The organism is Streptomyces sp. AA1529 (assembly GCF_000280905.1).
Taxonomy (GTDB): Bacteria; Actinomycetota; Actinomycetes; order Streptomycetales; family Streptomycetaceae; genus Streptomyces.
Genome location: NZ_ALAP01000056.1, coordinates 1 through 45,387 on the forward strand (window position 1 = coordinate 1; position 45,387 = coordinate 45,387).

Annotated in this window: 41 protein-coding genes and 1 pseudogene; 26 read left to right on the plus strand and 16 right to left on the minus strand. The window is 73.8% G+C overall.

The window, feature by feature from the left end:
* The 4 genes and pseudogenes from A949_RS39145 to A949_RS0116970 form a co-directional block, all read left to right on the plus strand.
* Positions 1-325, plus strand: a pseudogene (locus A949_RS39145) (hypothetical protein); the annotation flags it as partial.
* A 3-nt stretch (positions 326-328) separates the two neighbouring features.
* Positions 329-733, plus strand: a complete 405-nt coding sequence (locus A949_RS0116960; RefSeq protein WP_078534820.1) for a roadblock/LC7 domain-containing protein — start codon at positions 329-331, stop codon at positions 731-733.
* The gene (locus tag A949_RS0116965) at positions 730-1,083 is read left to right on the plus strand and encodes a DUF742 domain-containing protein (protein ID WP_019357214.1); all 354 of its coding nucleotides are present in this window, start codon (positions 730-732) and stop codon (positions 1,081-1,083) included. The genes A949_RS0116960 and A949_RS0116965 overlap by 4 nt, the downstream gene beginning before the upstream one ends.
* Positions 1,064-1,702 carry a GTP-binding protein gene (locus tag A949_RS0116970; RefSeq protein ID WP_026004740.1) on the plus strand — a complete coding sequence of 213 codons (639 nt, stop codon included), beginning with the start codon at positions 1,064-1,066 and terminating at the stop codon, positions 1,700-1,702. Before A949_RS0116965 ends, A949_RS0116970 begins: the two co-directional genes overlap by 20 nt.
* Before the next feature lie 105 nt (positions 1,703-1,807).
* On the opposite strand, the gene A949_RS0116975 is transcribed toward A949_RS0116970, so the two are convergent.
* Complete coding sequence (locus tag A949_RS0116975; RefSeq protein WP_019357216.1) at positions 1,808-2,323, minus strand: MarR family transcriptional regulator; 516 nt, start codon at positions 2,321-2,323, stop codon at positions 1,808-1,810.
* Between the two features lie 476 nt (positions 2,324-2,799).
* Between A949_RS0116975 and A949_RS0116980 the strand changes: the two genes are divergently transcribed.
* From A949_RS0116980 to A949_RS0117010, 6 genes are all read left to right on the plus strand, one after another.
* A complete protein-coding gene (locus tag A949_RS0116980) occupies positions 2,800-5,004 on the plus strand; it encodes an ArnT family glycosyltransferase (protein WP_019357217.1) in 2,205 nt (734 codons plus the stop codon).
* 241 nt (positions 5,005-5,245) lie between these two features.
* Positions 5,246-6,427, plus strand: a complete 1,182-nt coding sequence (locus A949_RS0116990) for an ROK family transcriptional regulator (protein WP_019357219.1) — start codon at positions 5,246-5,248, stop codon at positions 6,425-6,427.
* A gap of 110 nt (positions 6,428-6,537) precedes the next feature.
* Entirely contained in the window at positions 6,538-7,803 is a 1,266-nt protein-coding gene (locus A949_RS0116995) for a 6-phospho-beta-glucosidase (RefSeq protein ID WP_019357220.1), read from the plus strand.
* On the plus strand, positions 7,794-8,939 hold the full coding sequence (locus A949_RS0117000; RefSeq protein ID WP_019357221.1) for a BadF/BadG/BcrA/BcrD ATPase family protein: 1,146 nt from the start codon (positions 7,794-7,796) through the stop codon (positions 8,937-8,939). The genes A949_RS0116995 and A949_RS0117000 overlap by 10 nt, the downstream gene beginning before the upstream one ends.
* A 101-nt stretch (positions 8,940-9,040) precedes the next feature.
* Positions 9,041-11,125: a SpoIIE family protein phosphatase gene (locus A949_RS0117005; RefSeq protein ID WP_019357222.1), complete on the plus strand. Its 2,085-nt coding sequence runs from the start codon at positions 9,041-9,043 to the stop codon at positions 11,123-11,125.
* A gap of 109 nt (positions 11,126-11,234) precedes the next feature.
* Positions 11,235-12,374, plus strand: coding sequence for a pyridoxal-phosphate-dependent aminotransferase family protein (locus A949_RS0117010; RefSeq protein ID WP_019357223.1), 1,140 nt, complete (start codon positions 11,235-11,237; stop codon positions 12,372-12,374).
* Positions 12,375-12,400: 26 nt separating this feature from the next.
* Here A949_RS0117010 and A949_RS0117015 read toward each other — a convergent pair whose 3' ends face one another.
* Both A949_RS0117015 and A949_RS0117020 read right to left on the minus strand, forming a co-directional pair.
* Entirely contained in the window at positions 12,401-13,045 is a 645-nt protein-coding gene (locus tag A949_RS0117015) for an HD domain-containing protein (RefSeq protein WP_019357224.1), read from the minus strand.
* Between the two features lie 54 nt (positions 13,046-13,099).
* Positions 13,100-13,546, minus strand: a complete 447-nt coding sequence (locus A949_RS0117020; protein WP_019357225.1) for a nitroreductase family deazaflavin-dependent oxidoreductase — start codon at positions 13,544-13,546, stop codon at positions 13,100-13,102.
* A 213-nt stretch (positions 13,547-13,759) separates the two neighbouring features.
* On the opposite strand from A949_RS0117020, the gene A949_RS0117025 reads away from it, so the two are divergent.
* Positions 13,760-13,975 carry an EF-hand domain-containing protein gene (locus A949_RS0117025; protein ID WP_019357226.1) on the plus strand — a complete coding sequence of 72 codons (216 nt, stop codon included), beginning with the start codon at positions 13,760-13,762 and terminating at the stop codon, positions 13,973-13,975.
* Positions 13,976-14,295: 320 nt separating this feature from the next.
* Positions 14,296-15,111 (plus strand): SAM-dependent methyltransferase, encoded by an 816-nt coding sequence (locus tag A949_RS0117030; RefSeq protein ID WP_019357227.1) that lies wholly within the window; start codon positions 14,296-14,298, stop codon positions 15,109-15,111.
* A gap of 34 nt (positions 15,112-15,145) precedes the next feature.
* Here the strand turns inward: A949_RS0117030 and A949_RS0117035 are convergent, their stop codons facing one another.
* Positions 15,146-15,520, minus strand: a complete 375-nt coding sequence (locus tag A949_RS0117035; protein WP_019357228.1) for a hypothetical protein — start codon at positions 15,518-15,520, stop codon at positions 15,146-15,148.
* Between the two features lie 123 nt (positions 15,521-15,643).
* On the opposite strand from A949_RS0117035, the gene A949_RS0117040 reads away from it, so the two are divergent.
* The 3 genes from A949_RS0117040 (at position 15,644) to A949_RS0117050 (ending at position 19,100) form a co-directional block, all read left to right on the plus strand.
* Complete coding sequence (locus A949_RS0117040) at positions 15,644-16,129, plus strand: helix-turn-helix transcriptional regulator (RefSeq protein ID WP_019357229.1); 486 nt, start codon at positions 15,644-15,646, stop codon at positions 16,127-16,129.
* Between the two features lie 10 nt (positions 16,130-16,139).
* Positions 16,140-16,550, plus strand: a complete 411-nt coding sequence (locus A949_RS0117045) for a VOC family protein (RefSeq protein WP_019357230.1) — start codon at positions 16,140-16,142, stop codon at positions 16,548-16,550.
* Positions 16,551-16,688: 138 nt separating this feature from the next.
* A complete protein-coding gene (locus A949_RS0117050; protein WP_019357231.1) occupies positions 16,689-19,100 on the plus strand; it encodes an ATP-binding cassette domain-containing protein in 2,412 nt (803 codons plus the stop codon).
* Positions 19,101-19,135: 35 nt separating this feature from the next.
* On the opposite strand, the gene A949_RS0117055 is transcribed toward A949_RS0117050, so the two are convergent.
* On the minus strand, positions 19,136-21,415 hold the full coding sequence (locus A949_RS0117055; protein WP_019357232.1) for an ATP-binding cassette domain-containing protein: 2,280 nt from the start codon (positions 21,413-21,415) through the stop codon (positions 19,136-19,138).
* A gap of 62 nt (positions 21,416-21,477) precedes the next feature.
* Between A949_RS0117055 and A949_RS0117060 the strand changes: the two genes are divergently transcribed.
* Positions 21,478-22,509: a helix-turn-helix transcriptional regulator gene (locus A949_RS0117060; RefSeq protein WP_106428836.1), complete on the plus strand. Its 1,032-nt coding sequence runs from the start codon at positions 21,478-21,480 to the stop codon at positions 22,507-22,509.
* 284 nt (positions 22,510-22,793) lie between these two features.
* Positions 22,794-23,663, plus strand: coding sequence for a hypothetical protein (locus A949_RS0117065; RefSeq protein WP_158687593.1), 870 nt, complete (start codon positions 22,794-22,796; stop codon positions 23,661-23,663).
* A gap of 608 nt (positions 23,664-24,271) precedes the next feature.
* Here A949_RS0117065 and A949_RS0117070 read toward each other — a convergent pair.
* Together A949_RS0117070 and A949_RS0117075 are read right to left on the minus strand one after the other, a co-directional pair.
* Positions 24,272-25,141: an alpha/beta fold hydrolase gene (locus tag A949_RS0117070; RefSeq protein WP_019357235.1), complete on the minus strand. Its 870-nt coding sequence runs from the start codon at positions 25,139-25,141 to the stop codon at positions 24,272-24,274.
* Between the two features lie 427 nt (positions 25,142-25,568).
* Positions 25,569-26,579: a mechanosensitive ion channel family protein gene (locus A949_RS0117075; RefSeq protein WP_019357236.1), complete on the minus strand. Its 1,011-nt coding sequence runs from the start codon at positions 26,577-26,579 to the stop codon at positions 25,569-25,571.
* 242 nt (positions 26,580-26,821) lie between these two features.
* On the opposite strand from A949_RS0117075, the gene A949_RS0117080 reads away from it, so the two are divergent.
* Positions 26,822-27,322, plus strand: coding sequence for a hypothetical protein (locus A949_RS0117080; protein ID WP_019357237.1), 501 nt, complete (start codon positions 26,822-26,824; stop codon positions 27,320-27,322).
* Between the two features lie 96 nt (positions 27,323-27,418).
* Here the strand turns inward: A949_RS0117080 and A949_RS0117085 are convergent, their stop codons facing one another.
* Positions 27,419-28,279 (minus strand): SDR family oxidoreductase, encoded by an 861-nt coding sequence (locus A949_RS0117085; RefSeq protein ID WP_019357238.1) that lies wholly within the window; start codon positions 28,277-28,279, stop codon positions 27,419-27,421.
* 90 nt (positions 28,280-28,369) lie between these two features.
* Here A949_RS0117085 and A949_RS0117090 point away from each other — a divergent pair, with 90 nt between their 5' ends.
* The 4 genes from A949_RS0117090 (at position 28,370) to A949_RS0117105 (ending at position 31,854) form a co-directional block, all read left to right on the plus strand.
* A complete protein-coding gene (locus A949_RS0117090; protein WP_019357239.1) occupies positions 28,370-29,095 on the plus strand; it encodes a TetR/AcrR family transcriptional regulator in 726 nt (241 codons plus the stop codon).
* A 454-nt stretch (positions 29,096-29,549) separates the two neighbouring features.
* Positions 29,550-30,542: a dihydroxyacetone kinase subunit DhaK gene (gene dhaK / locus A949_RS0117095; protein WP_019357240.1), complete on the plus strand. Its 993-nt coding sequence runs from the start codon at positions 29,550-29,552 to the stop codon at positions 30,540-30,542.
* A gap of 252 nt (positions 30,543-30,794) precedes the next feature.
* Positions 30,795-31,442: a dihydroxyacetone kinase subunit DhaL gene (gene dhaL / locus A949_RS33705; RefSeq protein ID WP_051019535.1), complete on the plus strand. Its 648-nt coding sequence runs from the start codon at positions 30,795-30,797 to the stop codon at positions 31,440-31,442.
* Positions 31,426-31,854, plus strand: coding sequence for a hypothetical protein (locus tag A949_RS0117105; RefSeq protein WP_019357242.1), 429 nt, complete (start codon positions 31,426-31,428; stop codon positions 31,852-31,854). Before dhaL ends, A949_RS0117105 begins: the two co-directional genes overlap by 17 nt.
* On the opposite strand, the gene A949_RS0117110 is transcribed toward A949_RS0117105, so the two are convergent.
* Complete coding sequence (locus A949_RS0117110; RefSeq protein ID WP_139141094.1) at positions 31,839-32,405, minus strand: helix-turn-helix domain-containing protein; 567 nt, start codon at positions 32,403-32,405, stop codon at positions 31,839-31,841. The two genes, A949_RS0117105 and A949_RS0117110, sit on opposite strands and share 16 nt — an antisense overlap.
* 675 nt (positions 32,406-33,080) lie before the next feature.
* On the opposite strand from A949_RS0117110, the gene A949_RS0117115 reads away from it, so the two are divergent.
* The gene (locus tag A949_RS0117115; protein WP_019357243.1) at positions 33,081-34,280 is read left to right on the plus strand and encodes a cytochrome P450; all 1,200 of its coding nucleotides are present in this window, start codon (positions 33,081-33,083) and stop codon (positions 34,278-34,280) included.
* A 67-nt stretch (positions 34,281-34,347) separates the two neighbouring features.
* Complete coding sequence (locus A949_RS0117120) at positions 34,348-35,844, plus strand: M28 family peptidase (protein ID WP_019357244.1); 1,497 nt, start codon at positions 34,348-34,350, stop codon at positions 35,842-35,844.
* Between the two features lie 100 nt (positions 35,845-35,944).
* On the opposite strand, the gene A949_RS0117125 is transcribed toward A949_RS0117120, so the two are convergent.
* The 3 genes from A949_RS0117125 to A949_RS0117135 all read right to left on the minus strand — a co-directional run bounded on the left by A949_RS0117125 (position 35,945) and on the right by A949_RS0117135 (position 38,135).
* Entirely contained in the window at positions 35,945-36,442 is a 498-nt protein-coding gene (locus A949_RS0117125; protein WP_019357245.1) for an NUDIX hydrolase, read from the minus strand.
* Between the two features lie 65 nt (positions 36,443-36,507).
* The gene (locus A949_RS0117130) at positions 36,508-37,125 is read right to left on the minus strand and encodes a hypothetical protein (RefSeq protein ID WP_019357246.1); all 618 of its coding nucleotides are present in this window, start codon (positions 37,123-37,125) and stop codon (positions 36,508-36,510) included.
* Positions 37,126-37,325: 200 nt separating this feature from the next.
* Positions 37,326-38,135 carry a glutamate racemase gene (locus A949_RS0117135; protein WP_019357247.1) on the minus strand — a complete coding sequence of 270 codons (810 nt, stop codon included), beginning with the start codon at positions 38,133-38,135 and terminating at the stop codon, positions 37,326-37,328.
* Positions 38,136-38,270: 135 nt separating this feature from the next.
* On the opposite strand from A949_RS0117135, the gene A949_RS0117140 reads away from it, so the two are divergent.
* On the plus strand, positions 38,271-39,419 hold the full coding sequence (locus A949_RS0117140) for a glycosyltransferase (protein WP_026004744.1): 1,149 nt from the start codon (positions 38,271-38,273) through the stop codon (positions 39,417-39,419).
* Between the two features lie 39 nt (positions 39,420-39,458).
* Here the strand turns inward: A949_RS0117140 and A949_RS0117145 are convergent, their stop codons facing one another.
* Entirely contained in the window at positions 39,459-40,841 is a 1,383-nt protein-coding gene (locus A949_RS0117145) for a TerD family protein (RefSeq protein ID WP_019357249.1), read from the minus strand.
* A gap of 401 nt (positions 40,842-41,242) precedes the next feature.
* Between A949_RS0117145 and A949_RS0117150 the strand changes: the two genes are divergently transcribed.
* The gene (locus tag A949_RS0117150; protein ID WP_019357250.1) at positions 41,243-41,905 is read left to right on the plus strand and encodes a DUF6643 family protein; all 663 of its coding nucleotides are present in this window, start codon (positions 41,243-41,245) and stop codon (positions 41,903-41,905) included.
* Between the two features lie 78 nt (positions 41,906-41,983).
* On the opposite strand, the gene A949_RS33715 is transcribed toward A949_RS0117150, so the two are convergent.
* The 3 genes from A949_RS33715 to A949_RS0117165 all read right to left on the minus strand — a co-directional run bounded on the left by A949_RS33715 (position 41,984) and on the right by A949_RS0117165 (position 45,374).
* Entirely contained in the window at positions 41,984-42,415 is a 432-nt protein-coding gene (locus A949_RS33715) for a DUF779 domain-containing protein (RefSeq protein WP_019357251.1), read from the minus strand.
* Entirely contained in the window at positions 42,415-43,938 is a 1,524-nt protein-coding gene (exaC, locus tag A949_RS0117160; protein ID WP_019357252.1) for an acetaldehyde dehydrogenase ExaC, read from the minus strand. The genes A949_RS33715 and exaC overlap by 1 nt, the downstream gene beginning before the upstream one ends.
* Positions 43,939-44,030: 92 nt before the next feature.
* Positions 44,031-45,374 carry a helix-turn-helix domain-containing protein gene (locus A949_RS0117165; protein WP_037706644.1) on the minus strand — a complete coding sequence of 448 codons (1,344 nt, stop codon included), beginning with the start codon at positions 45,372-45,374 and terminating at the stop codon, positions 44,031-44,033.
* Positions 45,375-45,387 lie beyond the last annotated feature (13 nt).

Consider the following 45,387-nt stretch of genomic DNA (forward strand, 5'->3'; position numbering starts at 1 on the left):
CCCCGCGGCGCGCCCGGCAGCACCGGAGCCGGACGGCACCGCCCCCGCGGCGCGCCCGGAGGCCGGGGCCGCGGCCGACGGGGAGCAGGACGAGGCGCCCGAGCGGACGCCGAACGGCCTGCCGCAGCGCAGGCGCCGCCGGCCGCGCGCAGACGGAGGACCCGCGGCACCCCCGCGCCCGGCGCGCCCGGGGCCCGCCGCCACCGCACACGAGGAACCCGCCCCCGGCGTATGGATGGCCGAACTCCACAGCGGGCTGCACGGCGACAGACCGACGCCGGACCCGGCTCGCGGCAACAGCGACACGTCAGACAAGGATGAGTAGCCGATGGATCACCGCGCGGACATGGACTGGATGCTTAAGGACCTTGCCGAGAGCGTCCCGCAGACCCGTCACATAGTGGTGCTGTCCTCGGACGGCCTGTGCATGGCCCGGTACGACACCGACGTCGACACCGCGGACCGGATCGCGGCGATCGGCTCGGGTCTGCAGAGCCTCTCCGGCGCGGTGGCCGCCGAGTTCCCGCAGAGCGACGGCCGGATGCGGATGGTGGTGATCGAGGTGAGCGGCGGCTTCATGTACCTGATGGCCGCCGGCGCCGGCGCGCATCTCGCCGTGCTCGCGGACGAAGGGGTGGACGCCGGGCTGGTCGGCCAGTGCATGCGCGATCTGGTGGCCCGGATCGGCGCCCATCTGACCAGCCCGCCACGGACCGACGGGCAGGTGCCGTGAGCGAGAACGGCACCGGCTGGGAGGAGAGCGGCCCGGAGCGGCTGTATGTGATCACCGGGGGCCGGGAGGCGGACGCCGCGGGGTCCCGGCTCGACCTGGTGACGCTGATCGTCTCGCGGGAGGACCCCGGGGTGGGGATACAGCCGGAACTGGCCGCCATCCTGCGGATCTGCCGCTCACCGCTCTCCGTCGCCGAGATCTCCGCGCATCTGGCCCTGCCCTCCAGTGCGACCGGTGTGCTGCTCGACGACTTGCTGGCCGACGGGCGGGTCGAGGCACGCGAACCCGCCAGCTCTCTTCCCGACATCGCATTGATTGAGGCGGTAATCGATGGACTCCAAAAGCTCTGACACGGTCATGGAGCCACGGGAGGCCGACCGGCTTCCCTCCTCCGCTTCGTCCGCGGTCAAGATCGTCATCGTCGGCGGGTTCGGCGTCGGCAAGACGACGCTGGTCCGCTCGGTCAGCGAGATCAGGCCGCTGACCACCGAGGAGACGATGACCCGGGCGAGCACCGGCATCGACGACCTCGCCGGGGTCGAACACAAGTCCGCGACGACCGTGGCGATGGACTTCGGCCGGATCAGCCTCAACGAGGAGCTGGTGCTCTACCTCTTCGGCACGCCCGGGCAGCAGCGCTTCTGGTTCCTGTGGAACGGGCTGTTCGAAGGCGCGCTGGGTGCCGTGGTGCTGGTCGACACCCGGCGGCTGGAGGTCAGCTTCGACGTGATCGGAAGGCTGGAGGAGGCGGGGGTGCCGTTCGTCATCGCCGTCAACGCCTTCCCGGACGCGGCCAATTACCCGACCGAGGAACTGCGGTCAGCGCTCGACCTGCCCACGAGTGTGCCGATCGTGGTCTGCGACGCGCGGCGCCGCGAATCCAGCCGGGACGTCCTCATCTCGCTGATGCACCATCTGCGCGACAACACCCTGACCAGCGGAACCGAGCTGACGGCGGAATCGGGCTGACAGCGCAGCCGGGCCGGCGGGGCCTGCGGGCCCCGCCCCCGGTCGGCCCGCGGCGCCCCGCGCCGACGCCCGGCGCGGGGCGCCGGCGCACCGGCGGCGCGCGGGTCAGGCCGAACGGTCGTCGATCTCCCGCACGGCGCTGAGCCGGGCGAGCGGGGCCGTGCCCTCGGTCGCCTCCCGGAACGCCCTGAGCCCTTCGAAGAGCACGGCGCGCGCCTTGGGCGGCATCGCCTCCAGCGTCGCGGTCAGCGCCTCCTCGCGGCGGAGCCGCAGCTCGCCGAGGTACTTGCGGCCCTGGTGGGTCAGCTGCAGCTCCAGCTCCCGCCGGCTGACCTGACTGGGCAGCCGCTCCAGGAAGCCGAGCGCCTGGAGGCGGTCGCACAGCCGGCTGACCGACGAGGGGGCCGACCCCAGCATCTCCCCCAGCATGCGCAGATTCATCCCCTCCTCGCGGTCCAGGCAGTAGAGGACGCGCAGTTGGGAGGCCGAGACCGGGGAGGAGGAGACCGCGTCGCGGCCGTGCTCCCACAGGACTTCCAGCAGCTCGATGACCTCCCCCACCGCCCCGGCCGCCCCGGCGCCGGCCGGTCCACTGCGGCCGCCGGGAGGGTCGCCGGTCACTGCGCCGCTCCGCACCGGCACGACCGGTCTGGGGCGGGGGTCGAAGCCACGTTTCACTCCACAAGTTCGGCACTTTTGCCGCCCGGCGCTGCGGGACTCGCCCGCCGCCGTCAAGGGCCGGTACGAGTTTATCCCTCCGTGCCCGCCGCGGACAGGCCCGCCTCACCAGCGCAGCGGGGTGCGGGCATCCCGGAACCCGCCGGGCGCGGCGCCGGAGCGGCACTCACAGCCGCCGCACAGGTCCAGCACAGGTGGATGACAGGGCCGTTCGCGAGGTTCGGACCCATGCTCGCCGAGACCCCGGCCGCCCACGCCACCGGACACCCGGCCCGGCTCGCCGCCGACGGGACGGTGGCCCCTCCGGCCGGCGGCCCGGCGCGGAGCCGGCGGCCGTGCTTCTCGTCCCGAGCCGCACGGGCACCCGCGGCTGCGCGCCCGTCGCGCCACAACGGACCTGAAAGAAAGCGGACTCCAGTATGACCACCCTCCATCCTTCCGGCAGCGCGGCGGAGGCGCCGCTCCCCGGTCCCGGCCCCGCCGCCGGGCGCCGGGGCGGCCTCGGCCGGCAGCTCAGGGCCCGGGCACGGTACCGACGAGCCGGGCGGCCGCGCTGGGAGTCCCCCGCGTTCTGGGCGCTGCTGGCCGTCACCGCCGTGCTGTACCTGTACGGCCTCGGCTCCTCGGGCTACGCCAACTCCTTCTACTCGGCCGCCGCCCAGGCGGGTGGCAGCAGCTGGAAGGCGTTCCTGTTCGGTTCGCTCGACGCGGGCAACGCCATCACCGTCGACAAACCGCCGGCCGCGCTGTGGCCGATGGGCCTCTCCGTCCGGCTCTTCGGCCTGGGGTCCTGGCAGATCCTGGTGCCGCAGGCGCTGCTGGGCGTCGCGTCCGTCGGCGTGCTGTACTCGGCGGTACGCCGCCGCACCGGGCCCGCCTCCGGGCTGCTCGCCGGGGCGCTGCTGGCCCTCACCCCGGTGGCGGCGCTGATGTTCCGCTTCAACAATCCCGACGCGCTGCTGTGCCTGCTGATGGTGGCGGCACTGTGGTGCATGGGCCGGGCCGTGGAGGACGGCCGCACCAGGTGGCTGGTCCTGGCCGGAGCCTGCTTCGGAGCGGGCTTCCTGGCCAAGGCGCTGCAGGCGTGGCTGATCCTGCCGGTCGCGGCGCTGGTCTATCTGGTCTGCGGGCCGACCCGGCTGCGGAACCGGATCGGGCAGCTGCTGTGCGGCGGGCTGACCACCCTGGTCACCGCGGGCTGGTGGGTCGCGCTCGTGGAGCTGTGGCCCGCCTCCTCGCGCCCCTACATCGGCGGCTCGCAGGAGAACAGCTTCCTGGAGCTGACCTTCGGCTACAACGGCTTCGGCCGGCTGACCGGCGACGAAACCGGCAGTGTCGGAGGCGGCGGGGGCGGAGGCGGCGGTCGCGGCGGCGGCGCCTGGGGGCAGACGGGCCTGGGGCGGCTGTTCAGCGACACCGCGGGCGGTCAGATCTCGTGGCTGCTCCCGGCCGCCCTGCTGTTCCTGGTCGCGGGGCTGGTGCTGGCGGGCAGGGCGTCCCGCACGGATCCGCTGCGGGCCTCGTTCCTGCTGTGGGGCGGCTCGCTGCTGAGCACGGCTGCGACCTTCAGCTTCATGTCCGGGATCTTCCACGACTACTACACCGTCGCGCTGGCGCCCTATATCGCGGCCGTGGTGGCCATGGGGGCCGCCGCGCTGTGGCGGGAGCCGAGCCGGCCGCTGCGGAACGCGGTCCTGGCGGCGGCGGTCGCCGGGACGGCGGGCTGGGCGTTCGTCCTGCTGGGCCGGGCGCCGGACTGGTTCCCGTGGCTGCGCTGGGCGGTGCCGGCCGCGGGTGCGGCGGCGGCCTGCGGACTGCTGGCGGCCGCCGTACTGCCCCGCACCCTGGGTGCCGCGGTCGCCGCGCTGGGACTGCTCGCCGCGGTCGCCGGGCCGGTGGCCTACACGGTGAGCACCGTCGGTACGCCGCACACCGGCTCGATCGTCACGGCGGGCCCCGCGGTGAGCAGGGGCGGGCCACCCGGCATGCGGGGCGGGGGCAAGGGCATGCCGGGCCCGGGCATGGAGCGCCCCGCCCCCGGAGCGGGACAGGGACAGGGCGCGGGACCGGGCCGCGGACAGCCGACCGGCGGCCGGCAGGGCTCCCCGGGCGGCGGAAAGGGCACTCAGCAGGGTGCCAACGCCGGACCCGGTGTGCCGCCCGGTCCCGGCGGCCCCGGGCAGGGAGCCGGCCGCGGCAGCGGCAAGGACGGCGGACGGGGCGGCCCCGGCGGCGGGGGCGGGATGGGCGGGCTGCTCAACGGCAGCCGGGTCTCCTCGAAGGCGGCGGCGCTGCTGCGCGCGGACTCCGGGTCCTACACCTGGGCGGCCGCCGCCGTCGGTTCGCAGAACGCGGCGAGCTACCAGCTCTCCACCGAGCTGCCGGTGATGGCGATCGGCGGCTTCAACGGAACCGACCCCTCGCCCACGCTCGCGCAGTTCGAGAAGTACGTGGAGCAGGGGCGGATCCACTACTTCATCGCGGGTTCCCGGGGCGGCCCCGGAGGGGACCGGGGCACCTCCGCGCGGATCAGTTCGTGGGTGGCGGAGAAGTACACCGAGGTGCAGGCAGGCGACGCCACCTTCTACGACCTCACCCGGCCGAAGGAGGCGGCAGCGGAGTGACCGTGCCCGCGGGCGGCAGGACCGGCGCCGGAACCGGCCCTGCCGCCCGCGCCCGGTCCGGCCGGTCCGGCCGGTCCGGCCCGGGCTTGCGGGAGACCGGACGGCTGTCGTGACCGGCCCATTGACCGAGCGGTTGCGGGAGACCTAGATTCCCGAACCGACAGGAAACCTTCCTGACGTATTCCGGCCGTCCGGTGCGGTACCGCACCGGACGGCCGGACCGGACAGACAGGGCACCGCGATGGCCGCACCGACCGTTCGCAGCGGTACCGGCGCCCCGGGCACCCCCCGCGTGCTGCGCGCCATGAACGACCGCGCCGCACTCGACCTGCTCGTGGCGCACGGCCCGCTCACCCGGACCCGGATCAGCGCACTGACCGGCCTGTCCAAACCGACCGCCTCCCAGCTCCTGGGCCGACTCGCGGAGACGGGCCTGGTGCGCACCCGCAGCAAGGAGCGCGGCAGGCCCGGTCCCGACGCGCTGCTGTACGAGATCGACCCGAGAGCCGCCCGGGTGGCCGCGCTCTCCGTGGACCCCCGGGGCGTCTCCGCGGTGGTCGCCGACATCGCGGGCACCGTCGTCGGCCGTGCCCGGGTGGCGGCGGAGCCGGCCGCCGAAGGGTCCCGCGACAGGACCGCGTGGCTGGTCGGGGAGGCCGTGGACCGCGCGCTGCGTCAGGCCGGCTCGGGGCAGCACCGCCCGCACACCACCGTCGTCGGGACCCCCGGTGCGGTCGATCCCCGCTCGGGCGAGCTGCGGTACGCGCCGCACCTGCCCGGCCTGCACTCCCGCACCCTGCACACGGAGCTCGCCGAAGCGCTGGGCGGCCCGGTGGTCATCGAGAACGACGTGAATCTCGCGGCGTTGGCGGAACGGCACACGGGTGCCGCCCGGGGCCACGACGACTTCGTCCTGCTGTGGGTCGACGACGGCATCGGCGCCGCCGTCTTCGTCGACGGCGTCCTGCTGCGCGGGGCGACGGGCGGGGCGGGCGAGCTCGGCTACATGCCGCTGCCCGGGGCTCCGCTCGCCCGGGGCGGCCCGGGCGCGTACGCGGGGCCCGATGCCGGAGGCGGATTCCAGAGCCTGGTCTCGGTGCCGGCGGTGCGCCGCCTCGCGGGCGGCGCACCGCCGGCCGAGGCGCTGGCCGACCCGCGGGTGCGGGCCGAGACCGGGCGCAGGCTGGCCGACGGGATCGCCGTCCTGGCCGCGGTCCTCGACCCGCCTCTGGTCGTGCTGTCCGGCGCCGTGCCGCGCGCCGGAGGGGAGGAGCTGCGCGCGCTGGTGGAGCGCGAGTTGACCGGGCTGGCGCTGCCCCGGCCGCTGCTGCGGCTGAGCGAGCCGACGGACGACCCGGTCCTGGCCGGGGCGCTGCTGTCCGCCCTGGCGCGGGCCCGTGACGACGTGTTCGACACCGGCTGAGCGTGCGGCGGCGCACCGTACCGCCCCACCGCTTTCTTGCGCACGGACCGATCCCGCGGCGTCCCGCACCCCCGCAGCGTCACCCGCACCGGAGCACAGGACGGAGAGAGATGAAACTGGCCGTGGTCGGCGGAGGCTCGACCTACACACCCGAACTCGTCGACGGCTTCGCACAGTTGCGTCACATCCTGCCGATCGACGAGTTGGCCCTGATCGATCCGGCGGCCGACCGGCTGACCCGCGTCGGAGGCCTGGCCCGGCGCATCTTCGCCCGGCAGGGCCACCCCGGCACCGTCACCGCGACGGACGACCTGGAGGCCGGCGTGGACGGTGCGGACGCCGTGCTGCTCCAGCTGCGGGTGGGCGGCCAGGCCGCCCGGGAGCAGGACGAGACCTGGCCGCTGGAGTGCGGCTGCGTCGGTCAGGAGACCACCGGCGCCGGAGGGCTGGCCAAGGCGCTGCGCACCGTGCCGGTCGTGCTGGACATCGCCGACCGGGTGCGGCGCGGCAACCCCGACGCCTGGATCATCGACTTCACCAACCCGGTCGGCATCGTCACCCGCGCGCTGCTCGGCGCCGGGCACAAGGCGGTCGGGCTGTGCAACGTGGCCATCGGCTTCCAGCGGAAGTTCGCGCGGCTGCTGGAGACCGCTCCCGCCCAGGTGCATCTGGAGCACGTCGGGCTCAACCACCTCACCTGGGAGCTGGGCGTCCGGCTCGGCGGCCCGGACGGCACCGACGTGCTGCCCCGCCTGCTGGCCGAGCACGGTGCGGCCGTCGCCGAGGACGTGCGGCTGCCCCGCGCACTGGTCGAGCACCTGGGCGTGGTGCCGTCCTACTACCTGCGCTACTACTACGCACACGACGAGGTGGTGCGCACCCAGCGGGAAGGGCCCACCCGGGCAGCCGAAGTGGCCGCGCTGGAGCGGGAACTGCTGGAGATGTACGCCGATCCGGCCCTGGACACCAAGCCCGGACTGCTGGCCCGCCGCGGCGGTGCCTACTACTCGGAGGCAGCCGTCGACCTGGCCGCCTCCCTGCTGCGCGCAGGCGGCAGCACCCACCAGGCGGTCAACACGCTCAACCGGGGAACACTGCCCTTCCTGCCGGACGACGCGGTGATCGAGACCCAGGCCCGGATCGACCGGGAGGGCGCCCATCCCCTGCCGGTACCCGCGCTCGACCCGCGGTTCGCCGGGCTCGTCTCGCACACGGCCGCGTACGAGGAACTGGCCCTGCGCGCCGCGCTGCACGGCGGCCGCGACCGGGTCCTCGCCGCTCTGCTCGCGCACCCCCTCGTCGGCCAGTTCGACCGGGCCGAGCAGCTGACCGACCGGCTTCTCGCGCACAACAAGGAGCACCTCGCGTGGGCCTGAACCGCACCCGTTCCGCCGCGCCCGCCGCCGGACCGGCGCCCGCGGCGTCCGCCGCCGCGGGCACTGCCGGGTGCCCGGAACGTGCTCCGGACACCGGCCGCCCCTCCCCCGCCCTCCTGGCCGTGGACGCGGGCAACAGCAAGACCGATGTGGCGCTGCTCGGCGCCGACGGCAGGGTGCTGGGCACCGCGCGCGGCGGCGGCTTCCGCCCGCCCGCCGTGGGGGTCGGCGCCGCCGTGGACGTCCTCGCCGAGGCCGTCGAGCGGGCGCACGCCGCGGCCGGGCCGGGCGGCGCCGCCGCTCCCGTGCGGCAGGTGACGGCCTGTCTGGCCAACGCGGACCTGCCCGTCGAGGAGGAGGCCCTGGCGGCGGCGCTCACCGCGCGCGGCTGGGGGCGGCGGGTGGCCGTGCACAACGACACGTTCGCCGTGCTGCGCGCCGGGCTCACCGCGCGGGACGGCGAGGCGGCAGCCCGCGGGGTGGCCGTCGTGTGCGGCGCCGGGATCAACTGCGTCGGCGTCCGGTCCGACGGGCGCACCGCGCGCTTTCCGGCCCTGGGACGGCTCTCCGGGGACTGGGGCGGCGGCGGAGGGCTGGGTGAGGAGGCGCTGTGGCACGCGGCGCGCGCCGAGGACGGCCGGGGCGAGCCCACCCTGCTGCGTACGGCCGTGCCCGCGCACTTCGGTCTGGGGTCGGTGCACGCGCTGATCGAGGCCGTGCATCTGGGGCGTATCGCCTGGGAGCGGCGGCTGGAGCTGGTGCCGGTGCTCTTCGCGGCGGCCGGCCGGGGGGACGCGGTCGCGGACGGGCTGATCGCACGAATGGCCGATGAGGTGGTCACGATGGCGGTGGTGGCGCTGCGCGAGCTGGATCTGCTGGCGGAGGAGGTCCCGGTGCTGCTCGGCGGGGGCGTCCTCGCCGCGGGCCAGGCGCTGCTGGACGACCGCGTCACCCGGCTGCTGGCGGAGCGCGCCCCGCGAGCCGTCCCCCGTGTGGTGCGGGCCCGCCCGGTGCTCGGGGCCGCTCTGCTGGGCCTGGACGCGCTCGGCGCACCCGTCGATGCACACGACCGCGCACGCCGGCACTTCGAGCCGCCGCGGCCCCCCGACGGCGCGCCGGCCCCGGCCCCGGACTGACCGCGCCCGGCGGCGGAATCCCGGCCCCGCCGGGGAGCACGACGGCGGTCCGGGAGGGAGGATGGGAGGGTACGGCCCCGTCCAGGGAGGTAGCCGGCGTCGTGACGAACCACGAGGAGCCGCCCGAGGGTGAGACCGGCGGGGTGCCGGGGGTCAGCCTCTCCCCGCCCGGTGGGCTCCTGGATGTGCTGGGGGTCGGCGCCGTACTGCTGGACGCGCAGGGGCGCATCGTCCTGTGGAGTCCGCAGGCCGAGCAGTTGTTCGGATACTCGGCGGCGGAGGCCCTGGGCCGGTACGCGGCACCGCTGCTGGTGCCGGAGCGGAGCACCGCGCTCGTCCTCCGCCTCTTCGACGAGGTGATCCGGGAGGGCAGGAGCTGGGCGGGCGTCTTCCCCGTCGTGTGCAAGGACGGCCGGATCCGCCAGCTGGAGTTCCGCAACATGCGGCTGCACGACGACCAGGGCGCCCGCTACGCGCTGGCGCTGGTCACGGACCGCGCCGCGCTCCGCGAGGTCGAGCGCGACCTGGCATTCTCCACCCTGCTCATCCGGCAGTCCCCGATGGGCATCGCGGTCATGGACACCGATATGCGCTATGTCTCGGTCAACCCCGCCCTCACCCGCCTCGACGGCGTCGACGAGGAGGGGCACCTGGGCAGGACGGTGCGCGACGTCCTGCCCCCGACCCACGCGCGGGAAGCGGACACGGTGCTGCACCGGGTCCTGGAGACCGGCGAGCCGGTCATCGACCGGGAGGTGCTGGGCAGCGAGACCCCGGGAGGGCGCGGCCACGCCTGGTCCGTCTCCGTCTACCGGCTCGACGACTCCGGCGGGCGCCCGCTGGGCCTCTCCATCTCCGTCACCGACATCACCGCCCGGCACCAGGCCGCGCTCCAGGCCGAGCTGGCCCGGGAACGTCTCTCGCACCTGGCCGAGGCGTCGGTCCGGATCGGCACCACGCTCGACCTGGAGCAGACGGCGCGCGAACTCGCCGAGATCACCGTCCCCGAGCTGGCCGACATCGCCGCCGTCGACGTACTGGACGCGGCCGTGCGGGACCGGCCCGCGGGCATCTCGGCGGAGGGGGGCGCCACCTTCCGCGCCCTCGCGCTGGCCGCCGGCTACCCCACGGTCGCGGTCGAGGCGGCCGACCCGACCGGGCAGGTGGCCCGGTACGGCGCCGAGCGGCTCGTGACCCGCTGCGTCGCCACGGGGCAGCCGGTCGCCGTACCGGCCGTCCAGGAGGAGGACCTGGGCAGGATCGCCCGCGACGAGCACGCCGCCGGGCTCCTCGCCAAGGCGGGCGTCCACTCCTACCTCGCCGTCCCGCTGATCGCCCGCGGCGAGGTGCTCGGTGCGCTCGATCTCAAGCGCACCCGCAACCCGAAGCCCTTCGACCACGACGACACGATCCTGGCCTGCGAGCTGGCCGGGCGGGCCGCCGTCTGCATCGACAACGCCCGCCTCTACCGGCAGCAGCGCAGCATCGCCCTGATGCTGCAGCGCAGCCTGCTGCCGACACCCGCCACCGGCTCCACCCGGCTGCGGATCGCCTCCCGGTACCAGCCGGCCGGGGCGCACAGCGAGATCGGGGGCGACTGGTTCGACGTCCTCGAACTGGCGGAGGACCGCACCGCGCTGGTGGTCGGCGATGTGATGGGCAGCGGCATCAACGCGGCCGCCACCATGGGCCGGCTGCGCACCGCGACCCAGACCCTCGCCCGGCTGGCGCTGCAGCCGACCGAGGTGCTGCACCACCTCGACCAGATCACCACCGGCCTCGATCCGTACTTCGCCACCTGCCTCTACGCCGTCTACGATCCGCGCGGGAACCGCTGCCGGATCGCGTCCGCGGGGCACCTGCCGCCCGTCCTGGTCCCGGCGCGGGGCGAGCCGCGGCTGGTGGAGGTGGTGCCCGGCACCCCGCTGGGCATCGGCGGCGGCACGCACAGCACGGTCGCCGTCGACCTGTGCCCGGGCGACCTGCTCGTGCTCTACACCGACGGCCTGATCGAGACGCGGCGCGACGACATCGAGGACCGGCTGGAGGTGCTGCTCGGTCTGCTGCGCCCGGTCGCCGGCTCGGGCGACTCCCTGGAGCAGACCTGCGACCTCCTCCTCGAAGCGCTGCGCAGCCCCGAGAACCACGACGACGTGGCGCTGCTCCTCGTCAGCCCGACGGAGTAGTGCGGCGGCGGGCGCCGGGGCCGGAAGGGGGTCCGGCGCGCGACGGACGTAGGCTCGGACGGGAGCAGGGCCGTGACCGGATGCGGCCCGTCATGGCTGGAAGGCGACCGTGACCGCGAACACCGAGCACCCGTCCCTGCTGGATCTGCCGCCGCTGACCGCGGAGCACTTCGCCGCCGTCGAGGACAAGGTGGCCTCGTTGCTGCGGACCCGGTGCGATGTCGTGGCGATGCAGGGCGAGGCGCTGCTCCCGCTGGAGGCGTGCATCCGTGCGGCGGCGCCGCGCGGCAGTACGGCGCTGAACGTGGTCACCGGGCCCTACGGCGAGACGTTCGGCGGCTGGCTGCGGTCGTGCGGCGCGGAGGTCGTCACCCTGACCGCGCCGTTCACCGGCGCCGTCGGCGCGGACGAGGTGGCCCGGGCGCTGCGCGAGCACCCGGAGACCGGCCTGGTGAGCCTCGTCCACGCGGAGGCGGCGACCGGCAACACCAACCCGGTCGCCGAGATCGGCGCCGTCGTGCGCGAGCACGGGGCGCTGCTGATGCTGGACGCGGTCGCCTCGGTGGGGGCCGAGCCGCTGCTGACCGACGCCTGGGGCGTGGACCTGTGCGTCATCGGCGGCCAGAAGGCGCTGGCCGGACCGGCCGGGGTGTCCGCCGTGTCGGTCAGCGCCCGCGCGTGGGACCGGATCGCCGCGAACGAAGGCGCGCCCCGCGGCTCCTATCTGTCGCTGCTGGACTGGAAGGAGCGGTGGCTGGACGGCGGCCGGAAAGCGCTGCCGCACGCCCCGGCGCAGTTGGAGATGCTGGCCCTGGAAGCGGCCGTCGACCGGGTGCTCGAGGAGGGCCTGGACTCCTCGATCGCCCGGCACCGGGCGGCGTCGGCCGCGACGCGCGCCGGCGTGCGGGAACTCCCGGCGCTGGCCGCGTATGTGACGCGGGATCGGGACGCTGCCCCGGCCGCGACGACGCTCCGCGTCCCGGCGGACGACGTCGACGCACGCCAGGTGGTCGCCGCGGCGCTCACCGCGGACCCGGGTGTACCGCTGCAGGCAGCGGGCGGTGCCCTGGCCGCCGAGGTGCTGCGCGTCAACCACTACGGGCGGTCGGCCGACCGCACGGTCGTGCGGGACACGCTGGCGGCGCTGGCCGGTGGCCTGGCCGCGCTCGGTGTGCCCGGCGCAGCGGATGCGGGGGACCGGGCGGGCGAGGCCGCCGCCGCGGCGTGGGAGAGCGCGCTGCGGGCGTGACCCGCGGCAGGCGGTGCGGGCCGTGCTCACTCCGGCCAGGGTGACTCCAGGACGGCGCGGACGAAGTCGCCGCGCCGGAAGTGCGGGTCGTAGTGGGCGAGGACGTCCGCCTTGACGTTGCCGAAGGTCGTCTCCGGCTTCGGCTGCACACCGTCCGCGAACGCCCGCAGGATGCCCTGTTTGAACGCCGGGCGCGGGTGTGCGGCGACCACGGCCGCGCGGTCGGCGGCGGAGATCTCGCCGTACCCGGAGCCGAGCACGTCGTACTCCACCCCGGCGGCCATCAGCGCCACCTCGGGCTCCATGAACTCCGGGATGCCGGGCGTCGTGTGCAGGGCGACGGCGGTCCACACCCGCCGGACGCGGTCCTCGGGGACCTGGCGGGCGGTCAGGAAGCGGCGGGCTTCCTGGGCGCCGTCCACCTCGAAGCGCCGTCCGCTGCCGTGGAAGGGCGCGCCGAGACCGACGTCGTGGAAGAGCGCCGCGATGTAGAGCAGTTCCGCGTCGTGGCCGATTCCGCCCACGCCTCCCAGGAGGCTGCCGAAGAAGTACACCCGCCGCGAGTGGTCGTAGATCAGGTCGCTGCTGGTGTCGCGCACCAGTTCGGTGGCCTCCGCGGCCAGGCGGGAGTCCGGCACGCGCACGCCTGCCGGACCGTGCTGTTCACCCATGGCCTGCTGGCCTCCTTCTCCGCCCCCGCGTCGTCCGCCGGGTGTGCGGCGGGGTCAGTGCCCTTCGGGGGCGGGTTCCAGGACGAGGACCGGGATCTCGCGGTCGGTCCTGCGCTGGTAGTCGGCGTAGTCGGGGTACGCCTCCACGGCACGCTCCCACCACACGGCCTTCTCCTCCCCGGTGACCTCACGGGCCGTCATGTCCTGCCGCACCGGGCCGTCCTGGAGCTCGACCCGGGGATCGGCGAGCACGTTGCGGTACCAGACAGGGTGCGAGGGCGCCCCGCCCAGCGACGCCACCGCCGCGTACCGTCCGTCGTGCTCCACCCGCATCAGCGGCGTCTTGCGGACCTTGCCGCTCTTCGCCCCCCTGGTGGTCAGGACGATGACGGGCATGCCCCGCATCGTGGTGCCCTCCCGGCCGCCGGAGCGCTCGTACAGGTCCACCTGGTCGCGCACCCACTGCTCGGGGCTCGGCGCGTATTCGCCCTCGACAGGCATGTGTCCGCCCTTCCGTCGTACCGTCCGGGTCCGTCCCGGAACCGCCGGGCCGTCGCCCGCGGCCCTCTCGGCTTACCACGGGCAGCGGGGGCGTACACGTACCCGGGTGCGGAGCAGGGGCGGCCGAGGCGCGTGCGCACGGCGGGGATAGCGTGGCGGGGCACGTGCCGACGGGCACGTGGTCGGTACATTCAAGCGGAGGTAGGGGCTGTCGTGGCCGGTATAGAGGACGCACGCAAGACCTTTGACAAGTTCGACCGGAACGGCGACGGGGTCGTCACCCCGGTCGAGTTCCAGCAGGCCATGGTGGAACTGGGGGACCTGCACTACACCGTGGGCCTCGCGGAGGCCATCGTGAGCACCCGGGACGCGAACGGCGACGGCGTCCTGACCTTCGAGGAGTTCTTCGACAAGGCCAAGGACCTCTGACAGCCGGTGGTCCCCACGGGGCTCCGCCTCGCGCAGACCAGGCGGCCGCCCGGGCGGGCGGCCGCCTCCGTCGTCCTTCCGGCGGGCCGGACAGGGCGCTCGGGACACCGGTCCCGGGCGCGGGCGGCGCGCCGCCCGACCGGGCCGGACACCACCCGCGCTCCGCGGCAACCCGGCCCGCCCGCAGGGCGGTTGGCGGCCGGGTCCGGCCGCCCGGAGGCGACCTCGGGGCACCGGGCGCTTGGTGGGCGGTCGTAGAGTGTCACCCACGAGATCGTTGCCCCGGCAGACCACCGGGGCGGAATGTCTGGGGCGCACCAATGACGGAAACCGGGGACGGACAGCGGCCGCTCAACACGGGTACGGCACACTCGGCACGGGTCTACGACTACATCCTGGGCGGCAAGAACCACTACGAGGCGGATGCGGCCGCCGGTGAGGCCATGATCGAGGTCTGGCCCGCGCTGCCGGTGCACATGCGGGCCAACCGGGCGTTCATGCTCCGGGCGAGCCGCTACCTGGCGCGCGAATGCGGGATCCGGCAGTTCCTGGACATCGGCACCGGGCTGCCCACCTCGCCCAACCTGCACGAGGTCGTCCAGGCGGTCGAGCCGGGCGCCCGGGTCGTCTACGTCGACAACGACCCGATCGTGCTGAACTACGCGCAGGCGCTGCTCGCCAGCACCCCGCAGGGCCGCACCACCTATGTCCACGCGGACATGCGGGATCCGGACGCGATCCTCGGCTCGCCCGAGTTCCAGGCGACGCTGGACCTCGACGAGCCGATCGCGCTGCTGGTCATCGGGATGCTGCACTTCATCCACCCGTCCGACGACGACCACGGGCTGCTGCGCAGGCTGCTGGAGCCGCTGCCGCCCGGCAGCTACCTGGCCGCGACCGTCGGCACCGCGGACTTCGCGCCGCAGGAGGTGGGCCGGGTCGCGGAGCAGTACGCGGCGGAGGGGATGCCGATGGCGCTGCGCACCCGCCAGGAGGCGGCCGCCTTCTTCACCGGGCTCGACCTCGTGGAGCCCGGTCTGGTGCAGGTCCACAAGTGGCGGCCCGACGCGGAGGACGAGCAGGTACGGGACGAGGACATCGCCATGTACGGCGCGCTGGCCCGCAAGCCCCGCTGACGCGCCCGCGCGCCTCCGCGCCGGGCCCCTCCGCTCACTGGTCGGAGTAGCGCAGCTCCCCCACCGTCCAGGCGCTCACGTCCCGGATGGCGATCCGGTACATCCCGCCCGTCTCGGGGATGCCCACCGCGCCCTGCAGGATCCGGGCGACGTGGAAGTGCAGGTAGGAGGGCGCCTCGGTCCCGGCGCTCGCGGCGTCCTCCAGGACCGGGACGAAGGAGCCCGCGAACGGGCCGAGCCGGTCGGAGTCCCGCAGGACCTCGGCCACTCGCTGCCTCCACACCGACTCGGGGGCCAGCCGCCCGGTGATGACGGCTCCGTGGACCACGACGGTGAGGGACATCTGGTTGGTCTGCTCCGACTCCACCGTGGCGGCGATGTCGACGAGCAGCTCGTCAGCGTTCGGCATGGCTGGTGATGCTATAGGGCCGGGCAGCACGTCCGCGACAGGCCCGCGTCCCGCGGTTCCGCCGCCGCCCGCGCGCGCCCGGCGCACCGGGCCGCGGCAGCTCCGCGGCGTACCATCACCCGTGTGGCGAACAGATCGACCTCGGCGCAGCAGCTGCGGGACCTGGCACGGCTGCGCCGGGTGCGCGACCGGATCGACCGGGAGTACGCGCAGCCGCTGGACGTCGAGGCCCTCGCGCGTGGCGTGAACATGTCGGCCGGGCATCTCAGCCGCCAGTTCCGGCAGGCCTACGGCGAGTCCCCGTACTCCTACCTGATGACCCGGCGCATCGAACGCGCGATGGCGCTGCTGCGGCGCGGGGACCTCAGCGTCACCGAGGTCTGCTTCGCCGTCGGCTGCTCGTCGCTGGGCACCTTCAGCACCCGCTTCACCGAACTGGTCGGCATGCCGCCCAGCACCTACCGGCGGCGCACCGCGGACGATCCGGCGGGGCTGCCGCCGTGCGTCGCCAAGCAGGTGACCAGGCCGGTCAGGAATCAGCCGGAGGGCCGGCCGGCCGGGAACCAACCGGTCAGGAATCGAGAAGCACCCCCGGCGGGCCGGGGCTAGCGTGAGCCCCATGGACATCAGCATTCACACCACCGTTCTCCCGCACGACGATCCGGATGCCTCGCTGGCCTTCTACCGCGACACCCTCGGCTTCGAGGTCCGCACCGACGTGGGCTCCGGGGCGATGCGCTGGATCACCGTCGGACCCGCGGACCAGCCGGGCACCTCCATCCTCCTGGCACCTCCGGCCGCCGACCCCGGGATCACCGACGACGAGCGCCGGACCATCGCCGAGATGATGGCCAAGGGCACCTACGGCTGGATCCTGCTGGCCACCCGGGACCTGGACGGCACCTTCCAGAAGCTGCAGGAAGGCGACGCCGAGGTCGTCCAGGAGCCGACCGAGCAGCCCTACGGCGTCCGCGACTGCGCCTTCCGCGATCCGGCGGGCAACCAGATCCGCATCCGGGAAGTGCGCTGAGCCTCACGCCGGCCGCGGGCGGCACCCGGTAAGCACGAGGGGCGGCACCGGACCGGCCGTGGCCTCACCACGCCGGTCCGACCGCACAGGCGAGGAATCCGCGGGCCGCACGGCACCGCGCGAAGAACGGGAGACAGGATGAGCAGGACCGGTGAAGCGGACGGGCAGCCGCCCGCGCGGCACGTCGCCGACAGCCACGACCTGATCCGCGTGCACGGGGCGCGCGAGAACAACCTCAGGGACGTCGGCATCGAGCTGCCCAAGCGGCGACTGACGGTGTTCACCGGCGTCTCCGGCTCCGGCAAGAGCTCACTGGTGTTCCACACCATCGCAGCGGAGTCGCAGCGGCTGATCAACGAGACCTACAGCGCCTTCGTGCAGGGCTTCATGCCGAACCAGGCACGGCCCGAGGTGGACGTCCTCGACGGGCTGACCACCGCGATCATCGTCGACCAGCAGCGGATGGGCGCCGACCCCCGCTCCACGGTCGGCACCGCCACCGACGCCAACGCGATGCTGCGCATCCTCTTCAGCAGGCTCGGACAGCCGCACATCGGCTCCCCCAACGCGTTCGCCTTCAACGTCCCCTCGGTCCGGGCCAGCGGGGCGCTCACCGTCGAGCGCGGCCCCGGCAGGAACAGGACGGTCAAGCAGACCTTCGCCCGCACCGGGGGCATGTGCACCCGCTGCGAGGGGCGCGGCGCGGTCTCCGACATCGACCTCACCCAGCTCTACGACGACTCCAAGTCCCTGGCCGAGGGCGCGTTCACCATTCCCGGCTGGAAGTCGGACAGCTTCTGGACCGTGCGGGTCTACGCCGAGTCGGGCCTCCTCGACCCGGACAAGCCGATCCGCGACTACACCGAGCAGGAGATGCGGGACTTCCTCCACCGGGAGCCGACCAAGGTGAAGGTCGAGGGGGTGAACCTCACCTACGAGGGGCTGATCCCCAAGATCCGGAAATCCTTCCTGGCCAAGGACAGGGAAGCCCTGCAGCCGCACATCCGGGAGTTCGTGGACCGCGCGGTCACCTTCACCACCTGCCCGGAGTGCGACGGCACCCGGCTGTCCGAGGCGGCCCGCTCCTCACGGATCGGCGGGATCAGCATCGCCGACGCCTGCGCGATGCAGATCAGCGACCTGGCCGCCTGGGTCCGCGGGGTGACCGAACCATCGGTGGCGCCGCTGCTGGGCACGCTGGGCAGGACGCTCGACTCGTTCGTCGAGATCGGCCTCGGCTACCTCTCGCTCGACCGGCCCTCGGGCACCCTCTCGGGCGGCGAGGCACAGCGCGTCAAGATGGTGCGCCAGCTGGGCTCCTCGCTCACCGACGCCACGTACATCTTCGACGAGCCCACGGCCGGGCTGCACCCCCACGACATCGGGCGGATGAACGAGCTGCTGCTGCGGCTGCGGGACAAGGGCAACACCGTGCTCGTCGTGGAGCACGAACCGCAGACGATCGCGGTCGCCGACCATGTCGTCGACCTCGGCCCCGGCGCCGGCACCGCCGGAGGCACCGTCTGCTTCGAGGGCACCGTCGAGGGGCTGCGCGCGGGCGGCACGCTCACCGGGCGCCACCTCGACGACCGCGCACGGCTCAAGGAGACCCCGCGCAGCCCGGCCGGCGCACTGGAGATCCGCGGCGCCGGGACGCACAACCTGCGGAACGTCGACGTCGACATCCCGCTCGGGGTGCTGACCGTGGTCACCGGCGTCGCCGGTTCCGGCAAGAGCTCGCTCGTCCACGGCGCACTGCCCCGGCAGGCCGCCGCGGCCGGAACCGAAGTGGTCGCCGTCGACCAGGGCGCCGTCCGCGGGTCGCGGCGCAGCAACCCGGCGACCTTCAGCGGGCTGCTGGACCCGGTCCGCAAGGCGTTCGCCAAGGCCAACGGCGTCAAACCGGCCCTCTTCAGCGCCAACTCCGCGGGCGCCTGCCCGGACTGCAAGGGGACCGGGGTCGTCTACACCGACCTGGCGATGATGGCCGGCACCGCCACGACCTGCGAGGAGTGCGACGGGAAGCGGTTCCAGCCGGAGGTGCTGGAGTACCGGCTCGGCGGCCGCGACATCAGTGAGGTGCTGGCGATGCCGGTGGCCGAGGCCGCGGAGTTCTTCGCGGCCGGGGAGGCCCGTACCCCGGCCGCGCACCGCGTCCTCGAGCGCCTCGCCGATGTCGGGCTCGGCTACCTCCGGCTGGGCCAGCCGCTGACCACACTGTCGGGCGGCGAGTTGCAGCGGCTGAAACTGGCGACCCGGATGGCCGGCAAGGACGGCGTCTACGTCCTGGACGAACCGACCGCCGGGTTGCACCCCGCCGATGTCGAGCAGTTGCTGGGCCTGCTCGACCGGCTGGTGGACTCCGGCACCTCGGTCGTCGTCGTCGAGCACCACCGGGCGGTGATGGCGCACGCCGACTGGATCATCGACCTGGGTCCGGGAGCCGGCCACGAGGGCGGCCGGATCGTCTTCGAGGGCACGCCGGCCGACCTGGTCGCCGGGCGCTCCACGCTCACCGGGGAGCATCTGGCGGACTACGTCGGCGGCTGAGCCGAGGCGCGCGGGCGGCACCGCCGCGACGCCCGTCAGCCGGCCGCCGGGCCCCGGCCGCCGGACGAGGGCACGAGGGTGCGGCCGTCCTCGCGCAGCGCCTCGGCAGTGGCGGTGCCGGTGATTCCTGCGACCGGACCCTGGTAGAGGAGCTGCCCGCCGTGCCGCCCGGGGCCGGGACCGAGGTCGATCAGCCAGTCGGCATGCCGGACGACATCGAGGTTGTGCTCGATCAGTACGACGGTGTGCCCCTGGTCCACCAGGCCGTCGAGGAGGGCCAGCAGGGTGTCGATGTCCTGCAGGTGCAGTCCGGTGGTGGGCTCGTCGAGGACGTAGAGGGCCGGACCGGCGGCGTCCCGGAGCTCCTTTACGATCTTCACCCGCTGGCACTCGCCGCCCGAGAGGGTGGTCAGCGGCTGGCCGAGCCGCAGATATCCCAGACCGACGTCGTCGAGGCGGCGGAGGGCGCGGACGATCGCGCGGTCCGGGAGCCGTTCGACGGCCTCGTGGACGGTGAGGTCACCGATGTCGGCGATGGTCAGCCCGCCGACCGTGTACGCCAGCGCCTCGGGCGTGAACCGGCGCCCCTCGCAGGTCTCGCAGACCGTCTCCTGGTCCTCCAGGAAGGCGAGGTCGCCGGCGACGGTCCCCAGACCGTCGCAGCCGGCACAGCCGCCCCGGGAGTTGGAGCTGAACAGCGCTGCGTCGACGCGGTTGCGGCGGGCGAAGAGCGTGCGGACGGCGCCGGCGATCCCGGTGTAGGTGAGGGGCGTGGAGCGCCGGTTGCCGACGACCGGCCGCTGGTCGATCACCACGGCGTCGTGCCGGGCGACGAGTTCCTCCGCGAAGCTGGTCTTCCCCGAACCCGCCACGCCGGTGAGCACGGTCAGCACACCGGTGGGGATGTCGGCCGTCAGCTCGCGGAGGTTGTTGCGCGCGGCGCCGGCCACGGTGAGGTGACCGCGCGGGGTCCGCGGAGCGTCCTTGACCGGCCGGCGCCGCGCCAATGCGGCCGCCGTCGCGGTACCGGCCCGGCGCAGCGCCTCGAAGCCGCCCTGGTGGACGAGTGCGCCGCCCTGCTCCCCCGCGCCCGGGCCGATCTCGACGACCTGGTCGGCGACGGCCATGACCGCGGGGTCGTGCTCGACCACCAGGACGCAGTTGCCCTTGTCCCGCAGCCGCCGGAGCAGCCCGGTCATGGCGGAGACGTCGTGGGGGTGCAGCCCTACGGTGGGCTCGTCGAAGACGTAGATCATCTCGGTGAGGCTGCTGCCCAGGTGCCTGAGGGTCTTGATCCGCTGCGCCTCGCCCCCGGAGAGCGTCGCGGTGCCGCGGCCGAGGTGCAGATAGCCGAGCCCGATGGCGGTCATCGCCCGGAGCCGCTCGGTGAGGGCGGAGACGACCGGTGCCACCCGCGCCTCGGTCACCTCCCCCAGCAGTCCGACGAGTTCGGCGACCTCCATCCGGGCCAGCTCGCCGATGGTGCGGCCCAGCACCGTGGCCGACCGGCTCGCCTCGCACAGTCGGTCGCCGCGGCAGTCCGGGCAGACCTCGGAACGGGTGAACCGGGCGATCGTCTGCTTCTTGCGCTCGGACATCTCCTCGGAACCGCGCAGATGGATCCGCTCGAAGCGCTGCACCACGCCCTCGTAGCCCTCGGGCAGCCGGTCGGCGGGCGAGCCGGCGGCCGCCGTGCCGTACAGCAGCGCGTCCCGCGCCGCCCGGTCCCAGTGGCACAGCGGCGTGTCGAGCGGGAACACCCCGATGTCGGCGAAGTGGGAGTACCAGTATCCGCCGGGGGCGAATCCGGGCAGCAGCACGGCGCCCTCGCGCAGCGACCGGTCGGGATCCACGAACCGGTCGACGGCGCTGGCCACCACGTCCCCCAGGCCGGAGCAGGTGGGGCACATCCCGGCCGGGTCGTTGAAGGAGAAGGCGGAGGACTCGCCGACGTACGGTGTGCTCGTCCGGGAGAACAGCAGGCGCAGAATGGTCCAGATGTCGGTGACCGTGCCGACCGTGGAGCGGGCGTTCCCACCCAGCCGCCGCTGGTCGACCACCACGACGGGCGACAGCCCCTCGATGTGCGCGACCTCGGGACGGTGCCACTTCGGCAGGCGGCTGCGGGTGTAGGGCGGACAGGTCTCGTTGAGCTGGTGTCCGGCCTCGGCCGCGAGGGTGTCGAACACCAGCGACGACTTGCCCGAGCCCGACACCCCCGCGAAGACCACGAGCCGCCCGCGGGGCACGTCGATGTCGAGGTCCTGCAGGTTGTGGGTACGGGCTCCCCGGATCCGGATGGCGTGCTGCGTCATGAGCGGGACCCTAGGACAGGATGCGGCCGGAATCCGGCCGCGAATTCTGCGAGACTGCCGCCGTGGCAGACGTCATGCACCGGGTTCTCGCGCTGCTCGCGGTCCTGCAGTCGGGCCGGAGCTTCAGCGGTGCGGAACTGGCGGCGCGGCTGGACGTCCCTCCGCGCACTCTGCGGCGCGACATCGGCCGCCTCCGCGGCTACGGGTATCCGGTCGAGACCCGGCCGGGCCCGGGCGGCCACTACCGGCTCGCGGCCGGGCGGGCGATGCCTCCGCTGCTGCTCGACGACGACGAGGCCGTCGCCACCCTGCTGGGCCTGGCGGCCCTCGGCTCGACCGGCAGCGCGAGCGAGGGAAGCATCGACCGGGCCGCGGTCCGCGCCTACGGGAAGGTGGACCAGTACCTGCCCAAGCGGCTGCGCCCCCGCGCCGCGGCGCTGCGCGCGAGCCTGGAGACCGCGCCCACTCCCGCGCCGAGCACCAGCGCGGAGACGGTCGGCAGAATCGCCGGGGCGATCGCACAGGAGCACACCGTCACCTTCCGCTATGCGGGGGCGGACGGAGCGGCCACCACGCGCCTGGTCGAGCCGCACCGTCACCTCCACCTGCACCAGCGCTGGTATCTGCTGGGGTGGGACGTCGACAAGCGGGACTGGCGGACCTTCCGCCTCGACCGGCTCGCCGAACTCCGGGTGACCGGCCGGACCTTCTCCCCGCGGCCGCTGCCGGCCGGCACCGGCGTCGACCACCTCCGCGCGGGCATCAACCGGCACCGGCGGCGCGTGGTGCTGACCGTCGATGCTCCGGTACCGGCGGTGGCCGACGCGTTCCACCGTCAGGACGTCGTCCTCAGCACGGTCGCCGGGGGTGCGACCCGGGCCGAACTCGCCCTCGACTCCTGGCAGTGGCTGCTGCCCGGACTCGCCTTCCTCGGCGCCGACTTCACCGTCGAGGAGCCCGAGGAGTTCCGCACCGCGCTGCGGGGCTTCGCCGCCCGCCTCGGCCGCGCCGCACCCGCTCCGTCGCCCGACGGCCGGGAGGAACCCGGCCCCGGCGGCCCGCCCGGCGCGGGGAGCGCGGCACCGGGGGCGTAGTCGTTGTACTCGCCGGACTCCGGCGAGAGCGGCCCTGCCCGTTCATCCCGTGCTTCTTGTGGGTTGCAGAGCAGGAGAGCGCTTCACCCCCCCCTTGGATCACGCCGGTGTGCCTAGGTGCATGATGTTCCTGGACATAGGGGGGACGCATGACGCAGACCGCGCCGTCGAAATGGGGGCTGACACCGCCGGGGGCTCCTGGGAATCCGGGTGTGCCGCCGCAGGGGTTCCTGCCCGCGCGGCCTCCGGACGGCGGGAACGCTGCGGTGTTCACCGTCGGGGCTGTGGCAATCGGGGCTGAGACCGTGATCGCCACGCTGGTCGCCGTCCTGTACAGCTTGCAGTCCGAGTACCACGGAGGCGAAGGCGGCCTGGGATGGCTGTCCGGCACCATATTCGCGCTCGTGCTGCTGGCAGTCATTTCGGTGATCGCAGGGCTGGCCGCTTCGGCGACGGCGGTGCTTCCCCTGGTCCTTCTCGGGCGTGCGGTCGCCCGTCGTACGGGGCGGCGCGACAGCTGGCAGCTCACCCTGGCCACTGTGGCGGTCGTGGCCGCCGCCCTGGCGCTGCTCATCGGCTCCTGCATGCTCCTGGCCGGCTTCGGCGGCCCCGGCGACCTGCTCGTCCATCCCGTCCTTGCCCTCAGCCTCATCGTCGGGCTGGCACCCGCGACCCTGTGCGCCAGGGCTGCGGGGAACCCCGGAAAGCCCGGGGCCCGGTGGCGGGTGCTCGGGGGCGTGGCGCTGGGCGGTCTGGGGCTGCTCGCGGTGACGCTTGCGGTCGGGGTCGCGGCGTACAGTTCGGGGATCCTCAAGATCTACGAACCGCCCCGGCTCGCAGAAGCCGACATGGTCGGCACCTGGACGGACGGCGACGGCGGAAGCCTCCGCTTCGAGGCGGACGGCACGGTGACGGCGAAGGGCGTCACCGAGTACGAAGCCACGGGTGAGCAGTCCGGTGCCTCCAACTGCACCGGGAAATGGCAGCTGACCGAGAACGACGGTGTCGGTCGGCCGTTCGAGCTCAGCATCGCGGACTGCGAGAGCCTGTCCTCCGGCTGGAACATCGGCGGTACGGAGGAACACCCGACGGTCTTCACCTGGATCGGCGAGCCGGATTCGGGTGAGCGGTACATCCTCACGCGGCAGCGGTAAGCCATCCGGTGCCGAGGGCTCGGGCCTGGCCGGGTGCAGGTGTGCGCTCATGCCGCCCTCGATCCGTAGCTTCCACCGCCACATGGGTCCCAGCCGACTGCCCCGAAGCTACGCCATAAGCACCACGCAGCACGCCTTCCGCCCTGCCGCCACATCATCAGGCGACGACAGAACCTGTCGAAGGCTCACGAACCGGCTTCTCAGTGTGCGCTATGAGCTTCTCGCTCTGGCGGAGGGGTTCCACGTCAGCACGCACACCATGCATCGCCGGTTCGGCTGTGCGGCCGGTGCGTCACCTCTGGCCCGCCTTCAGGCGGCCGGTGTCCGCCGGGCGAAGCTCTTGCCGGAAACGACCCAGCGGCCAGTCGCGAGCATCGTCGAATATGCCGGATACCGTGACGCCGGTACATTCAGCAGCGTTTCCACCCGATAGGCCGGGCAGCGGCCGCGTGAGCGCTGTGTTCCAACGCAGCCACGGGGATCACCTCGCGCCCGTCGCGCGAGACCTGACTCGGAAGGCCCCGACTCCATCCGGACGGCCGCCCGCCCAACCGAGGCCCGATTCTCAGCCGCGGCGGAGAGTGAACCGACGCCGACACGTGGTGCAGTCAAGAAGGCGGCCGCTGCCCGGATCGACTCGGCGGTGCCCCCGTCTCGAGGAGGAAGGAGGTGATCTCCTGCGCGAGTTCTTCGGGCTGGTCCTCGGGGACGAGCGTGGACGAGTTCGCGATCTCGATCAGCCTTCCCCGTGGGTACAGTTCCGCCAGCCTGTATCCGTGCTCCCGCGGCATCAGCCTGTCCTCGGTCGCCCACACGACGAGCACCGGTCGCTCGTACTCCCTCAGCCGCTCGGCCCAGTCGAGCAATGTCCTGCGATCCGGGGTTGAGGTGGCGAACTTGGCAAAGTCCCTACGGATGGCTCGGCTTCCTCTGGCGGGAGCGAACCATTCATCCATGAGATCGTCCGGAATTCCTTGTACGCTCATACCGCCATACCCGTTACGGGCCTTCCGGAAGGCAGATACGCCCATGAGACGAACCGTGAGCCAAACCCCGCCGGGCGCTCTGCATACGGCAGCCGCCGCCTTCGCCGGCCCAGGGGGGAAGTTGTCGAATGCCTCACAGGCCACCAGAACCATCCGAGCGACTCGGTGCCCTCCCTCCTCCAGAACCAGGAATTGTCCTCCACCCCAGTCATTGAGAATGAGCGTGCAGTCCTGAAGATCCAGGTCCTCCAGGAATTCCCCGAGGAGTCGGGCCAGACCGCGGTGGCTCAAATCGGCATCGGACCTCATGGGCTGGCGATGCCCCCCGAGCGGCAAGGTGGGCAGGACGCAGCGGTACCCCTCCAGCAGAGGAACCACTTTACGCCACTGCTTTTCATTCATCGGCATACCGTGAGCGAACACCAGAACCGGCCCGTCCCCACCGGTGTCCTGATAATCGATCACTCCAGCTGAGAGCTCGACCTGCGGCACGAGATCACCTCACCGGTTCTGGATAGTTTGCGTCACGGTCGGCCACGCGCTCAGCTGAAGGAACTCACCGGACGACTCTCACCGCAAGGTCATCCGCTGGACCGGAGGCTTCACGTCGGTCAACCATGGTGCCATGGCCATGACCCCCGCCACGTGGTGGAGTTCGCGGCCCGGCTGCCGGCCGCGCACCGCCGCCGGATCGGCGCCCCGAAGCGCTCCCGGGCGCCGGGGCCGTTCCGGCAGGCCGTGTTCGTGTTGCGCTGGTTCCGACTGCTGCGGCAGCACGAGAAAACACCCGGTATTCAGCCGCCGGTGCCCTGCGCCGCTTGTGCCGACAGCACACGGGTGGAGCCGGGGAGCGGAACGCTCGCAGTCCGCCTGCGCCGTGAGCCACCGCCGGCGGCGGGCGGGCGTCGGACCGGCCGGGTCAGCGAGGAGCGGGTACGGACGCGGACTCGGGACTGCCGTCGTTGTCGCCGCGCACCCAGACGGTCCGCTGCGGGAAGGGAATGTCGACCCCGGCGGCCTCCAGCGCCTCCTTGACCCGGCGGCGCAGCTCGCGGGTGACGCCCCACTGCTTGAGCGGGGCCGTCTTGACGGCGATGCGCACGAGCACACCGTCGGCGTCCAGGGACTGCACGCCCCAGACGGAGGGGTCCTCCAGGAGCATGCCCTCGAAGCGGGGGTCCTCGCGCATCTCCCGACCGGCGGTCTCCAGGACGCTGCAGACGGTGTCGAGGTTGGACTCGTAGGCCACGGAGACGTCCAGGACCGCGCGGGCCCACTCCTGGCTGTCGTTGCGGACCCGCAGGATCTCGCCGTTGCGGATGTGCCACAGGCCGCCGTTGAGGTCACGGATCTGGGTGAGCCGCAGGCCGACATGCTCGACCTCGCCGATGGCCTCGCCCAGGTCCACCGAGTCGCCCACTCCGTACTGGTCCTCCAGCATGATCAGCATGCCGGACAGGTAGTCGGCCACCAGACTCTGCGCGCCGAAACCGATCGCCAGGCCCACCACACCGGCGCTGGCCAGCAGCGGGCCGAGCGCGATGCCGACCTGGTCGAGCACCATCGCCGCGCCCATGACTCCGACGACGACGGTGACGATGCTGCTCAGTACCGACCCGATCGTCCTGGCCCGCTGCTCGCGCCGCTCCTGGGCCCGGGACCGGTCCCGCTGCAGCACTGCCGGACCCCGGCCGGACGGGCGCCCTCCGGCCTCCCGCTCCTCGGACGGCTCCAGGATGCGCTTCACCACGTGCTTGATGCCCTTCTTGGCCAGCACGCGGACTATTGCCATGGCGACGACGATGAGCAGGATGCGCAACGGCACGCCCACGAGCGTGTCCACGTTGTCGCGCAGCCAGTCCGGGGCGGTCATGGCCTGTTGCATGTCACCACTGAGCAGGTAGGACGCCGACGGGTCGGGAAGTGACACGGGAAGGACTGCTCCGCTCTTCATCGACAGCTGTATTTCCGCCGGCGACCGTAGCCGGGATTCGACGACCGGGTCAAAACCGTGAAGACCGGACGTGAGCGACGTGAACGTCATGCACGGATCCGAGAATCCCGGCCGAACTCGGGGCCGGCGCACGGAATGCACTTTCCCGCCCGGGCCGGAGCGCCGCTCCGGCTCTCCCTTTTCCGGCGCCCCGGGCGTGCGCGGCTTTCGAACCGTCTATGGACGTGCGCTCCGACAGGTTCCGGGACCCGCTCAGCACCGAGTACGACTTCATCGGTTCGATCGTCGTGCGATGCCCCGGCTGCCCGAAAACCGCCCGGGTCGTTCCGCTCCCCGGGGCCGGCGACTCCGGGGAGCGGATGCTGTTCAGGCGGCGACGACTGGTCTGCCGCGGCTGCGGACTGTCGCGGGAGTGGAGGGGCCGCCTCCTCGCCCTCCCCCGCGGCACGGCCGGGCCCGTGACGGATCCCTACTTCGGTCTGCCGCTGTTGCTCCGGGCGGAGACCCGGCACGGATGGTTGTGGGCGTACGACCTGGAGCATCTCGACCTGATCCGCCGGTTCGTGCGGGCATCGGTGCGGGAGCGGGCGCCCTGGTACGAGCCCGGGCCGCGGTTGACCCTGGTGGCCCGTCTTCCGGCATGGATCAAGAGGGCGAAGAACCGGGACGGGATCCTGCGTGCCGTCGCTCGGATACCCGCCTCGTCGGTCGCTGCCTGAACCGCACGCCCGGTCCGGCCGTCCGCATCCCCGCTCCGGCCGCGCGGCGAGCCGGTCGGTGGCCCGCCTGCGCGTCACGGCACGCACCCGTCGGAGCTACGCGCTCCAGGCATGCTCCAGCAGGGTGCGGAAGGAGGCGGGCTCCCGGCCGATCAGTTCGGACAGCGTCGGGTCGAGGGCGCTGAACTCGTCGTTCCGCGCGGCCGCGAAGATGCTCAGCATCAGGTCGGCGACGGGCGCGGGGGCACCGTGGGCCCGTGACTGCTCGCGGAAGGCGTCGTCGGGGACGGGGGTTCGGGTGAAGGCCCGTCCGGTGGCCCGGGCCGCGATCTCGCCGACGGCGGCGAAGTCCAGGGCCGCCGGGCCGGTGAGGGGCGGCGTGGGCCCTTCGAAGCGGCCCTCGTCGGAGAGGATCGCCGCGGTGGCCTCGGCGAGGTCGTCGTGGCCGGTCCAGGCGACGGGCCCGTCGGCGGGCAGGGCGATGTCCCCGGTGTGCCGGGCGGATTCGAGGAAGTGCAGGGCACTGGCGGCGTAGAAGCCGTTGCGCAGTGCGGTCCAGGGCAGGCCGGTGGCCCGCAGGAGGTCCTCCGTCCGGGCGTGGTCGCGGCAGGGCTGGAAGAGGGAGTCGTGGGCGGCGCCCATCTGGCTGGTGTAGAGGATGCGTCCGACGCCGGCCTGCACGGCGGCGTCGATGGCGGCCCGGTGGCCGGTGACGCACTCCTCGCCCGCGCGGTCGAGGGAGACGAGGAGCAGTTGCTCGGCCCCTTCGAAGGCGTGCCCGAGCGAGGCGGGGTCGTCGAAGTCGCCCTGCCGGACGCGGACACCCCGTTCGGCCAGGTCATGGGCTTTGCGCGGGTCGCGGACGCTGACGCCGACCCGGTGGGCCGGGACGCGCTCCAGGAGGCGTTCGACGGTGCGGCGGCCGAGCTTTCCGGTGGCTCCGGTCACGATGATCACGAGGGGTCCCCTCACAGTGTTTCCGATGGAATCAGTGAGACGATAACACTGGAACTAACAGCGGAAGCAAACTTTCGATACCATCGATTCATGCGCCACGACACCTCCACCGGCCCCCGCCGCCGTATCGTCGAAGCGGCCGTCGAACTGCTGGAGAGCGGCGGACCCGAAGCGGTGAGCACCCGTGCGGTCGCCACCGCGGCCGGGATGCAGCCTCCGGCGATCTACCGCCTCTTCGGCGACAAGGAGGGACTGCTGGAGGCGGTCGCCGAACACGGGTACACGCAGTTCCTGGAGAGCAAGCGCGCGCAGCTCGATCCCGCACCGCAGGACCCGGTGGAGGAGCTGCGCCGCGGCTGGGACGTGGTGGTGGAGTTCGGCGTCGCGCGCCCCGAACTGTTCGCGGTGATGAACAGGGCCACCAGCCGGGGATCGGACGCCGCCCATCACGCGGGCCTGGAAATCCTCCGCGGGCGGGTGCGGCGGCTGGCGGCCGGAGGGTGGCTGCGGGTCGACGAGGAGCTCGCCGCCCAGATCATCCGGGCGACCGGTCAGGGCGCGGTCACCACCTGGAACTCCACGCCTGCGGAGCGCCGCAGCCCGGCGCTGCTGACGGTCCTGCGCGAGTCCATGGTCGCCGCCGTCACCCGCGCCGAACCGACCGTCCCGGCCGGGGAGTCCGGCCCCGCCCCGGCAGCCCGCGCGCTGCGCGCCGCGCTGCCCGACGACACCGGCCTGCTGAGCGACGCCGAACAGCACCTGCTGCGTGAATGGCTCACCCGGCTGGCGTCGGACGGCGGCGCACCGCGTACCTGACGTCCGGTGCGGGGTGCGGGCGGCCGCAGCACCCCGCACGGGCCGGGGCCCGCACCCCGCGGTGTCGGTTCGATGCGGCGGATGCCGCGATACGGGTTCCCCCTCGCGGGCGGCCCCTGGAGAGCTCCGGTGGCTCGCTGCTCCGCCGCTTCCGGCCCGCCTCGGCGGTCCACGCACCGCCGGAGGCATCACGGACCCCGGGCATCACGACCGCATCAGGTACGTGACGACCCGCGATCAACGCGAGAGACTGTCCGAGATGAACGATACCGATCAGAGGTTCGACTGATACGCCCTCACGAGCCTCGTCAGCAACTCGGCCCCGGCCCCGCGAACCCGCGCCCGGCGACGCCGCGAAGCGCGGGACCGGGCCGCACCCGCTCCCCCGCAACCCGCTGTCACCAGCAACGAAGCCCGCACAAGCGATAGCTGCCAATCTCGCGTGGAGGTACACATGAGGATGCTCATCAACGTTCCCGAGTCCGTGGTCCCCGACGCGCTGCGCGGGATGGCCGCCGCCCACCCCGAGCTGGCGGTGGATGTGGACCGGCGGGTGGTCGTGCGGCGGGACGCACCCGTGGCGGGGAAGGTCGCACTGGTCTCCGGCGGAGGGTCGGGGCACGAACCGCTGCACGGCGGATTCGTGGGGCCCGGGATGCTGGATGCCGCATGCCCGGGCGAGATCTTCACCTCTCCCGTCCCCGACCAGATGGTGGCCGCGGCGGCGGCCGTGGACAGCGGGGAGGGCGTGCTGTTCGTGGTCAAGAACTACACCGGCGACGTGCTGAACTTCGACATGGCCGCCGAGCTGGCCGAGGACGAAGGGGTCCGCATCGGGAAGGTGCTGGTCGAGGACGACGTGGCGGTGACCGACAGCACGCACACGGCCGGACGCCGGGGTACGGGTGCCACGCTGTTCGTGGAGAAGATCGCGGGTGCGCTCGCCGCCGAGGGGGCGCCGCTGGAGCGGGTGGAGGCGGTCGCGCGCCAGGTGGCCGACTCCTCGCGGAGCTTCGGGGTGGCCCTCAGCCCGTGCAGCACCCCCTCCAAGGGCGGTCCGATGTTCGAGCTGCCCGCGGGCGAACTGGAGCTGGGGATCGGCATTCACGGGGAACCGGGCCGGGAGCGGCGCCCGATGATGACCTCCGGGGAGATCGCGGACTTCGCCGTCGACGCGGTGCTGGAGGACCTGCGGCCCGAGGAACCGGTGCTCGCGCTGGTCAACGGCATGGGGGCGACGCCGTTGCTGGAGCTGTACGGGTTCTGCGGTGAGGTGCACCGGATCCTGGCCGAGCGGCGGATCCCGGTCGCCCGTACCCTCGTCGGCAACTATGTGACCTCGCTGGACATGGCGGGCGCCTCCGTGACGCTGTGCCGGGCCGACGAGGAGCTGCTGCGGCTGTGGGACGCCCCTGTGCAGACCGCCGGACTGCGGTGGGGTGCCTGAGACCCACCCGAAGGTGGCGTGAGGGCGGCGCGGGATCGCCTCACGACCGCGCAGCGCTGCGGCACGCACGGCGGTGCCGCACGCCTCGCACGGCGGTGACGTACGCGGTGGTCCTGCCGGAGCGGGCAGCACCACGACCGGGACAGCGGTGAAGGAGCAGGAGTGAGCGGCAAGGTGACGAACGAGGCCGGCGGGTCCGGCGAGGGCGGGACGGGCGGCCGGGAGCTGGACTCCGCCTTCTTCGCCCGCTGGATGACGGCCACCGCCGACGCGGTGACCCGGGAGGCGGACCGGCTGACGGAGCTGGACTCGGCGATCGGCGACGCGGATCACGGCGGCAACATGCGCCGCGGCTTCGAGGCGGTGCGCGGGGAGCTGGCCGAGGACGTCCCCGCGACACCGGGAGCCGTGCTGATGACGGCCGGCAGGAAGCTGGTCTCCACGGTGGGCGGCGCCTCGGGCCCGCTGTACGGCACGCTGCTGCGCCGTACGGGCAAGGCGCTCGGCGGCGCGGAGCGCGTCAGCGGCGCGGAGCTGGCGGACGCGCTGCGCACCGGGATCGAGGCGGTGGCGCAGCTGGGCGGTGCCGCCGCGGGTGACAAGACGATGCTCGACGCGCTGTATCCGGCCGCCGAGGCACTGGCGGACAGCGGCGGCGAGGACTTCGGCGCGGCGCGCGACGCGGCCGAGCGGGGCGCGGAGGAGACGGTTCCGCTGCAGGCCCGCAAGGGCCGGGCCAGCTATCTGGGTGAGCGCAGCATCGGGCACCGGGACCCCGGCGCGACCTCGGCGGCGCTGCTGGTGGCGGCGCTGGCGGAGGCCGAAGGCGGCGAAGGCGGCGAAGGCGGCGAAGGCGGAACGGCAGGGTCCCAGGAGAGCGACAGTGGCGGGAGTGAGTGACGTGGCCGACGGCAGCAAGCGGGTGGGGATCGTCCTGGTCTCGCACAGCAAAGAGGTCGCCGACTCGGTGGCCCGGCTGGCCGCGGGACTCGCGGGCGTACCGGATGCCCGGGTCGCCGGTGCCGGCGGACTGCCCGACGGCGGGCTCGGTACCAGCGAGGAACTGATCGTCGAGGCCGCGCACCGGATGGACGAGGGTGCGGGTGTCGCGCTCCTGGTCGACCTGGGCAGCGCGGTGCTGACGGTCAAGGCGCTGCTGGCCGAGGGCGACGAACTGCCGGACCCGGCGCGGCTGGTGGACGCGCCCCTGGTGGAGGGTGCGGTCGCCGCCGTCGTGACGGCCGCGGGCGGCGGCGACCTGGCTGCGGTGGCGTCGGCCGCCGAGGAGGCCTACACCTACCGCAAGCTCTGAGCAGCGGTCAGCTGCGGGGGCGGTGGCCCGCTGTCCGTACCGGCGTCCGTACCGGACGCGGCGACGGGCGGTGCCACCGGTCCGGCCGGTGGCACCGGCCCGGGCAGGAGCCCGGGCGCGGCCCGGCCCCCGGGTGCGGCCGGACCGGCTCTTCGCCGGAAGTCCCGTCCGTTCCCGGGATCCGCCCCCGGCCCAGGGCCGCGGTCGAGAGGCTGGGGGCGCCGGTCCGGGTCGGCGGAAGCGGCCGCGGCGGCGGCCGCGGCGTGCCGCCACCGGCTCTCGGCGGCCCGCCGGCTCGCGACCGCCGTCCGGGCACGGTGCGCGGCGGCGTCGGCCACCACACGGGCGGACGTTCCGGCCAGCGCGTAGCGCCCGTAGCCGGTGCGGTGCACCAGACCGTGCTCCGCGGCCTGCGCGAGGAGCTTGTTCGCCTGGGAGGCGCTGAGTCCGGCACGACGGGCTATCGCTCCCAGCCGGAGCGGCGATCCGGGGTTCTCCCGCTCCAGCGCCGTCATGGCCGCCAATAACGCGAACCCGGTGGCGGCGCTCACCAGGCGCACCCGGGACGGGGAGCGCTCCGGTACCGGACACCGGCGCGCTGGCGCGCCGGGAAGCAGGTCAACGATTTCATCATTGGTTTACACCTTCGAAGTCGTTTGATTCACCGGATTCCGCGCGGCCGGGCCACTCCCACCGTCCGCCGTCTTTTCGGATGCCCCGCTCGGGTCGTCCGCATTCGCGCGCCGGCCGCGGAACTTGGCATACCGCCCCGGAATGTGACGCCCACTTTTCCGCCGGTGGAAAAGTGAGCGTTCCCAACCCGCCACCCTCTTGCGCCGGGAGCATCGGCTGTCGGAAGGTGACCACGGCCGACTTCAGGCCCTCCAGAGGGCAACAGGGAAGGTGGGACGTGGGTATTCCTTTCGCTTCCATGACACCGCCCCGACCCCGGCGTTCGATTTGCAGGAGCGCAACCTTCCGCATCCGTCGGCGGGGTGAACGCCCGACCGCCCTTCGCGAGGCCGGATTTCGCACCGGCCGCCCCCGGAAGCTCGCCGTCCGCACGCTGTGACGGCGGATCCCGAGAACCCACACAGAAGGGAGAACGCCATGCGTTACATCCACTGATGAGTTCACGGTTGTCGCGGCCACGCGTATTCACGCGTGGCCGCGAACGGTACCGACCCCTTTTCCCACCACCCCACCCGATCCGAGAAAGGCTGGCCATGACGGGAGCGGCGGCGCATACACGGCGGGATCCCCTCTACGACCCCCTGGCTCCTGAGGTCATCGCCGCTCCCCACGCGGCCTATCGGCGGCTGCGCGAGCACCGCAGGGTGTACTGGCACGCGCAGCTCGACTCCTGGGTGCTGACCGGGCACGCGGAATGCCGGAGGGTACTCGGCGACACGGCCGCCTTCGGCTCCGACTTCCGCAGGGTGGGCGAGGCCGTCCCCGACGCCCAGCTGAGCGTGCAGTCGCTGGACCCTCCCGCGCACTCCGCCGTCCGCCACCTGCTCGTCTCCGCGCTGCACGTGCGCTCGCACACGGCGGTGACGGACACCGCCGCGCGGCTGGCCGCCGGGCGCCTGGACGCGCTGCGCGGCGCCGGATCCGTCGACCTGGTCAGCGGATTCGCCCGCCCGCTCGCGCTGCACACGATGTGCGACTTCCTGGGGGTCGCACCGCCCGACGGGCCGGGGTTCGAGGAGATGTCCAACGCGATCGTCCGCAGCATGGACGCCGGACTGGACCCCGCGCGTGCCGAACCGGGCACCCGGGCCAGGGCCGAGTTGAGCCGGCTGGTGGGCGAGTGGCTGGAGACCGCCGGCGAGGACGGCTTCCTCGGCGCCGCCCGCGCGGCCCGCGCGCAGGCCCCGGAGGTCTCCGCGGCGGTGCTGGCCAACTCGCTGCGGGCCGTCCTGCACGCGGGGTACGAGTCGGTCAGCCGGCTGCTGGGCAACGCACTGGCCCGGCTGGTGGACGACCCCGCGCTGCTGGGCCGCGCCATGGCCCGGAACGCGCTGGATCCGCTGGTCGACGAGCTGCTCCGGCTCGACGGGCCGGTCCAGGCCGACGCGCGGGTGTGCGTGGCCGACAGCGAACTGGGCGGCCGGCGGATCCGGCCGGGTGAAGTCGTCGTGCTGCTGCTGGGCGCGGCCGACCGGGATCCGGAGGTCTTCGCCGACCCGGACGCGGTGGACCTGAACCGGCGCAGGGGAGCGCATCTGGCGTTCGGCCGAGGTGCGCACGCCTGTCTGGGCGCGGGGCTGGCCACACTGCAGTTGCGTGCGGTGCTCTCGGCGCTGCACACGGCCGGAATCGGCTTCCGGGCCCAGGGCCCCGCACAGTACGAACCCACCGCGACGCTGCGCGGATTGCGCGCGCTGCCGGTCGCGGTGAGCGAGCCCGCTGCCGCCTGCTGAACGCCCGAGCCGCAGCTGTGTCCCGGCTGCGCGGAACACCCCGGACCACCGTGCGAAGGGAAAGCCCGTGCCCGTCCTCGACCGCCCGCTCCGCCACACCCTGAGACTCGCCGCGGCTGCGGCGCTGTCGCTGGCCTGCCTGTCGGCGCAGCAGGCCGGTGCCGCGCCGCTGCCCTCCTCCGCACCGGCCGGGGGCGCCGCCACCGGCCGGGCCGCCCTCTCCCCCGAGCGGTTGGCCGACGGGGTGCGGGGCCGGGACGTGGTCCGCCATCTGCGGGCCTTCCAGCGGATCGCCGATGCCAGCGGCGGCAACCGGGGCTACGACCGGCCCGGATTCACCCGCTCGGTACGGTACGTGGCCGGCCGACTCGCAGCCGCCGGGTACCGGGTCGAGCGGCAGCGGGTGCCCTACACCGACTTCGACATCGCCAAGGAGCGGCTGTCGGTGCGGACGGGGAGCGGCGCCGGCCGGAAAGTGCCTGTCCTGATGACCCGCTTCACCCCGTCGACCTCCGCGGCCGGTCTCGACGCACCGTTGGTGGCGCCGCCCCGCGGGAAGACGGGCTGCGCGGCGTCCGACTACGACGGCGTGGCCGCGCGCGGGGCGGTCGTCGTACTGGCCCGCGACGCCTGCGGATTCGGACATCAGCAGCAGGTGGCCGCACAGGTCGGCGCGCGGGCGGTGGTGATGTACTACCCGACCCCGTCACCGCGGAACAACTACCGCCTGATGGGCCTGCCCCGGGGCAGCTACGTGCTCCCGATGGGGATGGTCTCCCAGACCGACGGCGAACGGCTGGCACGGCGGGCCGCCGCCCACGAGGGCGCCCGGGTGCATCTGACGCTCCGCGGCCACGACGTCCGGCGCACCACGGTGAACCTGATCGCCGAGACCAGCGGCGGTGACCCGGACGACGTGGTGGTGATGGGCGGCCACCTCGACAGCGTGCCGGAGGGGCCGGGCGTCAACGACAACGGCTCCACCGCCGCCACGGTGCTGCAGACGGCGCTGGAGCTGGCACCGCACCAGGACAGGGTGCGCAACAAGGTGCGGTTCATGTGGTGGGGCGCCGAGGAACTCCTGGACGTCGGCTCCGGCTACTACGTCGACCATCTCTCGCCCGCCGAGCGTGGCAGGATCGCCGCCGTTCTGAACGCGGAGCTGCTCGCCCCGTCCAACTACGGCCGCTTCGTATGGGATCCGGGGACCGGCGGCAGCCACCGGATCGCCGGGCTGTTCGCCGGGTACTTCGCGCGGCACGGACTGCCCTACGAGCGGCAGGACCCGGGCGCGATCGGCTCCGACCACCTGGTGTTCCAGGAGGCGGGCATCCCGGTCGGCGGGCTGGACGGGGGCAACCTGCAGGTGAAGACCCCCGAGCAGCAGGCCCGCTTCGGCGGCACGGCCGGGCAGATGTTCGACCCCTGCTACCACCAGCCGTGCGACCGGCTGGAGGCCGTCGACCGGACCGCGCTGGACACCAACGCCCGCGCGCTGGCCTGGGTCCTGGGCGAACTGGCGCTGAAGGACGGCGCCGTACGCGGGATTCGGGCCGCGGGGTAGTCCGGCTGGGCCCGGCGGTCACCGGCGGGCCCAGCCGCCGGTGACCGCCGGTGACCGCGGGCGGCTCGCCGTCCGGCCGCGGCCGCCGGCCGGCCGCCCGTCAGCCCGCCGCGTCCGGGGACGCGGTGAACGAGGCCGGGCCCTCCTGGGAAGCCTGCTTGATGCGGAAGTGCGCGTACTCCTTCATCGGCGGCAGCTCGTCGAGGCCGAACCAGCCGACCTCCAGCGACTCCTCGTCGTTGACCCGCACGGCGCCCGCCGCCCGCGCGGTGGCCCGGCAGCGGAAGACGATGTCCATGAACTGGCAGATGTCCCCGTTGGGGTAGGTGACGGGCTTGTCCAGCGCGTACACCCCGACCAGACGCTCGGCCACGCACCGGACGTTGGTCTCCTCCCGCACCTCGCGCACCGCGCAGTCGGCCGGCTGCTCGCCGGGCTCCGGGATCCCGCCGATCACCGCCCACCGGCCGGTGTCGGCGCGCCTCCCCAGCAGTACCCGCCCCCGGTCGTCGAAGACGACGACGCTGACGCCGGGCAGGTGGAGGAGCTGGTGACCGGCGGAGCGCCGCAGGTCGCGGATGAAGTCGGGAGTCGCCATGCTCCGACCCTATGCCGGGCCGGGTCCGCGCGCCGCCCGAGGCGGCAGCGGGCGGCCCGCGGGGATCAGGCCGCCCGCAGCGCGTGCAGCCGGGCGCGGATGTGGTGGACCGCCGCCTCCGCGTCGTCCACCGTGACGGTGAACAGCCGGCCGTCACCCAGTCGCAGCACCAGCCCCTCCCCCCGCCGGATGACGACGGCGGTGCCCTTCTCGGGCCGCCAGCGGTAGCCCCAGCCGCCCCAGTGCCGCGGGGTGACCCGGGGGGCGTGCTCGGCGTGCACGACGTCGCGCAGGTGGATGCGGCGGCGCGGGACACCGGCGTGGCCGCACCGCACCTCCAGCGTGTCGTTCTCCACCTTCACCTCGACGTGCACGAAGGCGAGGGTGCCGAAGAGGACGAGCAGGCCGACGGCGACGCAGCCGACGACGGACATGATCCGCGGCACCACCCCACCGGGCCAGGTCATGTCCACCGCGAGATCGATGCCCAGCGCCAGGCATCCGACGCCGACGGCGGCCAGGCCCCACTGCAGCCGGCTGCTGGCGCGACCGGTCCACACCTGCGCGCCCGGCGGCGGGACGACGTGCCGCGGAGGCGCGGGGGCGGGGCCGCGGGCGGCTTCGCCGCGGGGTCCGGCGCCGCCCTGGGCGGATGCGGCGCCGTCACGGGGACGGTCACTCATGTCGGCAGCGTACTCGCGAGACCCCGCACCGGCAGCCGGAGCGGGCCGTGTCAGGCGGGCGGAACCGGACCGGGTTCGGTCCACGGGGTACCGGGCACCGCGGACCCGGTACCGAGACGCCCCCGGGGGCACCCGCGGCGACCGGCCCCGGGAGCGGCCCGCGGCCGACCCGGGCGGGGCGGTCAGGCCCGGGCGGGAGGTCAGGCCCGGGCGGCGGGGGCGGCGCTCCCCGCGGCCAGCAGCCGGCCCTCGGCGTAGCTGAATGCCGCATCCGGCAGGGCGGCCGTCCGGCCGCTGTGCAGCACGGTGAGCTCTCCGGTGGGCGGCGCTTCCGGCTCCGGGCGGACGCCGGCGCGGCGCAATGCCTGGGCGCAGACGGCGGCGGCCGAGCCGTACAGCGCCGGGCCCTCGGCGCGGTCGCCGCGCAGCGCCTCCTGGATCCGGCTGCCGACCAGCTCGTAGTGGGTGCAGCCGAGCACGACCGTCGCCACGTCCGCGGGGGTGCGCTCCGCGGCCGCGCGCACGGCGTCGGCGATCAGGGCCTCGGAGCCGCTCTCCACGGCGTCCGCGAGTCCGTGGCAGGGCACTCCGGTGATGTCGGCGCCGTTCCCGAACTCCTCGATCAGCCGCCGCTGGTAGGGGCTGCCGGTGGTGGCCGGGGTGGCCCAGATGGCGATCCGCCCACCGGTGCGCACCGCGGCCGCCGCCGCGGGCTTGACGGCCGGGACGGTGCCGATGACGGGCAGACCGGGTTCCAGTTCGGCGCGGAGCGCGGGCAGCGCGTGCACCGAGGCCGTGTTGCAGGCGACGATCAGCGCGGCCGGGCGGTGCTCGGCGGCGGCCCGGGCGCAGTCCCGCGCCCGCGCGGCGATGTCCGCGCCGTCACGGGGCCCCCACGGCAGTCCGTCCGGGTCGGAGGAGAGCACGAGGTCGGCGTCGGGGCGTGCGCGGCGCACCGCCGCGGCCGCGGGAAGCAGGCCGATACCGGAGTCCAGTAGCGCGATCTTCATGTGGAGGAACTGTACTTCACGGACGAAGACCGCCCCCGTTCGCAGCTGCCCCCGGGCGACGGTCCGCGCACCTGGTTCCGGGTCCGGCGCGCGGCGGAGCGCCGGCGGGGGCGGGTGTACGGCAGACTCCGCACGATGAGCGCGCTCACCTGGACCTCGGCCGTTCCGCTCGCCTCGCTGGCCGCGTGGGCGTGGCTGCTGCTGGGGCAGGGCTTCTTCTGGCGGACCGACGTCCGGCTGCCGCGCCCCGGCGGGCCGGAACCGGACCACTGGCCCGCCGTGTGCGTGGTGGTTCCCGCCCGGGACGAGGCCGGGGTGCTGCCGCTGACCCTGCCGACGCTGCTGGCCCAGGACTATCCGGGGCGGACGCGGATCGTGCTGGTGGACGACGGGTCCCGGGACGGCACCGGCACCGTCGCCCGGGAGCTGGCGGCGCGCGCGCCGGAGGGTCCGCCGCTGACGGTGCTCCGATCCGGCGGGCCCGCGCCGGGCTGGACGGGGAAGCTGTGGGCGGTGCGGCAGGGCATCGGAGCCGCCCGCCGCGACCCCGCGGAGCCGGAGTTCCTGCTGCTGACCGACGCGGACATCGCACATGAACCGGACTCGCTGCGCCGCCTGGTGCACGCCGCGCTGGGCGGGCAGCTCGACCTGGTCTCGCAGATGGCGCGGCTGCGGGTGCGCACGCGGTGGGAGCGGCTGATCGTGCCGGCCTTCGTGTACTTCTTCGCGCAGCTCTATCCGTTCCGCCGGGTCAACCGGCCGGGCGCCCGCACCGCGGCGGCGGCGGGCGGCTGTGCGCTGCTGCGGACCGCGGCCGCGGTCCGCGCCCGGGTGCCGGACAGCATCCGGGACGCGGTCATCGACGACGTGTCGCTGGGCCGCGCCGTGAAGCGCTCGGGGGGCCGGATCTGGCTGGGTCTCGGCGACCGGGTGCGCAGCGTGCGCCCGTACACGGGGCTGGAGCCGCTGTGGCGGATGGTGTCGCGCAGCGCCTACGCGCAACTGCGCAACAGTCCGCTGCTGCTCGCGGGCACCGTGCTGGGGCTCGTGCTGGTCTATCTGGTGCCGCCGGTGTGGGCCTGCGCGGGCTCGCCGGTGGCCGGAGCCGGATGGCTGGCGATGACCCTCTCGTACGTGCCGATCCTGCGCTACTACCGGCAGCCGGTGTGGTCGGCACCGCTGCTGCCGGTGACGGCGGCGCTGTACCTGGCCATGACCGTCGACTCGGGGGTGCAGCACCACCGGGGCCGGGGAGCCGCGTGGAAGGGCCGCACCTACTCCTGAGGGCGTGGCCGGATCACCGCAGCGCGGCCCGGGGGCCCGTCACTTGCGGCCCGGTGTCCACTGCATGCCCCAGCCGTACTCCTCGTCCACGGTGCGCTGCGGGCTGACGCCGCGCCGGGGGACGAGGTAGCGGGCCTCGCGGCGCACCATCAGCTCGCTGCGTTCGTTGCTGATCAGGGCGAGGGCGCAGACGGTGGAGGGGACGGTGCACTCGTCGAGGGAGAAGTCGACGGGCGCGCCGTGCTGCGGCTGCAGGGTGACGGTCGCGTGCAGCCCGGCGAAGCTGCGGGCTCCCTCGTAGATGGTGACGAAGATGAGGATGCGGCGGAGTTCGGCGGCGTGGTCGAGGTTGATCGTGAGGTTCTCGCCGGTCTCCACGGCGCCGGTCCGGTCGTCCCCGTCCAGGTGGATGTAGGGCGGCCGGTTCAGCGAGCCGAAGGAGTTGCCGAGGGCCTGGACGACGCCCTTGCGTCCGTCGGCGAGTTCGTAGAGGGCGCACAGGTCCAGGTCGGGACCGGTGAGGGCGCCCATGGCCCGGGTCAGCCGGCCGGCCAGGCCCTTCGGCGGCTGGGCCTGGGTGGTCCAGTTGAGGTTGACCCGCATCGCGCCGGAGGTGCCGCCCTGTTTGGTGAGCGAGACCGACGGGGCCTCCTTGGTGAGCGTCACCTTGGTCAGCCGCACCGGTGCGGGTCCGGTGGCCGCGGGCGGCGCCGCGGGCGGCGTGCTCGGCGCCGCGGCGGGGGCGGCGGGTGCGGAGACCTGGGGCACCTGCGGGGCCCGGACGCCGGGCGGTGCGGGGACGTGCGGCGTCGGAGCGCTGCTCGGGTCCGGCGGCGGAGTGCCGGTGCCGGCCGTGGTGGGCGTGCTGCCGGTGGGCGCGGCGTCGTCGACGCCGATGCCGAAGTCGGTGGCGAGCCCGGCCAGTCCGCTCTCGTAGCCCTGGCCGACGGCGCGGAACTTCCAGGCGCCCTGCCGGCGGTAGAGCTCCCCGAGCAGGTACGCGGTCTCCCCCGCCGCGTCGGCGGGGTCGAAGCGGGCGATCTCCTGGCCCGACGAGGGTCCGCCGACGGTCGCGTCCAGCAGCCGTACGTACAGGCCGGGGACCTGGCCGAAGCTGCCGCCGTCCGCCGAGGCGGCGACGACGATGCGGGTGACGTCCGGTTCGACACTGTCCAGTTCGACCGTCAGTTCGTCGGTGCAGGCGGCGCCTATCGGGTTCTTGCCCTCGTGCCGGACGGCCGAGGAGGAGTGCCGCGGCTGGTTGTAGAAGACGAAGTCGTCGTCGGAGCGGACCTTGCCCTGCTCGGTCAGGAGCAGCGCCGAGGCGTCGACGTCCGGCACGAGGGAGCCGGACGACCAGCCGAGTTCGACCCGCACCGCCGTGGCGGGTACGGGGACGTTCATCCCCTTGCGCATCGTCATGGCCACTCCCCCTGGGTTCGGTTCCTGCGTACCGCTCCCCAACCTATTGCACCGGGCCACCGCTGCCGAAGCCCCCTCGCCCCGACTCCCCGCACTCGAACATCTGGCAGGGGCATGGGCGTTCTATGTCCTAGCCGGTGGGCTTATGCTTCTGTCAGCTTCCCCTCCCGCGCGCCCGCAGCAGGGACAGGCGGGAACAAGCCATGAACCTGTGCCTGATCAGCCGTCACCGTGGTCGGCATGGGGGTATTCGCCCTGTTCGGGCTCTCCCGCGTGCGCCCCTGGCGCGGCTGCCTCCGATGGGGCGAAAACCGGCTCCTGCCTGCACCGACAGGGAAGGCGCAGGCGTTCCTTCCGCACCTCTCTAGTGCCGATGCCGAATTTGGGCTTAACTTATGAGTATGACCTCCCCCCGCAGCTCTTACAGCGGCGGCTACTACGCTGCACCCTCCTACCCCGAGACACCGATCTACGACAGTCTCGTCGCTGAGCGGGGCACGCCGCAGATCGCTCCCATCCGGGTGCCGTCGGCCTATGACACGGGAGGCACCGGGAACGCGCTCGCGGCGCTGCCTCCCGCCCTGCCCTCCGGCCCGGCCGCACCCCAGCAGCCCGGCTCCCTGCAGTACTCCGCACCGGCGCAGTCCTACGGCTACCCGTCGGCCGCCGCGCCCCAGCCGCAGATGCCGCAGCCCGCACCGCAGCAGGCGCCGATGCGCCAGCAGCCGATGCGGCAGGCGCCCGCCGCACTGCCGCCCGGAGGCGGCGGGGGCCAGGGCGGACCGGTGCCGCTGCAGCACACCCCGGCACCGCACATCCCGCAGCAGGCCCAGCGCGGCTACGGCTACCCGGGGCCGGGGGGCCCGGCGCAGCCGCAGCAGCCCATGCAGCAGCAGGGCCAGCCCCAGGTCCAGGTGCAGCAGTACCAGCAGCAGGCGGTGCACAACCAGGCCACGCAGTACATGCGCCCGGTGGCGCCGCGGCCGGCCGCGCCCCGCCAGATGCCCGGGCAGTACGAAGAGCCCTACGACGGCGGCTACCAGTACCCCGGCCGCGGCTACTGAGCGGTCGGCACACCGTTCCGACGCCGCAGGCGTGCACCGCCGTTGGGGAGACGGCGGTGCACGCGGAACACCCCGGGCTCAGTCCGCCAGCAGCCGGGACCTGATCAGGAAGCGCACCCCCTCGGGAGCCTCCAGGGAGAAGCCGCTGCCCCTGCCCTGGACGGTGTCGACGGTCAGATGGGTGTGGCTCCAGTAGGCGAACTGGGCGGCCGACATCCAGAACGGCACCGGGTCCGGCACGCCGTCGATCCGCAGCTCGCCCAGCAGGACGTCGGAGTCCCCGGTGCGGAACTCGCCGCGCTCGTAGCACATGGGACTGCTCCCGTCGCAGCAGCCGCCGGACTGGTGGAACATCAGCGGCCCGTGCTTGCCGGTCAGCATCCGCAGCAGCTCGGCGGCGGCCGGTGTGACGGCGACCCGCTCGGGCTCCGCAGCGCCCTCCGCACCGGGTCGCGCCGGAGCGCCGTCCGCAACCCGCCCGGCCCGAGCGCCCGGTGGCCGGGCCTCCATCAGAACAGTCCCATCTTCTGCGGTGCGTAGCTGACCAGCAGATTCTTCGTCTGCTGGTAGTGGTCGAGCATCATCTGGTGGTTCTCCCGGCCGATGCCCGACTGCTTGTATCCGCCGAACGCGGCGTGCGCCGGGTAGGCGTGGTAGCAGTTCGTCCACACCCGTCCGGCCTGGATGGCCCGGCCCGCCCGGTAGGCGCGGGCGCCGTCGCGGGTCCAGACACCGGCCCCGAGCCCGTAGAGGGTGTCGTTGGCGATCCGCACGGCATCGTCGAAGTCCTCGAACGCGGTCACCGAGACCACGGGCCCGAAGATCTCCTCCTGGAAGACGCGCATGCCGTTGCCGCCCTCCAGAATCGTGGGCCGCACGTAGTAGCCGCCCTCCAGCTCGCCGCCCAGTTCGGCGCGGGTCCCGCCGGTGAGCACCCGGGCACCCTCCTGCTGCCCGATGTCGAGATAGGAGAGGATCTTCTCCAGCTGGTCGTTGGACGCCTGGGCGCCCACCATGGTGTCGGTGTCCAGCGGATGGCCCTGCACGATCGCCTCGGTGCGCTCGACACCGGCGTCCAGGAAGCCGCGGTAGTGGCTGCGCTGGATGAGCGCGCGCGAGGGGCAGGTGCACACCTCGCCCTGGTTGAGCGCGAACATGGTGAAGCCCTCGAGGGCCTTGTCGAGGAAGTCGTCGTCCGCGGCCGAGACGTCGTCGAAGAAGACGTTGGGGCTCTTGCCGCCCAGCTCCAGGGTCACGGGCTTGAGGTTCTCGGAGGCGTACTGCATGATCAGCCGGCCCGTGGTGGTCTCCCCGGTGAAGGCCACCTTGGCGACCCGGGCGCTGGCGGCCAGCGGCTTGCCCGCCTCGGCTCCGAAGCCGTTGACGATGTTGATGACTCCGGGCGGCAGCAGATCGGCCACCAGACTCATCCAGTAGTGGATGGAGGCCGGGGTCTGCTCGGCGGGCTTGAGCACGACCGCGTTGCCCGCGGCCAGCGCGGGGGCGAGCTTCCAGGCGGCCATCAGGATGGGGAAGTTCCACGGGATGATCTGCGCGACCACGCCCAGCGGTTCATGGAAGTGGTAGGCGACGGTGTCCTCGTCGATCTGGGAGAGCGAGCCCTCCTGGGAGCGGATCGCGGCGGCGAAGTACCGGAAGTGGTCGATGGCCAGCGGGATGTCGGCGGCCAGCGCCTCCCGGATCGGCTTGCCGTTCTCCCAGCTCTCGGCGACGGCCAGTTCCTCCAGGTGCTCCTCCATCCGCTGCGCGATCTGGTTGAGCAGCTGCGCGCGCTCGGCGGGCGGCGTACGGCCCCAGGCGGGTGCCGCCGCGTGTGCCGCGTCGATGGCCCGCTCGACGTCCTCGGCGGTGCCGCGGGCGATCTCGGTGAAGGCGGCGCCCGTCACGGGGGTGGGGTTCTCGAAATATCCGCCCTGCTTCGGGGCGACGTAGCTGCCGCCGATCCAGTGGTCGTAGCGCGGCTGGTAGCTCATCAGCGCGCCGTCGGTTCCCGGTGCGGCGTAGCGGCTCATGCTCTGCCTCCCTGTGCTGGGCGCACACGGCGTCCTGGCGTGTACGCGGGCGTCCTCGGCCCGCCCGGCGGTGGGCGGACGTCGCGGGGAGGTTAGTCGCGGCGACGTTGCGGATACGTTGCGCGCCTGCTCCCGGCACCGTCCGGCACGGGAGCGGGGGGCCGCAGCCCGTAGGCGGCCCGCAGCTCCCGTACCCGTGCCGCGGTGCCCGGCGTGGGGCGTGCGGTGTGCAGGGCCTCCCACATCTCCAGGTCCTCCTCCCCGGCCGCGGTGCACAGCCAGCGCTCCAGCAGCCGCGGCTCGGGACGGGTGAGCAGCCGGCGGCGCAGCCGCTGCTCCAGCAGCCTGCGCAGCCGCAGCACTCCGGGCGCCGACGAGCCGGGCAGCAGCGGACCGCTGCACACGTCCAGGGCCGTACCGGGGTCGTCCGCGGCGAGCGCGTCGACGACGGTGTCGTAGTCGGTGTGCGGGCGATCCCGCAGCCGGTAGGGGCGCGAGTCCAGCAGCGGGCCCAGCAGGTGCCGCAGCCGGGAGAGTTCGGCGCGCAGCGTGACCGGATGCACGTCCCGCTCCCCGTACAGTTCGCGGGCCAGTTCCTCACCCGTCAGCCCGTCGGGGTGCGCGGCCAGCAGCAGCACGATCTCGCTGTGCCGCCGCCCCAGTCGCAGCGGCCGGCCGGAGGCGCGGGTCTCCGGGGTGTGCAGCAGCGCCTCGTCCCGGCCGAGGACGGCGAGTGTGCAGACGTCCGGCGGCGGGGGGCCGCTCGCGCGGGGTTCCGCTTCCGGAGCGGCCAGGCACGCTTCGGCCGCGCGGGCCGTGGCCTGGACCAGGGCGAGGCTGTGCGGTGACGCGAGGTGGTCGCCGCCGGTCAGGTCGACGGCTCCGATGACCCGCCCGGTGCGCGGATCGTGCACCGGCGCGGCGGCGCAGGTCCAGGACTGCACCGGGCGGCAGTAGTGCTCCGCGCCGAAGATCTGGACGGCGTGGTCGACCGCGAGGGCGGTGCCGGGCGCGTTGGTGCCGCTGGTGCGCTCGGACCACCGGGCGCCGGGGACGAAGTTCATCCGCTCGGCGCGGCGCAGCACCTGCCGGTGGCCCTCCACCCAGAGCATGGTGCCCTGCTCGTCGCAGACGGAGAGCAGATGGGCCCCGTCCTCGGCGATGGTGCCGAGCAGTTCGCGGAAGAGCGGCATGGCCCGAGCCAGCGGGTGGGCCTCCCGGCGCCGGGCCAGCCCGGCGTCGTCCATCTCGACACCCGCCATGCTCTCGGGGGCCAGCCGTGCCCCGGCGCAGCGGCGCCAGGAATCGGCCACGACGTCGCGGACGGGTGCGGCGACGGTGCCGCCGGTCAGGAATCGTTCGTGGGCCCGGCGCAACTGCCCGGCCCGCTGGACCGCGTCGGCACCGGCCTCGAGTGCCAGCCATGGATTGCGCACCCCGTCATCGTGC

Excerpts from the sequence above, each read along its gene's own strand:
- A949_RS0116970 (WP_026004740.1), top strand. The coding sequence starts at position 1,064 with ATGGACTCCAAAAGCTCTGACACGGTCATGGAGCCACGGGAGGCCGAC.
- A949_RS0117035 (WP_019357228.1), bottom strand. The coding sequence starts at position 15,520 with ATGCCGAACGCTGACGAGCTGCTCGTCGACATCGCCGCCACGGTGGAG.
- A949_RS0117080 (WP_019357237.1), top strand. The coding sequence starts at position 26,822 with ATGGACGTGCGCTCCGACAGGTTCCGGGACCCGCTCAGCACCGAGTAC.
- A949_RS0117115 (WP_019357243.1), top strand. The coding sequence starts at position 33,081 with ATGACGGGAGCGGCGGCGCATACACGGCGGGATCCCCTCTACGACCCC.
- dhaL (WP_051019535.1), top strand. The coding sequence starts at position 30,795 with ATGACGGCCACCGCCGACGCGGTGACCCGGGAGGCGGACCGGCTGACG.
- A949_RS0117055 (WP_019357232.1), bottom strand. The coding sequence starts at position 21,415 with ATGACGCAGCACGCCATCCGGATCCGGGGAGCCCGTACCCACAACCTG.
- A949_RS0116960 (WP_078534820.1), top strand. The coding sequence starts at position 329 with ATGGATCACCGCGCGGACATGGACTGGATGCTTAAGGACCTTGCCGAG.
- A949_RS0117125 (WP_019357245.1), bottom strand. The coding sequence starts at position 36,442 with ATGGCGACTCCCGACTTCATCCGCGACCTGCGGCGCTCCGCCGGTCAC.
- exaC (WP_019357252.1), bottom strand. The coding sequence starts at position 43,938 with ATGAGCCGCTACGCCGCACCGGGAACCGACGGCGCGCTGATGAGCTAC.
- dhaK (WP_019357240.1), top strand. The coding sequence starts at position 29,550 with ATGAGGATGCTCATCAACGTTCCCGAGTCCGTGGTCCCCGACGCGCTG.
- A949_RS0117130 (WP_019357246.1), bottom strand. The coding sequence starts at position 37,125 with ATGAGTGACCGTCCCCGTGACGGCGCCGCATCCGCCCAGGGCGGCGCC.
- A949_RS33715 (WP_019357251.1), bottom strand. The coding sequence starts at position 42,415 with ATGGAGGCCCGGCCACCGGGCGCTCGGGCCGGGCGGGTTGCGGACGGC.
- A949_RS0117050 (WP_019357231.1), top strand. The coding sequence starts at position 16,689 with ATGAGCAGGACCGGTGAAGCGGACGGGCAGCCGCCCGCGCGGCACGTC.
- A949_RS0117020 (WP_019357225.1), bottom strand. The coding sequence starts at position 13,546 with ATGCCTGTCGAGGGCGAATACGCGCCGAGCCCCGAGCAGTGGGTGCGC.
- A949_RS0116990 (WP_019357219.1), top strand. The coding sequence starts at position 5,246 with ATGGCCGCACCGACCGTTCGCAGCGGTACCGGCGCCCCGGGCACCCCC.
- A949_RS0117135 (WP_019357247.1), bottom strand. The coding sequence starts at position 38,135 with ATGAAGATCGCGCTACTGGACTCCGGTATCGGCCTGCTTCCCGCGGCC.
- A949_RS0116995 (WP_019357220.1), top strand. The coding sequence starts at position 6,538 with ATGAAACTGGCCGTGGTCGGCGGAGGCTCGACCTACACACCCGAACTC.
- A949_RS0117045 (WP_019357230.1), top strand. The coding sequence starts at position 16,140 with ATGGACATCAGCATTCACACCACCGTTCTCCCGCACGACGATCCGGAT.
- A949_RS0117145 (WP_019357249.1), bottom strand. The coding sequence starts at position 40,841 with ATGACGATGCGCAAGGGGATGAACGTCCCCGTACCCGCCACGGCGGTG.
- A949_RS0116980 (WP_019357217.1), top strand. The coding sequence starts at position 2,800 with ATGACCACCCTCCATCCTTCCGGCAGCGCGGCGGAGGCGCCGCTCCCC.
- A949_RS0117140 (WP_026004744.1), top strand. The coding sequence starts at position 38,271 with ATGAGCGCGCTCACCTGGACCTCGGCCGTTCCGCTCGCCTCGCTGGCC.
- A949_RS0117090 (WP_019357239.1), top strand. The coding sequence starts at position 28,370 with ATGCGCCACGACACCTCCACCGGCCCCCGCCGCCGTATCGTCGAAGCG.
- A949_RS0117150 (WP_019357250.1), top strand. The coding sequence starts at position 41,243 with ATGACCTCCCCCCGCAGCTCTTACAGCGGCGGCTACTACGCTGCACCC.
- A949_RS0117030 (WP_019357227.1), top strand. The coding sequence starts at position 14,296 with ATGACGGAAACCGGGGACGGACAGCGGCCGCTCAACACGGGTACGGCA.
- A949_RS0117015 (WP_019357224.1), bottom strand. The coding sequence starts at position 13,045 with ATGGGTGAACAGCACGGTCCGGCAGGCGTGCGCGTGCCGGACTCCCGC.